Origin of the sequence: Mucilaginibacter boryungensis, from assembly GCF_015221995.1 — a bacterium.
GTDB classification, from domain to species: Bacteria; Bacteroidota; Bacteroidia; order Sphingobacteriales; family Sphingobacteriaceae; genus Mucilaginibacter; species Mucilaginibacter boryungensis.
The window spans coordinates 115,343-173,013 of sequence record NZ_JADFFM010000002.1 but is presented as its reverse complement, the minus strand read 5'-3'; the positions used below and the strand labels follow the sequence as shown (position 1 = coordinate 173,013).

Below are 57,671 nucleotides of genomic sequence, written 5' to 3'. Positions count from 1 at the left end.
ACTGAGATCGTACACTATTAGTGAAAATTACCAAACGATATTTGAATGGCTGAAGCTGCTGGATGCCAATACCCAGGTAATATTAGCGCTGATGCTGGTAGTAGCGGTTATTAATATGATATCGGCGTTGCTGATTATGATACTGGAGCGCACCACCATGATAGGTATGCTGAAGGCTATGGGGGCCACTAACTGGAAAATACAGGAAATATTTTTATACAACGCGGTTTACCTGATAAGCATTGGCTTATTGCTGGGAAACGTTTTGGGGTTAGGTTTGGGCTGGCTGCAATATCAAACACATTTTTTTAAGCTGGATGAGGCATCCTACTACATGAAATTTGTACCGATACAGTTTGATTGGGTAGATGTGCTTTTACTGAACGCCGGCACCCTGACCATATCTTTACTGGTACTTATCATCCCATCTATGCTGGTAAGCCGTATTACGCCGGTAAAAGCTATAAAGTTTAAATAATCCCTTAATATATCTGGTAACCCAGGCCCAGCCTGAATAATTGACTGTATACTTTGGCATTGTTGCTGCCAACATAGCCGGCCATGTGGTTTGTTAATCCCTGGGCAAAACTGCCATTTAGGGTAAACTTATTGTGGTGTAAAGCTAAGCCTAAGCGCAAACGGGCATCATTTGGCGGGGTGCCTCTGTCGCGCTTACTGCGGTAGGTAGTAACCGTGCCGTTATAATTTACATTAGCTACACCATTTTCACGGCTGCTTAATCCCACGCCAACATCTACTCCCGGTAAAACATCAAACGTGCAGTTTTTTAGTTTTATCCTGTAGCCGATATAGGGATTAATGTTAACAGCGTAACTGTTTAAATAGGTGTGACCGGAGATGTCGGGAGACGTTGTAGTTGTTTGCACATACGGCATCGCTACATAACTGGATATAAAATTATTGATATTTACTTTACTTCTTAAAATTTCATAGTCGGTTTGCACGCCAAATATAAAACCTGTAGGGCCTACTAAACTTAACTTAAACCCCGCTCCATAGCTAAATGCAAAATGTTTTCCGTAAGGGTCGTTGGTGTAGGTTTCATCGGCGTGCGAACCCTCAAGTATATAGCTATCGTTAACTGCAGATGCTCCGGTATAATGAAATAAGCCAGTATTGGCTTGCACCGAAATTTCCATTTTTTGCGCGTATGAATACAGTGATAAGCCTAAAATAAAAAGGATAAGTAAAGGTTTTCTCATTTTTTTGAAGTTTGAAAGTTCAGCTTCAGGTTAATACCGCCTGCGCCGAACTTTATTTGCTGTGAGCCTAAGCCATCAAGCGGGTATTTTAAAAATGGCTCGAAGATCAGACGGTTGCTTTTGCCTAACTGGTAGCCTACGCCAAAGGATACGTTAAGTGTTTTTGCCACATCGAACCCACTGAAGCTGGTATGGGTGATGGCTTGCTGATCGGTTTTGGCGTAGGTATAGTTAAGGGTATATGTTTCATTAATAAACGTCCCCGAACTTAGCCCTGCCGAAATGTAGGCATCTGTTTTTTGCGGGTTAAACTGGTATTTTAAATTGATGGGAATATCTAAACCAATAAGTTTGGCGTTATAATCGCGCAGGGCAGGCGATACAAAGGTAGCAATAGCGAAGCCCCTCAATCCATTGGTGTTAGAACCTGTGACGATATTGCTGCCCACAGGGGCCGAACTGGCGTATACTTGGTTAAGCGCGGTTTTTGCCAGCGATACGGCATTATTCAGGTCGCCGCCTTCAATGGCACTATTACTGTACTTTAGCGTGTTTTGAGCAATGGCCACGCCCGCAGTAAGCTTTAATCTTTTGGTTAATTTAAAGTCGGAACTAAAGCCCGCGCCTACGTTAATGTTGTTATCGCTACCCTTAGCATAATTAAAATAAGTAGCCGCGTAAACACTCATGGTCGTTTTCTTACCCGCTGCGTTTTGGGTTTTATTCCCGCTATTTTTCACAGCAGTTTTGTCATTCAGCATTTGCTCGATGGTGATACCCGGCGATGACTTTGGTGTTTGAACCGGATTAGTACCTGCATATTTTTCTGCAGGATTGGTTATTACACTATCGGTTGAGTTACCAACAGCAGCAATGCCCGTGTTTTTAGATATAACCGATGCGCTGTCGTGTTTGGTGATAACCGCAATTGGATTGCCTTGTGTGCTGTTTTGGGATACGGCCGGTTTATCAACAGGGTTATTTGTTGTAGTTTGTATGCCGGTTTTAGCCTGGTGCGGAGTACTGACAGCCAATTGCGGTTGTACCGCGGCAGACGGGGCTTTTAAAGTATTGCCTTGTGCAATATACGGCGTAGCGTTGCTGCCTGTTTGATGTGACAAAGAATCAATGGCCGGAGCTGCGTTAACAGGTGCATGTTGTTGAATAATTGTTTTAGGATGCTTAGCCTGCAAGTTTAAGTTTTGGGTTTCATTGGGTTTAACAATAAACCACAGCCCTATACCTAACAGCACCACAGCGGCAGCAGCATACCATAACCAGGCCAGGCCACGGTGTTTTTCCTTTTCAGGGAATTTTTCACGCAGCAATGCCCAACCCTTATTAGCCGTGGTATCTTCGTAATTATCAAATACCTCGCGAATGCGGTTATTCAGGTCGTTATATAATTTATCCTCGTCCATCATTGCGCTGTCACTATTAGTTTTCTTAATTTTTCCTTAGCCCGGGTTAAATAAACCCGCGATGAGCTTGCCGGGATAGCCATCATATCAGCAATCTCATCGTGGCTATAGCCATCAATTTCGTACAGGTTAAAAACGGTACGCTGTATTACCGGCAGGGTATCCATCAATTTTAAAATATCCTGTGCGCTAATATTTTCAATAATATAAGTGCCTGCGCTTAATGGCATGGCATTATCCAGTTCCATATTGGCCTGGTGTTTCAGTTCTTTTCTGCGCCTGTCAATAGCTGTGTTAACAATAATAGTTCGCAACCAGGCTTTAAAAGGTTTGGCCACATCATACTGTGCCATGGTATTAAATACTTTTATAAAACCATCATTAGTAACTTCCATAGCATCATCCCGGCTAAAGCAATAACGCATGGCAATGCCCATGGTAAACCCATAGTAATGCTTATAAAGCATTTCCTGGTGTTTTAGGCTGCCCCGTTTGCACTGGCCTATCAATTCAGCTTCGGCAATGCCTTGTGGTAGATGCATTAAGTGTTTTAGTACCGTTTTTTGATGATCAGTTTTTTAGCCTCGTAAGTTACTACGCAATTAAAAGGCATATTGCTACAATTAAATATAAAAAATATTTATCGGCAATAAAAAAGGCCGTATTAAACGGCCTATATCATTTGCTACAATCTTTTGCTATTGCTTTGTTAAATTGTAATAATAATCAAGTGTATCGCCTACAACAGCTTCAATTTTAAAATTAACGCCATTATAACTATACAAATAAGTACCCGATAAATGCACTTTTGACAAGCTGGCAGTCGAGCTGTAAGTTTTATCGGCAAATTGCACATAGGTAGGGTCCATAGAAAAATCGCCAAAGCTACCGGCATGTACAGTGGCAGTATCGCCTGTTACCTTATAACCTGTTTTCAGATCCATTGTTAAAGTTAAATTAGCCTTAACAGTATCATATTTTTTGGTAGCAGGGCTATAGTGTATCTTCATAAACGGCCCGGCAAAAGTACCTGTAGGCGCGTTAAAAGATACATCGGCATCGTTACTATGCTTTAAACAGCCTGCACCAAGCATTACTATAAATGGTAAAAAGAAAATGATTGCACGTTTCATAAAATAGTGTATTTATTAATGGGGTATACGTATCAGGAGTATAAAACGCTACAAGACGTGGCATTATTTTATAGTTTTTTTGCTTCATTCCAAAATACATCCATTTCAGCCAGCGTCATGTCCTGTAACTTTTTGCCGCTATCCTGTGCTTTGGCTTCCAGATATTGAAACCGTTTAATGAATTTCCGGTTTGTTTTTTCCAGCGCATTTTCCGGGTTAATGTTAATGAACCGCGCATAATTGATCAGCGAAAACAACAGGTCGCCAAACTCACCTTCGGCTTTTTCATGGTCAATAGCGCTATTGTCTTCCGCGTTAAATTCCGACCGGAATTCCTGCATTTCTTCTTCAACCTTTTCCCAAACCTGGTTTTTATGCTCCCAGTCGAAGCCGATACCACGCGCTTTCTCTTGTATGCGCGATGCCTTCACCAATGCCGGTAACGAAGCAGGTACACCACCCAGGACGGATTTATTACCTTCCTTTAATTTTAGTTTCTCCCAGTTACGCTTTACATCATCTTCATTATTTACTTCGGTATCGCTGTAAATATGCGGGTGACGGGTGATCAGCTTATCGCAGATACCGTTTAATACATCGGTTATATCAAACTCTTTGGTTTCGGATGCTATACGGGCATAAAAAACCAGGTGCAGCATAATATCGCCCAGCTCTTTTTTTACCTCCTGCATATCGCAGCCCAGTATCGAATCAGACAGCTCGTAGGTTTCCTCAATGGTTAAATGGCGCAGGCTTTCCATGGTCTGTTTCATATCCCAAGGGCAGTTCTCGCGCAGATCGTCCATTATTTTCAACAGGCGCTCAAAGGAAGCAGCCGGGGTAAAGCCAGTATCAGGAGGTATAAGAGGCATATATTTGTTGTTTATGTCTAAGCCACGACAAGCAGAACTTATCGGATGACATGGTTCAAAGGTATAAAGATAGAAAAGAATGTCTTAACCTTGGTTTAACAGATTGAAGGATTACCAATGATATAGAAATATTGTAATCTGATGAATTGGGTTTAATCCCGGTTCAAACTTTCGTCGCCCTTAACATCTCCCGCTTTCCCGGTGCTCCAGGCGCTTTTTCCACTTTCAATCCCAATGCCTTTAGCATGCGTTTTAAATTACCGGTTATGGCGTAAGTGACAAATACACCACCAGGTTTAAGGAATTGAATAGTATGGCCAATTGCTTCCTCGCTCCACATTTCGGGTTGGTGGGCTACGGCAAAAGCGTCGAAGTAGATGATGTCATACAACTCGGCACTTTCAAACTCGGGCAATTTGCAGTGCGCGGTTTTCAGCTGGCAAAATTCGTTTACGCTAACCAGGTGATTAATGGATGATGGGTACCAGCTTAAAAAGTCATCCCATAGTTTGGGGGGAATGTATGCCTCGTAACCGGTTTGGTCTATCATTGTTGTACTTAAGGGGTATGCCTCAATACCGGTGTATTCCAGTTTAATTTGCTTGTTGGTGCAAAAATCGGCACTCAATAAAAAATTAAGCCCGGTGCCCAGGCCAACCTCCAATACCGATACGGCTTGCGCATCCGCGCCGGCTAAAAAATGGCGCAGGCCTGAATTCAGGAATACATGTGTACTTTCCTGCAAAGCCCCGTGGCGCGAATGGTAATTTTCGCCAACAGCAGGATTGAAAATCGTTTTAGAACCATCGCCGGTGATGACAAAAGATAATTGCCCCTCAGTCCCCTGAAGGGGAAGTTGTTGTTCATCATCATAGTGTTGTTTACCCATATTGTATTTTGTTCCCCCTTTAGGGGGGTAGGGTGCTTAATTCAAATATTTTGTCACCACCTCGCCCATATCATAAACCGGCACAGCGGTAATTTTTGCGGCTATAATGCTGCTTCCGGCTGCCGAGCGGTACCCAGCCGCGCAATGCACCACAATGGGCTTGTTGGTTGGTATCTCGTTTAAGCGCTCGCGCAATTCAGGCAGGGGGATAGTTAAAGCGTGTTCGAATAATTTGCCTTCGTTTATTTCTCCCCAGTTGCGGGCATCAATAATGGTATATTTATCGGGGTTTGCTTCAAAGTGGGCCAAGTCAAATACCGGCGTGGTTACCGTAGCTACTTCATGCGGCACAACCTGTGCTGATATGATATTTTTTTCGTAGCCTATTTTGGCTGTTTTCCTGATCACTACTTCCAGCTTTTCTGCATCTCCGGCCATCAGGTAAAATGGTTCATCGGGATTAATAACCGAACCCAGCCAAGTTTCAAACCTGCCGCCATCCTGCAGGTTTATTGCGCCTGCTACATGCCCTTTTTTAAATTGAGCAGACGGGCGGGTATCAACAATTAAAACATCGTTCTTAAACACCCGGTGATCAATACGCGGGACAGCCAATATGTTTTCTTCCACGCTGTCCGCACCCTTCTTATTCAGTTCTACATCATACCCAAAATAGCGCGGGATAAAAGGCTGGTCGGTGGTAAGCAATTGTACAAAGTGCATTTCATCCATCAATTGCAGCGCATAGTTTTCACGCAGTTCGCGGCCGATGGTGCTACTTAGGTCGGGGCTTATATTTTTGCCGCAAAGCGAACCGGGCCCGTGGGCGGGATAAACCGTAACATGGTGCGGTAATTTCATCAGCTTATCGCGCGTGCTGTGGTACATTTGCCTGGCCAGGTCCTTTTTTAACGCGGTAATGTTACCGGCGTTCTCACGCAGGTCAGGACGGCCTACATCGCCCACAAATAGCGTGTCGCCTGTAAAAATATCGGTTTGTTTGCCATTCTCGTCCTCAACCAAAATACAAATAGAATCGGGCGAGTGGCCAGGAGTGTTTATGGCGATCAGCTTAATATCACTTAGCGAAATTACATCGCCATCATCAAAAGTTTCATGCGGGTACTCGGCGTCAACCAGCTTGCTTACATAAATGGTAGCGCCTGTTTTTTGATGGATTTCTAAATGCGAGCTTACAAAATCGGCATGGGGGTGGGTCTCGATTACGCCGGTTATCTGCGCTTCGTGCAGCGTGGCAAAATCGTAATAAGGCTGCGGGTCGCGGGCGGGATCGATAACAACCATGCTGCCGTTGCGGATAACCGCGTATGATGCATGGGCCAATCCCATATCGTAAAATTGATGAATGATCATATAGCTTAAGTGCCACAAAGGTAGTGCTTTAGTTAAAAGTGTTAAAATGGGTAAAGTGGTTTAATTGTCAACATTTTAATATGTTACGAACATGGGTTGATAAATAATACAAAATACCGTTTTGGTTTTTGGTATAAAATTACTATGTTAGCATAATAATTGCAAAACTATGAGCCAGGAACTGATAGATTTTTCTGCCCAGATTGATGAACAGTTTGTAATGGAAGATTGCGTGGAAGAAAGCATTTTTACTTACGTGCTGAGTGTTTTTAATTGATTTGAGATAAGGAAATCATTAAACCATGTCATTTCGAACGAACTCGGGCTGACTGCGTAGGGGAGTGAGGAGAAATCTTATACGATTTCTTATCGCGCGTATAAGATTTCTCCTCGCTTCCGCACAGCCTATTCAGTGTTCGTTCGAAATGACACGGTGGCTGTATGCCCAAAAAAAGCAGGTACACCTTTCGATATACCTGCTTTTTTTACCTGTAATATCAGGCTGAATATATTACGGGAATTTTACGCCGTTATACGCTGAAACATCTGCCTGCGGAATGCTTGATCCGTATTTTGCGTTGATAGCCTTTATAAACTCGTTAGCAACAATGGCGTAACCGCGCGGGGTTAAGTGCACACCATCTAACGAGAATATGCCGCCACTGATATAGTTTGAGCTTAAGCTAACTCCATTAACTATAAGTCCGTTTGCTTTTACATTGCTCAGGAACGTATAAGCATCAAACACAGCTAAGTTGTTTGCAGCGGCAATAGATGTGATGGTTGAATTATAAGAAGTTACATAATCCTTCACCAAAGCCTGCTCGTTCACATCCAACACATACTGGGTTTGGATAGGGTTGCGCGGGTCTAAACCATACGGATAGGTACCTACCCCGGCAGTGGTTGATCCAATTAACGATGTTGGGAAGGTAAGCGTGATCAAATCTTTAGCTGTAGCCGCGCGCGGAGCATAAGTAGAACCCGAAACCAGTGCGCTAATATATAATGCCTGTACAGCGGGGTTGGCTTTTTGCACGTTTCCTAAAATAAGCGGTACCGTAACAGTGTTAAAAAATGGTATAGTAGTAACATCAGGAATAGTAGCTACCGCGCCTTTTGCGCCTGAACCGCCCGTACCACCTGCAATTAATTTGCTGATGGATAACTGGTATAATTGAGCAAAGGTGGTTTTATCTGTTAAAACATCGCCGGCGCCGCCTGATGTGGCATAGCCTAAAGCATCATTATTGCCCAGCCAGTCGGTAAAAAAGGTAAACGGCTTAGCGGTAACAAAATCAAGGTAGGCTGTTGTATTTGTTGGGGTATTACCAGCCAGCAGCCTTTCGTAATAACCATTAAGATTGCCATATGATGTAAGCGTTACATGCAGTAATTTAATACCAGGCACACCGTAATTGTTTAAATCGCCGGCATATTTGGTATAGGTAGTTACATTACCGAAACCCGGCACAGCCACTACACCTGTAACTGCCAGGTTGGTAGTAACAGGGGCTGTGATAGGCGACCCGGTGGCCGGGTCGAACCCTGTTAATTTTAAATATCCCGATCCGTTAGCCTGTGCTTCGGTAAATAGAGGCTGGGTAAAAGTACCGCCGCCAACCTTTGCCATTTGCGCGGCAATAATGCTGGGGTACGAGTTTAGCTGCCCTTCGCGGTATAAACCATTATCGGCATAACCGGCAGTTAAGGAGTTACCGACTGAAATATACCTGCTAAAGTTAGCTGTACCTGCCGACGGCTTAGGTACATCAATATTGGTTTTACAAGCTGTAAAGCTTAGCAGCCCCGCGGCAACAATTAGGTATGAATATGTTCTTAAATTTTTCATGAAATCAAAATATTAAAGGTTACCAGTGATAAGCAAGTGATATACCCGGTATGTAAACGTTGGTTTTAAATGTACCCGAAAGGTTCGATTCGATATTGGTTTGCTGGCGCGCGCCAACACTTTCGTATTCGAAGGACAGGTCCAGATCAAGATGGTTAGCCACTTTATAGCCAAAACCGGCTGTTAAATAAAAGCGGTTGGCATCAGGCGCTTCGGGGGTTACATAGCCGTTAGGCACCGGGGTGGTAGTTAAACCGCCGCCAATCCGGAAGGCCATTTTATCGTTGCTTTTATATTCGGTACCAAGGCGGAATGATATCGCATCTTTATAGTTACGGGGCGAATAAGTATCGGCCAAAGCTGCGGTGTTGCTGGCATAATCAAAAGCTAAAGCTTTGTACGCGCTCCAGCCAATGTAATTCAAATCCATTGCCAGCGTCCATTGTTTGGTTGGATAAACGCCTATACCAAAGGATGTGGTTGCGGGTAAAGGTATACCCGATGAAAAAGTATTTGGCTGCGGGAAGTTAGCTTGTACCGATGCGGGTACGGTGAAGATAGCATTGCCGCCGTTAATATTGGTATTTACTTTAGAACGGTGGGTAAAACCAACAGTTACACCCGATTCTGTTTTGAAGTAAATGCCCGCGTTCCAGCCATAGCCTTTGCCATTGCCCTTCAGTTCGGCCTGTCCGTCTGCACCGGTAGAACCTGATAGCGGGATGGCCCGGGTTAGATCAACGCTGGCACGGTTATAAACAAAGCCACCGCCAATGCTTACAAAATCAGCAAGCTTGATACTAATGGTTGGCTGAATATAAATGGCTTTCAAATCTAAGCTTTCCAATGCGTATTTACCTGTCCAGCTGGTTCCCCAGTCGGTTAAACCGCCAAAAGGGGTATACACACCTAACCCTAATTTCCAGAATGAATTTTTAGGCCCCCAAACAGCGTAAGCGCTAAACGGAGTAGCAATTTTATTAGCGTTATTATATTGGGTGGTCGACCCGGTAGCCACAAATGCCGATTTAAACATCAGCGGACTAATACCGGCCTGTATATAATTTTCAGGTAACATGGCCACAGCACCGGGGTTAAATAGTACCGAAGCACCGTCCTGCAGTAAGCCGGTACCTGTATGGCCCATGCCTATTTGCTTTTGTCCGTGTAGGTTAACCTGGAAGCCCTGGGCAAACGCCATTACGGGAACAGTTGCCAGGAGCAGGAGTAGTAGTTTTCTCATAATATATATAAAAGGTTTATAATAAGCTGTTAACGTTGGGCGCAACAAGCAGTTTTAAAAAAAATAAAAATAGTCTCTATTCAATAGAAAAAAAGGGCTATAATGCGGAGATATTAGTCAATATGTCGGAGAAAACTTTAAATTTAGTTTTACTAATAAGTTAACCATTAAATGCACAAAAGGTTGGTGAATAATAACTATCAACATAAAATAATTTAGCGTATGGCTAAAAAGATAGGGCAATTAAGCTTATCGAAATTTGCAGACCTGTATGCAGACAATTTTGTAAGTAATGATTTTTTTGTGGCCGATGAGAAACAACTGCTTAGTTTAAGCGAGTTCCCCTACCGGTCGGATGGGTATATTATCGGCATTTGTACGCGCGGTACCGCCCGGGTTGAAGTTAATTTGCAGGTGTATGAAGCCGTACCCGATGCCATGCTGCTGGCCACACCCTTCCATGTACTGAGGATATATAACGCCAGTGCCGATTTTTTATGCCGCTTCCTGGTATTCTCTAAAGCTTTTTTAACAGAAAATAACGGCAACAGTCATTTTTTAGAAACCTTTGGATATTTTAAAAATACCTCGATACCTGTGATATACCCCGATAATGCGGACGCACGGATGATACTGGATGTTTATTTGCTGATGAAACAAAAAATAGAGCGGCAGGACCACCCTTACCGGTTGGAAATATCGCGCAGCATACTTACTACTTTACTGTATGAAGTGCAATCGGTTTATGAAAAGCAGCACACTATTATTAAAGCCAAGCAAACCCGTAAACAGGAATTGAACGTGCTTTTCCAGGACCTGGTATTTCAGCATTATAAAGAACACCGCACCGTGCAATACTACGCCGATGCGCTGTTTGTATCGCCCAAACACCTTACCGAAACCATTAAAGATGTAACAGGCCGCACCGCGGGCGAATGGATAGATGATGCCGTAATACTGGAAGCCAAGGTGCTGCTGCGCAATAATGATATCAGCATAGCCAACGTAGCCGCTGATATCCATTTTCCCGATCAATCAACTTTTGGTAAGTACTTTAAAAAACATACAGGCATGTCACCGTCAGATTTTAGGGTGGTAAGCGGAAATTGACTCACCTCTCTTCGCCTGTGGGGTAAAGAGGATTACTACACTGAGGCCGGTTTATGGTTCGACTCACCCGGTCATACTTGCGCTCGTTTGAAACGAGTGCTTAACACTGTCCGGCGTCTGTGACGCCATATGCAATACAATCGCATAACCAATTTAAGCACTCGTTTCAAACGAGCGCAAGATTATTGGGAAGCGTCGTCGGATCAGTTCCGACATTTTGACCAATATCTCCGCATTGCTGACCTTTCATCCGGAATTTATCTCGTCTAATTTTGCCTTTAATTATAAACCGGATAAAGCTGCCTTATGCTTTATTAAATAGATATCTGATTACGTATGAGCACTACCGAAATAGCAGGCGCCTTAAAAGGCGGGGAATTTTTGATCAGGGATACGCAGGCCGAAAATATTTTTATTCCTGAAGAATGGAACGAAGAACAGCTAATGATAGCCCAAACCTGTACCGATTTTCTGGCGCAAAATGTAGTACCTAACCTGCAGCGAATTGACGAACAGGAAGAAGGCCTGATGCCGCACCTGATGGAAGAAGCCGGTCAGTTGGGTTTGCTGAGCATATCTATACCCGAAGAATACGGTGGTTTTGGTAAGGATTTCAAAACATCCATGCTGGTAACAGAGAAGCTGGGCGCGGGCAATTCGTTTTCGGTGGCGTTTTCGGCGCATACCGGTATTGGTACCCTGCCCATATTGTATTACGGTACTGAAGCGCAAAAAGCTAAATATATCCCCAAACTGGCCAGCGGCGAGTGGAAAGGCTGTTATTGCTTAACCGAACCCGGCGCCGGGTCGGATGCTAACTCGGGCAAGGCGAGGGCAAAGCTATCTGATGATGGAAAATATTATCTCATTACCGGGCAAAAAATGTGGATCACTAACGCTGGTTTTGCTGATGTGTTCACCGTATTTGCCAAAATAGATGATGATGAGAACCTGAGCGCATTCATTGTAGAAAAAGGTTTTGAAGGTTTATCACTGAATACCGAAGAACATAAAATGGGTATCAAGGGGAGTTCAACCCGGCAGGTGTTTTTTAACGATTGCAAAGTGCCGGTAGAGAACCTGCTATCCGAACGGGGCAACGGTTTCAAAATAGCGGTAAATATCCTGAACCTGGGCCGTATCAAGCTGGGTGGCGCTACAATTGGGGCCAGCAAAATGATTATTGACTATTCGGTGAAATACGCTAACGAGCGCGAGCAATTTGGCAGGCCCATTGCTAAATACGGCGCTATCCGCTATAAAATTGCCCAGCAAGCTATCCGTACTTATGCTTCTGAATCGGCTATCTATCGCGCCAGTCAGAATATGGAAGAAGCCACCGAGCATATGATAGCCCAGGGCATGGACCCTATTAAAGCGAAACTAAAAGGTACCGAACAATATGCCATCGAGGCGGCAATTATTAAGGTAGATGCTTCAGAAACTTTGGATTACGTGGTAGATGAAGGCGTACAGATCTACGGCGGTATGGGCTACAGCGCTGATGCGCCTATGGATAGGGCTTACCGCGATTCGCGGATCAACCGGATATTTGAGGGCACTAACGAGATCAACCGCATGCTGACGGTGGATATGATGCTGAAACGCGCCATGAAGGGCGAGCTGGATTTGATGGGTCCTGCCCAAAAAGTTGCAGGCGAACTGATGAGTATCCCCGATTTTGGCGCTACTGAAGAGGAAACACTGTTCAGCAAAGAGAAAAAATATGTGGCCAATTTTAAAAAGGCCGTACTAATGGTAGCCGGCGCAGCCGTGCAAAAACTAATGATGCAATTAGGCAAGGAACAGGAAGTGTTAATGAACCTGGCCGATATGCTGATAGCCTTGTACGTAGCCGAATCATTGCAGTTGCGGGTAGAAAAACTGGTGGGCATGCGTGGCGAGGAAGCATGTGCCGGTCAGTTGGATATTATGCGTGTGTTTATATATGATGCTGCCGAAAAAATATTGAAAGCGGGTAAAGAAGCCCTGAATGCATTTGCCGAGGGCGATGAACGCCGTATGATGATGATGGGCCTGCGACGCTATACCAAAACCGAAGACTTTAATACCACAGCCGCCCGCAGGAATATTGCAGCTATGGTAATTGCAGAAAATAAGTATTGTTTTTAACAGCGGTTTTGCAGCTATGAACGTATTTTATGAAGGACAGGTTCTATGGTCGCAAATTGATGCTAACCAGCACATGCGGCATTCGGCTTATGCGGATATTGCCGCGCAGGCACGTTTGAATATGCTGGAAAGCGTAGGCCTTAAAACTACCACACTGTTTGAATATAAAATTGGCCCGGTGCTGTTTCGCGAAGAGTTAAGGTACCTGCGCGAAATTTCCCTGGGCGACGATGTGAAAGTAAGTTGCGAGATCATCAGTTCAAGGGCCGATGGTTCCCGCTGGACCATCCGCCATGAAATTTTTCGTGGTGATGGCACAAAAGCAGCTATCATTATAGCCGAAGGGGCATGGATAGATATGAAGAAGCGTAAACTTGCCATACTGCCTGCCGCTATAAGCGAAATGTTTGCCAAAGCGCCCCGGGCCGATGATTACCAGGAGCAGGGGCCAAAGCTTAAGGCTGAAACCCAGTAATAAATTCTACCAAAAATATCTACTATGAGCGACCTGAAAACAAGTTTTGAACAAGCTGTAGCGCAAAGCAAGCAACTAAGTAAGCGCCCGGATAACGAGACGTTACTGAAGTTATACAGCCTGTACAAACAAGCCACCGAGGGCGATATGCCCGACGATGCCGAAAAACCCAAAATGTTTGATTTTGTAGCGCAGGCCAAATACGATGCCTGGAAAAACCGCAAAGGTACACCTATGGATGCCGCCATGCAGCAGTATATCGATTTGGTGGAGGGGTTGAAGGGAAAATAACTACGTCATGCCGAACTTGTTTCGGCATCTCACTTGCAAAGTTTTTCCTGTACAGTTTATCTCGTGATGGGATGCCGAAACAAGTTCGGAATGACGTTGGGTTACTTTTGCTACCCGAAATTTTGACAAATGTTTCCGCCATATAAACCTTTGTTAATTGCTTTGGAATGCGTTAATTGCACATGAACCAATACTAAATGTATAAACCCGCCGGTAGTTGCTGCATCTGTAAATACGATCAGGGTTGCCCGCTTAAAAATCTAAAGATCATGTCTGTATTTAAAAAACATTTCATCCAATTAGGATTTACACTGCTGGCTGTTATTTGCCTTAACATTGCCGCCAAAGCGCAGGATAAAATTGAAGGCCTTTGGTACAATGCTGAAAAAACCGGGAAGGTAGAAATTAAAAAAGATGCTACCGGCCATTTCAACGGCAAGGTGGTATGGCTTAAGGAGCCCTTAAAAGATGGCAAACCCAAACTTGACGAAATGAACACCGACGAAAAGCTGCGCACCCGCCCGCGTTTAGGCTTGCCGGTGCTGAACGGTTTTGTGAAGGACGGCGAGAATAAGTATGTTGACGGTACCATTTACGATCCTTTGAACGGAAAAACGTATTCCTGCAAAATGACGCTGAAGGGCAAAACGCTGGACATCCGCGGGTACATAGGTATCTCGCTGTTTGGCCGCACCACAACCTGGACGAGGGCAGATTGATACCAACGTCATAGCCACGCTACGCTCGCAAAGACATAATGAAGAATATGGTAACAACCCGTTGTATAATAAGCATAAACTAATGAGTGCTAAACGAATAATAAAGAAAGCAGCTGTACTTGGCTCAGGCGTAATGGGGAGCAGGATAGCCTGCCACTTCGCCAATGTGGGCGTGCAGGTATTGCTGCTGGATATTGTACCTAAAGATGCTGCCACTGATAAAAAAAGCCGCAATAAAATTGTAGATGATGCTTTGGCCTTCGCGCTGAAATCGAACCCATCGCCTATTTATCTGAAATCGTTTGCTAAGCGAATTACTACCGGTAATTTTGACGATGATATGCCCAAAATTGCCGATTGCGACTGGGTAATAGAAGTGGTGGTTGAACGCCTGGACATTAAACAGCAGGTGTTTGAGAAGGTGGAAAAATTCCGTAAACCCGGAACATTAATTACCACCAATACTTCAGGTATCCCTATCCATTTAATGACGGAAGGCCGCAGCGATGATTTTAAGCAGCACTTCTGCGGGAGCCACTTTTTTAACCCGCCGCGTTATCTTAAACTGCTGGAAATTATCCCGACCAAAGATACCTCACCTGAAGTGGTGAGCTTCCTGATGGAGTTTGGCGAGAAGTTTTTGGGTAAAACAACCGTTCTGGCTAAGGATACCCCAGCCTTTATTGGTAACCGTATTGGTGTGTTCAGTATTATGAGCATTCTGCACTACGTTGATAAAACCGGCATGACGGTAGAGGAAGTGGACAAGCTGACCGGCCCGGTTATCGGTCACCCAAAATCGGCTACCTTCCGTACTACCGATGTGGTGGGTTTGGATACCATGATACATGTAGCCAATGGGCTGAAAGAAAATGCCCCGGACGATGAGGCTAACGCGCTGTTCAGCATTCCAGAATATGTAAGCGGAATGGCTAAAAACAACTGGCTGGGCAGCAAAACCGAACAGGGTTTTTATAAGAAAACGAAGGTTAACGGTAAAAGCGAGTTCCAGGCGCTTGATCTGAAAACACTGGAATACAAGCCATCGCAAAAGGTGAAGTTTCCAGTGCTGGAAACTACCAAAACGGTGGATAACATGAGCGACCGGCTAAAAATGCTGTTTGCCGCGAAAGATAAGGCCGGCGATTTTTACCGCGATGTATTTTACCAGCTATTTGCCTATGCCAGCAACCGTATCCCCGAAATTTCAGACGAGCTTTATAAGATAGACGCCGCCATGAATGCCGGCTTTGGCTGGGAAATGGGGCCGTTTGAAAAATGGGACGCGCTGGGTGTTGAACCTACCGTAAAAGCTATGGAAGCCGCTGGTAACAAACCCGCGCAATGGGTATACGATATGCTGGCAAGCGGGGCTAAATCTTTTTATAAGATAGAAGATGGTCATCGCCAATACTACGATATCCCAACCAAAACGTACAAGATCATACCGGGAACGGAACAGTTTATATTGCTGGATAACATCCGCGCCAGCAAAGCTATCTGGAAAAACAGCGGCACTACCATAACCGATATTGGCGATGGTATTATCAACCTGGAATTCCATACCAAAATGAACACTATTGGCGGCGAGGTAATTGAAGGCATTAATAAAGCCATTACCCTGGCCGAGGCCTCCTACAAAGGTTTGGTCATCAGTAACGAGGGGGCCAACTTTAGCGCCGGGGCCAATGTGGGTATGATATTTATGATGGCGGTTGAACAGGAATTTGACGAGCTGAGCATGGTGATCCGCGCTTTCCAGAATACGATGATGCGGATCCGCTACTCATCCATTCCGGTAGTAATTGCGCCGCACCAAATGGCTTTAGGCGGCGGCTGCGAAATGTGCCTGCATGCCGATAAGGTAGTGGCACATGCCGAAACTTATATGGGCCTGGTTGAGTTTGGCGTAGGCTTGATCCCCGGCGGCGGCGGTACTAAGGAGTTTGCCTTAAGGTTATCGGACGAATTGCAGGAAGGGGATATTGAATTAAATAATTTCCGCGAGAGGTTCCTCACTATCGGTCAGGCTAAGGTTTCCACATCGGCTTATGAGGCCTTTGAACTGGGCTACCTGAAAAAGGGACGCGACTTAGTAGTGGTTTCTGAAAAACGTTTGCTGGCCGAGGCTAAAGAACAATGTTTACTGATGGCCGATGAAGGTTATATCCAGCCTATCCCGCGTACGGATATCCGGGTGCTGGGCAAGCAAGCTTTAGGGTTGGGTTACATTGGGGCCAACAGTATGTACAGCGGCAACTATATCAGCGAACACGATGTGAAAATATCGCAAAAGCTGGCTTATGTACTTTGCGGTGGCGACCTGTCGCAACCAAGTATTGTGAGCGAAGAATACCTGCTGAACTTGGAGCGCGAGGCATTTTTACAGCTATGCACCGAACGCAAAACGCTGGAACGCATACAAAGCATTATTACAGGTGGGAAAGTGCTGAGGAATTGAGCCCCCCGGCCCCCTAAAGGGGGGAGTGCGGGATGGCATTTAGTTGAATATAAAATAAAATTCTCCCTTTAGGGGGATAGGGGGTTATAATGAACGCATATATAGTAGCGGCTACACGCAGCGCGGTTGGTAAGGCCACTCGTGGCGGCTTCAGGTTTACACGGCCTGATACCTTGGCGGCAGATGTAATTAAGGCCTTAATGGCATCGGTTCCTAATGTGGATAAGGAGCAGATTGAGGATGTGATTGTGGGTAATGCTACGCCCGAGGCTGAGCAGGGGCTGAACGTTGGCCGCCTGATATCGCTGATGGCCTTGGATACCGATAAAGTTCCGGGCATGACGGTAAACCGTTACTGCGCTTCGGGACTGGAGACTATTGCTATTGCTTCGGCTAAAGTGCATGCGGGCATTGCCGATTGTATTATTGCAGGCGGGGTGGAAAGCATGAGTTTGCTGCCTATGGGCGGCTGGCGTATTGTGCCTAATACCGATATCGCGTTAAGCAACCCCGACTACTATTGGGGTATGGGTTTAACCGCTGAAGCCGTGGCTAAGGAATATAATGTCGGTCGCGAGGAGCAGGACCAGTTTGCTTTACAATCGCACCAAAAAGCCCTTAAAGCCATTGCTGAAGGGAAGTTTAAAGACCAGATAGTACCGATGAACATAACCGAGGTTTATGTTGATGAAAACGGCAGGAAACAGCAGCGGAATTTTACCGTTGATACCGATGAAGGCCCGCGTGCCGATACATCCTTAGATGCCTTGGCTAAGCTAAAACCGGTGTTTGATGCAAGGGGTGTGGTTACGGCCGGTAATTCATCGCAAACAAGCGATGGCGCCGCGTTTGTAATGGTGGTAAGCGAAAAGTTTATGAAAGCCAACAATCTTACGCCTATTGCCCGTTTGGTAAACTATGCCGTTGCCGGTGTGCCGCCGCGCATAATGGGTATTGGGCCGCTGGTGGCTGTCCCTAAAGTTTTAGAAGCCGCGGGTATGAAACAGCAGGATATAGACCTGGTAGAGCTGAACGAGGCCTTTGCATCGCAATCGTTAGCGGTAATAAAAGGGTTGGATTTAAATCCCGATATTGTAAATGTAAACGGAGGCGCAATTGCCCTGGGGCACCCTTTGGGTTGCACAGGTGCAAAACTATCGGTACAATTGTTTGATGAATTAAAACGGCGCGACAAAAAATACGGCATGGTTACCATGTGCGTAGGTACCGGTCAGGGCGCCGCAGGTATATTTGAACTATTATAAAATGCGTCATCCTGAACGTAGTGAAGGAACCCCGGCTATGCTAACCGGTGATCCTTCGTTAGCACTCAGGATGACGGAATTGTATACCATGAACGCGACAAGATTATTTGATTGTATGGCCCTGCAGGCCGCCGCGCCTGTAGCCAATTTGCTGAACGCTAAAGAAAATGGCGTATGGAAAGCCTATAGCACACAGCAAGTGCATCAGATGGTCAATCAGTTATCTATGGCGCTACTCAATTTAGGGATATCGCAGGGCGATGGCACTACCGAAGGGCGCGATAAAATAGCATTGATTAGCAGTGGCCGCCCCGAATGGTTAATTACCGACCTGGCCGTACAGCAAATAGGGGCTATCCTGGTGCCGCTTTATCCCAACAGTAACCCCAAGGAATTAGAACAAATACTGAATGAAGCTGAAGTAAAATATGTATTTGTAAGTAACGATGAACTGTGCGGGAAGATAACCGAAGTACAAGCTAATATCCCATCACTGAAAAAGGTTTACTCGTTTGATAAGATAAATGCCTGCGCGCATTGGCTGGAACTATTGCAGCCTTTGCAGCCGGGCGATACGGAAAAAATAAAAGCCATACGCGATACAGTTAAGGCAAACGATATTACTACTATTATTTATACGTCGGGTACTACGGGCCATCCTAAAGGCGTAATGCTGACACACAAAAATATCCTGACTAACGTGCTGGACAGCAGCAAGGTTTTAAACCAGATCCCGGCTGAACATAAAAGCGCCCTTAGCTTCCTGCCGTTGAACCACATTTTTGAAAAGATGTGTACTTACATCTATATGTTTAACGGTTTTGCAATATCGTATGCCGAAAGTATGGATACCATTGGCCCTAATTTGCGAGAGGTGAAACCGGATATTTTTACCGCTGTACCACGCTTGTTAGAAAAAGTTTTTGAGCGTATTATGGATGCCGGGCAAAAACTGACCGGCCTGAAAAAGAAGATCTTTTTATGGTCGATAAAAGTAGCCGAGGAGTTTGAAATTAATCACGGTGCTATGTATGCCATAAAGTTGGCCATTGCCGATAAACTGGTATTCAGCAAATGGCGCGAAGCAGTGGGGGGCAATGTAAAGGCTATTGTGGTTGGTAGTTCGGCTACACCCATTAAACTGGAGAAAATATTTACCGCTGCTAAAATTGTGATACTGGAAGGCTATGGCTTAACTGAAACATCGCCGGTTATTGCGGTAAACCAATACCTGCCCGATATGCGGAAATTTGGTACAGTTGGTCCATTGTTGGGCGGCGTGCAGGTAAAGATAGCTGAGGACGGCGAGATACTGTGCAAGGGCGATAATGTAATGGCCGGTTACTATAAAAATCCCGAAATGACGGCCGAAGTGATGCAGGATGGCTGGTTTCATACCGGCGATATAGGGGTGCTGGATGAAGGCAAATTTTTGAAGATAACCGACCGTAAAAAAGAGATATTCAAAACATCGGGCGGCAAATATGTGGCCCCGCTGCCTATTGAAAATAAAATGAAGGAGAATCATTTTATTGAGCAGATGATGGTGATAGGTTCTGAACGGAAATTTGTCGCGGCGCTCATCGTCCCATCATATACCAACCTTTTGCCATGGTGCAAGGAGAACGACATCCTGTTTATTAACCACGCCGAATTAGTGAAAGATAAGCGTGTAATGGAATTATTTAAAGCAGCGGTTAACGAATTCAATCCCGAATTTAACCATGTGGAGCAGGTGAAAAAGATTGCTTTGCTGCCTAACGAATGGTCGGTTGAAAGCGGTGAACTAACCCCAACCGGAAAAATGAAACGCAAAGTGATCATGGAAAAATATCACGATGTGATTGATAAGCTTTACCGCGAAGATGTTAACGATACAGACTGCACCGTTATCCCCCCAACCCATTAATGAATACTTTTAAACTCACCATTACCGATCGTTTAGCTACCATTCAGTTAGACAGGGGGCGCTCTAACCCTATCAATTTGGATATGGTAAAAGAGCTTACCAGTGCCGTTAAGGATCTGGACGGGGACAGGGAAGTTGGCGGGTTGATTATAACCGGTAAAGAAGGTTTCTTTTCATCGGGGATTGACCTGATAGAGGCTTATAATTATGATGAAGTGCAAAGCCGGGAATTTTGGACAGACTTTTTGCAACTGCAAGTGGTATTGGCTTCATTTAAAAAGCCATTGGTGGCCGCCATTAGCGGGCATAGCCCGGCGGGCGGCTGTATTATGGCTATTTGCTGCGATTACCGCCTGCTGGCCGATGGTAAATTCATTATTGGATTAAACGAGGTGCCGGTGGGTATCATTGTCCCGGATAGCGTTTTCAATGTATACTCATTTTGGCTGGGCCAGCGCAAAGCTTACCAGTATTTAATGGAAGGGCGTTTATTGAATGTTGGCGAAGCCCTGGAAGCGGGCCTGATTGATGAGGTAACCGCTCCTGATGAACTGATGGCAGCTGCCGAAAGACGGGCGCGTGCCTATATGCAGTTCAGTCCAAAGGTATGGTGGCAAACTAAACTAAACTTGCGAAAGGAATTACTGGCCCAACTAAATACCGACCAAACCGAAACCCTGGATATTATGCTGAAGCAATGGTGGGCGCCATCAACCCGTAAAGGTTTGGAAATGATGATACAACAGTTAACTGCTAAAAAATAACAGCTATGAGCGTTACAGGAATGCTAAGGGACGATGCCCTGAAAGGGAAAACCATTATTGTAACAGGCGGTGGTACCGGTTTGGGCAAAGCCATGGGTACTTACTTTTTGCAACTGGGCGCTAATTTGGTTATTACCAGTCGTAAGCTGGATGTGCTGCAAAAAACGGCTGCCGAAATGGAGGCCGAAACCGGCGGCAAAGTATTGGCCGTAAGCTGCGATGTGCGCGATTATACCCAGGTGGAAGCGATGCTACAGCAATCAATAGAAAAATTTGGCCGGGTTGATGCTTTGCTGAATAATGCTGCGGGCAACTTTATTTCGCCTACAGAGCGCTTATCCGCTAACGCATTTTCATCTATAATTGATATTGTATTAAAAGGCTCGGTGAATTGCTCACTAGCTTTAGGAAAATACTGGATAGCCGAAAAGATCCCCGGTAACATCCTGAATATTATTACCACTTATGCCTTCACGGGTTCTGCTTATGTAGTACCATCGGCCTGTGCCAAAGGCGGTGTACTGGCCATGACGCGTTCTTTGGCGGTAGAGTGGGGCCGTCACCAGATACGTACTAACGCTATTGCCCCCGGACCATTCCCAACTAAAGGGGCCTGGGAACGTTTGTTACCCGGCGATATGGCGGCTAAGTTCGATTTTAAAAACCGCGTGCCCCTTAAACGTGTGGGCGAGCATCAGGAACTGGCTAACCTGGCCGCCTTCCTTGTATCCGATTTCTCTGGCTATATCAACGGCGAGGTGATCACCATAGATGGCGGCGAATGGCTGCAGGGCGCAGGCCAGTTCAATCCCATGGAAATGGTACCCGACCAAATGTGGGATATGATAGAGCAGAGTACACGGGCGGTGGGTAAATCTTAGGTAACCGTTGCTTTTAATGCAGGTAACAGAATTTTCTACTTATAATATTCTCAGCATGATGGTGCATGATGCGAATCCATACTTCGCCATTTACATTTGATTTACCCAATCGATTGTACCTGAATACCATGAAGAAAATTACTTTCGTTTTAGCGCTGATATTAAGCGCGGTAGCTGGCTTTGCCCAAATACCTGATAGCATAGCTGATCGTATCAAAATAATTAAAAAGTACGTTTTTGAAGATTATAAGCAAATGCTTAAGCAACCTACCGGCGCGCTGCTTTATCCATACATTACACCCGGCAGCAAATCCTATGCAGCGGTACTTTGGGATTGGGATTCCTGGCTGAGTAATATCGCCCTGCGGCAGATACTTCAGGATAGGGGAACGGCTGCTGATAAACGTGAAGCGGTGGCTTATGAGCAGGGCTGCGTGCTAAATTACCTGGCTTATACCGGGGCAGACGGCTATATGCCCATGGTGGTAGACAGGGATGCTGATCCGGCTAAAATAAAACCTGCAGATATATACAGCACCAACATGCACAAGCCTGTAATTGCACAGCATGCGGCGTTTCTGAGCAAGTTAAATGATGGTAATGCAGAATGGCTGCGCGAGAAATTCAGTCTGATGCAGGCTTTTATAAAAAATTATCAAACACACCATAGGAATGAAGACACCGGCTTGTTCTTTTGGCAGGATGACCTGGCCATAGGCGTAGATAACGATCCGTCAACGTTTTTCCGGCCTAAGCGCAGTTCGGCCTCCATCTATTTAAACTGCCTGATGTATAAGGAACTACAGGCAATGGCCTACCTTGCAGAATGTTTGAAACTGAAAGAAGCCAGTCTGCAATATGACCGGGATGCAGCGGCATTAAAGGCAGCCATTCAAAAAAACTGCTGGGACGAAAAAGACGGGTTTTATTACTCCGTCGACTTGAACCTGCGGCCGATCACTAATGAACCCTCTATTGTATTTGGGAAACCTTTTGTGCTGCACAAGGGCATGCCCCGCACTTATGCTGGGTTGATCCAGCGCTTCGGTGTATGGTCGGGCTTTATGGCTATGTGGGCTGGTATCGCCACCCCCGAGCAAGCCAAAAGGATGGTAGCTGAAAATTACCTCGACAAACGTACTTTCAACGCCAGGTATGGCATCCGCACCTTATCTAAGCTCGAAAAAATGTATAGCCTTAAAGCAAGCAGTAACCCATCAAACTGGTTGGGGCCAATATGGGGTATATCCAATTACTTAACTTACCGGGGCCTGCTAAAATACGGGTACAAGAAGGAGGCTACCGGGTTGGCCTATAAAACCATCATGTTATTTGGCAATGATTTTAAAAAGGAAGGCGCGCTGCACGAATATTACGATCCGGATACCGGCGCCCCAATTATGAACAAGGGTTTTCAAAACTGGAATTACCTGGTACTAAATATGATCGATCAATTGACCGGTCACATCACCATCGAAGAGTTTTAGTGCCTTTGGCAGTGACAGGTTTTTGTCATGCTAATATTTAAAAATTTCCACTCCAATTTTGGGTTTTGTCATGTCTGTGTCAGTTTGGCAGTGAAAATATTTTCAAAATGCTAAGGCGGCAGTTATTTCCTGATATGGAATGAATTTTTCCCTGTTTTCTTACATTCTTATTTATTTTTATTCGTTTTTATTCATAATCAGGGATTTTTCACTCAAAAAACACAGATTATTCCGGGAAATATCAAAAAAGTGGTTTTCGGCAAAAAAGTTTCTGCTTTTTCAGGATTTTGAAAAATCAATCTTTTTAAAACATTCGGTTTTGATGTAATTTTTAAAAACGGATAAGTTTTTTCCTTTTTCCGTCAAATATTTACTGCCGATTTTTTCATTTGTAAAATTTCTAAAAATGCAAAAATTGGCAATTTGATCCCTTTAAATGCACCGAAATTTTACTGGCATATTTTTGGCGCGTATTGTGGCATGGCAGGCGTTTGTCATGTTTATCAGGCTGATTTACAGTAAGGAACATGACAGTCGTCTTCCCCCGAAAATCATAATTATTAAACATTAAAATTGGAACTCATGACAACTGTATTAGAATTTGCAGCATTATTAATTGTTTTGTTAAGCCCGCTATTTGCCCCAAGGAAGAAAGTAGCTTAATTACTTAATAATTATTGCTGATAAAAAGGATAGCCCTTCAACCGGGCTATCCTTTTTTGTTTTTCTACACCTTCCCAACCCATCTCTTCCGGGATAAAAAAAACTATAATTTAATTAGTGTACTTATTACAATTTGTCTTACCTTGTCTTTCGATTTTGTATTCATTTTGTTACCAATTGCTGTGAATAGTTAAAAGCGATATATTTACCTTGTTCGTACAATAAAAACCTTCTTTATAAACTCATATTATGGCTAATAACGTATACGACGCGATAGTGATCGGGTCGGGTATATCCGGCGGGTGGGCCGCCAAAGAGCTGACAGAAAAAGGCTTAAAAACCATTATGCTGGAGCGCGGTAAAAACATTGAACATATTAAAGGCTATGTAAATGCCAATAAAGACCCATGGGAAATTCCGCACCATGGCAGCCGCACGCAGCAAATGCTGAAAGACCATCCCGTGCTGAAACGCGATTATGTACTTAGCGAAGCCAACCTTGATTACTGGACAAACGAAAAGGAAAGCCCTTATAAAGAGGTTAAACCTTTCGATTGGTTTCGTGGGTACCATGTGGGCGGGCGCTCGCTGATGTGGGGCCGCCAAAGCTATCGCTGGGGCGATGTTAACTTTGAAGATAACCTGAAGGACGGCGTCGGGATAGACTGGCCTATACGTTATAAAGATATTGCGCCATGGTATAGCCATGTAGAGAAATTTGCAGGGATCAGCGGGTCGAATGAAGATCTGCCACAACTACCCGCCGGCGATTACCTGCCTGCCATGGAAATGAACGTGGTGGAGAAAGACGTGGCTGCCCGCATTAAAAAGAATTTTAAAGACCGTTGCATGATCATCGGTCGTACGGCTAATATTACCGTACCGCATAATGGCCGCACCAACTGCCAATACCGCAACAAATGCGCGCTGGGATGCCCTTTCGGGGGATACTTCAGTACACAGGCATCAACCTTGCCTGCCGCTATGAAGACAGGGAACTTAACCCTGCGCCCTTTCTCTATCGTAACCCAAATTTTGTACGATAAGGACACCAAAAAGGCAAAAGGCGTGCAGATCATTGATGCGGAAACCAATCAGACCTATGAATACTACGCCAAGGTAATCTTCCTTAACGCGTCGACCCTAAATTCTACCTGGGTGCTGATGAATTCGGCAACTGATGTTTGGGATGGCGGTTTAGGCAGCAGCAGCGGCGAATTAGGCCATAACCTGATGGACCATCACTTTAAATGCGGCGCAGGTGGTGATATTGAAGGCTACGAGGATAAATACTATTTCGGCCGCAGGGCAAATGGTATATATATCCCGCGCTACCGCAACCTGTTTGGCGATAAACGCGATTACCTGCGGGGCTTTGGTTACCAGGGAGGCGCCAGCCGCCAGGGGTGGAGCCGTGAGATTGCCGAAATGGGCATAGGCGCCGATTTTAAAGAAGCGCTTACCGAACCAGGCAAATGGACAATGGGTATCACCGGCTTTGGTGAAACGCTGCCATACCACGAGAATAAGATCACATTAGATAAATCTAAAAAAGATAAATGGGGCCTGCCGATTTTAGCCATCGATGCCGAGATAAAGGAAAATGAGATAAAGATGCGCAAGGATATGATGCAGGACGCGGTAGAAATGCTGGAAAGTGTAGGTGTGAAAAATGTGAAAACCTTTGATAACGGTTATACATTAGGCGCAGGTATTCACGAGATGGGTACGGCGCGTATGGGGCATGATCCTAAAACATCGGTACTCAACAAGAATAACCAGGTTTGGGATGCCCAGAATGTATATGTTACCGATGGCGCCTGTATGACATCTGCTGCTTGTCAAAACCCATCGTTAACCTATATGGCGCTTACCGCCCGTGCGGTCGACCATGCCTTTGGCGAACTTAAAAAGCAAAATATTTAAATAGTTTACATTAGTTAAAACATACTTAATACTATGAAAAATGAAACTACCGGCCAGCCTGATGCATCCAGGCGGTCATTTATAAAGAACAGCGCTATTGCTGCCGCAGGTATTATGATCGTTCCGCGCCATGTTTTAGGCGGTCCGGGTTTTATTGCCCCCAGCGATAAACTGATCATTGCATCGGTAGGGGTGGGTGGTAAAGGTAAAAGCGATATTGCAAATTTTTACAAAAGCGGCAAAGCCGAAATTGCTTACCTGTGCGATGTTGACGATGTGCGCGCTGCCGACTCGGTGAAAGCGTTCCCCAAAGCTAAATACTATAAAGACTGGCGCCAGATGTTCGATAAAGAATCGAAAAACTTCGACGCGGTATCTATATCAACCCCCGACCATAACCACGCCATTATTACCTTGGCCGCTATGCAAATGGGTAAACACGTTTACGTACAAAAACCAATGACGCATGACCTGTACGAGGCCCGTGCTTTAACCAATGCTGCCGAAAAATATAAAGTGGTTACACAAATGGGTAACCAGGGCGCATCGGGCGATGGTGTAAGGCAACTGCGCGAGTGGTATAACGCTGGTGTTATTGGCGATGTACATACCATTTACTGCTGGACAAACCGCCCGGTATGGCCGCAGGGTATCCCATGGCCAAACACACCTAAACAAGTGCCGTCTACTTTAGACTGGAACCTGTGGCTGGGTACTGCCCCGCAAAAAGATTATGTAGATAACCTGGTACCATTTAACTGGCGCGGCTGGTGGGATTACGGAACCGGCGCGCTGGGAGATATGGGTTGCCATATTGTGGAAGCGCCATTTAGTGTATTGAACCTGAAATACGCCCGCGATGTGCAGGCCAGCGTTGGCAGTGTATACGTAGGCGAATTTAAACAGGGTTATTTCCCTGATAGCTGTCCGCCATCAAGCCATGCTACGCTTACTTTCCCTAAAACCAACAAAACCAAAGGCGATGTAGTATTGCATTGGATGGACGGCGGTATCCAACCCGAACGCCCTGATGAATTAGGCCCTAATGAAGTATTTGGCGATAGCGAGGGTAACGGTATCCTGTTCATTGGTACTAAAGGCAAAATGATAGCCGGCTGCTACGCTAACGATCCTAAACTGCTGCCAACATCGCGTACTGATAAGGTACATGTGAAGCAAACCCTGGCCCGTGTGCCCGGCAGTGCTAACGGACACTATGCGCAATGGGTAGAAGGCTGTATTGCCGGTTATGGCAAAACCGAGCTAAGCTCGCCGTTTGAAAAAGCTGGCCCGTTGACCGAATGTTTGCTGATGGCTAACCTGGCTATTCGTGGTCATGAGATCAGGACGCCTAAGGCTGATGGTAAAGGCTTCAATTATCCGGCCCGTAACATCAAACTGGTTTGGGATAACGATAATATGCGGGTAACCAATGTTGATGAAGCTAACCAGTTTGTTAAACGTACATATCGCGAAGGCTGGCACCTTGGCGCTTAATCTTTAATCAAAAAATCTAATCATATAAAAATATGAACAGAAGAGAAGCTATTGAAAGGGTAGCCCTTATTATGGGCGGTACAGTTATAGGTGCCGAATTCTTTCTGAGCGGTTGTGTAACTGCACCCAAAAACTATAATGAACTGTTTAGCAACGACCAGGTGGCTTTAATGGATGAAATTGGCGATACTATTATCCCTGCAACTAAAACACCCGGTGCAAAAGCTATAGGCATAGGCAAATTTATGGCCTTTATGGTGAAGGATTGCTATAACGATAAAAACCAGGCCATTTTTACCGACGGCCTAACCAAGGTGAACGATGCCTGTAAGAAAAAGTATAATGCCGATTTTATGGCCTGCACACCCGCACAACGCACAGAGGTGCTAAACGCACTGGATGCCGAACAAAAAGCTTATACCAAAACAAAAAAGAAGGAAGACCCGAACCATTATTTCCGCATGCTGAAGGAATTGACGCTGCTGGGCTACTTTACTTCGAAAGAAGGCTGTACCCAGGCATTACGCTATGTACCTGTACCGGGAAAATATGATGGTAACCTGCCATATAAAAAAGGCGACAAAGCCTGGGCAACCTAATTAACAGATTGATAGATGGAAAACAAACAAAATCGCAGATCGGCTATAAAAAATATGGTTACCGGGACAGTTGCCGTAGGCGCTGCCGGTATGCTGTCGTCTTTTACCTCAGTTGCCGACGAGCAAAATACAACAATGGCGCTTAAAGGAAATATTCATCACTCGGTATGCCCCTGGGCCTACAAACCCATGACGCTGGACGAACTTTGCATCGAAGCGAAAAAAATGGGCATTACAGGTATCGACCTGCTGGGCCCCAACGATTGGGCAACGGTTAAAAAACACGGGCTCGATTCGCCAATGTGTAATGGCGCCGAAATAAACCTGACCGACGGCTTTGCCGAGCCCAAATTCCACGCTACGCTGCAAAAGAACTATGCGGAAATGATACCCAAGGTAGCTGCAGCAGGTTATAAAAACCTGATCTGTTTTAGCGGTAGCCGCCGCGATATGGATAATGAAACCGGTTGGAAAAACTGTGTGGAAGGACTGAAGCCTTTAGTGGCCTTGGCTGAGAAGCATAACGTAGTACTGGTGATGGAATTGCTGAACAGCAAGATAAACCACAAGGATTACTTTTGCGACCGTACATCGTGGGGGGTAGAACTTTGCAAACGCTTAGGGTCGGAGAATTTTAAGCTATTGTTCGATATATACCATATCCAGGTTGATGAGGGCGATGTGATCCATAATATTAAGGAAAGCCACCAGTATATAGCCCATTATCACACCGGCGGTGTGCCGGGCCGTAACGAGATTGACGAAACCCAGGAACTTTATTACCCGGCAATAATGAAAGCTATTGTGGCTACGGGCTATAAAGGCTACGTGGCACAGGAATTTATTCCGAAAAACCCGGATAAGATGGCATCATTAAGGAAAGCTATCCAGATATGTGATGTGTAATTAAAAATACTATAAACTCCCAAACTATATATGACTAACAGAAGAACTTTCCTTAAACAAACCGGCCTTGTTTCGGCAGGTATGTTTTTGGGTAAACCCGATATGCTTTTTGCAAAACCATCTAACCTGAAGGTTGGCTTACAACTATATTCCCTGCGCGATTATTTGGCTAAGGATATTAAAGGCGTAATTGCCAAAGTGGCCAAAGCGGGTTACCAGGAAGTGGAAACCTATGGCTATGATACGGCTAAAAAAACTTTTTGGGGATTAAGCCCTAAAGAATTTAAAATGCTGCTGGCCGATAACGGTTTAAAATCGCCAAGCGGGCATTATGGCGTTGATGAGATAATGACTAACGGCAAGGAAGACGACCTTAAACTTTGCATTGAAGCCGCCGCGCAGTTAGGCCAGGAAACGCTTGTAGTACCGCATTTAGCAGACAAATTCAGAAAAACAGCTGCCGACCTGCATAAAATTGCCCAAAACGTGAATAAGATAGGGGTTTTGACCAAACAATCGGGCATAAAAACCGGGTATCACAACCACAATTTCGAGTTTCAGCCGGTGGATGGTGTAATGTTAGAAGATGTATTGTTAAAAGAGACCGATCCTAAGCTGGTAACTTTTGAAATGGATATCTATTGGGTTGTTCGCGCGGGCCAGGACCCGGTAAAACTAATACAGGAACATCCGGGCCGCTTTAGCATGTGGCATATAAAAGATATGGACAAGGTTAAACGCGAGCTTAATACCGAAGTTGGCTCAGGTAGTATCGATTTTAAAAAGATATTCGAATATCAAAAGTTATCCGGCGTTAAACACATTTATATGGAGCAGGAAAATTTTTCGATGGATGCTTACGCCAGTATCACGCAAAGCGCATCGTACATTAAAAATACCTTGTTGAAATAACAGGATCTTCACCTCAAATAGTAAAAATGAAACGTTTTATATTGATCGCCTTGTTAGGCACTGCGGGCATACTTACCGCATCGGCGCAAGCCAAACATGAGGATACTGAATTTTACACGCCCGTACCGCCTGTAGTTACGCCAGGTGCTGCCTGCGGCGCGGCGCCATCTGATGCTGTTATATTGTTTGATGGCAAAAACCTTGATCAATGGGTTACTGCCGATGATAAATCGCCCGCCAAGTGGACGGTAGCTAACGGTGTATTAACTGTTAAAAAAGGAACAGGCAATATTGAAACCAAAAAGACTTTCAATAATTACCAGTTACATATTGAATGGAAGATCCCCGAAAATATTACCGGCGAAGGCCAGGGCAGGGGTAACAGCGGCGTGTTTTTAGCCTCGATAGGTAAAGGCGATGCCGGGTACGAATTGCAAGTACTGGACAACTACAACAATAAAACCTACACTAACGGGCAGGCGGGCAGTATCTACAAGCAATCGGTTCCGCTGGTTAACCCTAACCGCAAACCCGGCGAGTGGCAAACTTACGATGTGATTTGGACTGCCCCGGTATTCAACACGGATGGTACATTGAAAAGTGCCGCTCGTGTAACTGTGCTGTTTAACGGGGTACTGGTACAAAACAATTTTGAACTGAAAGGGCCTACACAGTATATCGGTCAGCCAGCTTATACGCAGGCCCATGGCGCCAGCCCGATAAAACTGCAAGCCCACGGCGATAAAAGCGAGCCGATAAGCTTTAGGAATATTTGGGTGAGAGAGATTGTAGCCCCCTAACCCCCCTAAAGGGGGAATAATTTCGGAATGCGGAATGCCAATTTCGGAATGAGAATAAAATAAAATCAGCTTGTCATTTCGAACGAGCGGCGGGGAAAATGGAAGGGCGAGGAGAACTATCTCTTGACCGAAGGGAAAAAATCTTATACGCTATAAAGGCAGACTCAGTATAGCGTATAAGATTTCTCTCTGTCGTTCGAAATGACACAATTATAAAAAAAAAACACAAAATGAAACTACGATTGGGTATGATAGGCGGCGGGAGCGGGGCATTTATTGGCGCCGTACACCGCATAGCTGCCCGTATTGATGATAAATACGAACTGGTTTGCGGCGCTTTTAGCAGCGATGCGGAGAAATCAAAAGCCAGCGGTGTAGTGCTTGGACTGGATGCCAGCCGGGTTTACGCATCGTACCAGGAACTGATTGAGAAAGAAAAACAACTGCCTGAAAGCGAACGCGTGCAGGTGATCAGTATCGTGACGCCTAACCATGTGCATTTTGCGCCAACTAAACTGGCTTTGGAAAATGGTTTTCATGTAGTGCTGGATAAACCCATGACTTTCTCGCTGGCTGAAGCGAAAGAATTACAAAAAGTTGTGGAATCAAGCGGGAAACTTTTCTGCCTCACACATACTTATACGGGTTACCCAATGGTGAAGGAAGCCAGGCAATTTGTAGCTTCAGGGAAGTTGGGAAAGGTAAGAAAAGTGTATGTGGAATATCCGCAGGGCTGGTTAAGCGAATTTACCGAGGCCACCGGCAACAAACAGGCCAGCTGGCGTACCGACCCTAAGCAAAGTGGCATAGCCGGTGCCATGGGCGATATTGGTACCCATGTTTTTAACCTGTTGGAATATGTAAGCGGGTTGCAGGTCACTAAAATTTGCGCTGATATTAATATAGTTGTCGATGGTCGTAAACTTGATGATGATGGCGCAGTGCTGCTAAAACTAAGCGGCAATGCCAGCGGTGTACTTACGGCCACCCAAATTGCCGCGGGCGAAGAGAATAATGTGAAGATAAGGGTATACGGCGAAAAAGGCGGTTTGGAATGGCAGCAAAGCGACGCCAATACACTGCAAATAAAATGGCTGGATAAACCGGCAGAAATATGGCGCACCGGCGCAGGCTATTTAAGTAGCTATGCGCAGCACAATACGCGCACGCCGCCGGGTCACCCCGAGGGGTACCTGGAAGCATTTGCTAACCTGTACCGCAACTTTGCCGAGTGTGTGGAAGCAGATTTGGAAGGCAAGCAACCGAAGCCTGAATCGCTGGATTACCCGGGGATTGAGGAAGGTGTGCGGGGCATGGCCTTTATAGAAAATGTAATTGCTTCGGGTAAGTCCGAGCAAAAATGGTTGGATTTTACCGTATAATTGAGATATAATGACAACAGTAAAAGGACCGGCAATATTCATCGCGCAGTTTATAGGCGATAGTGCACCGTTCAATACTTTAGAAGGTATCTGCGGCTGGGCTGCGGGTTTAGGCTTTAAAGGCGTGCAATTGCCAACAATCGATGCCCGTTTTATCGACCTGCAAAAAGCTGCTGAAAGTAAGACCTACGCCGATGAAATTAAAGGCAGGGTAAACGCAGCTGGGTTGGAGATCACCGAACTATCTACACATTTACAGGGTCAGCTGGTGGCTGTCAACCCGGTGTACGACGACCTTTTTGATGGTTTTGCCCCTAAGAAATATCATGGCAACCCTAAAGCCCGGCAGGAATGGGCCGTGCAGCAGTTGAAGTACGCTGCAAAAGCATCGCAAAACCTGGGATTGAACGCCAGCGTAACCTTTAGCGGGGCATTGCTTTGGCCAATGCTTTACCCATGGCCCCAAAGGCCGGCAGGTATTGTAGAAACCTGCTTTACCGAACTGGCCAAGCGCTGGAAACCCATACTGGATATTTACGACGAGCATGGCATTGACCTGTGCTACGAGATACATGCCGGCGAGGACCTGCACGATGGCATCACCTACGAGATGTTTCTTGATAAGGTGAATAATCACAAGCGTGCTTGTTTGCTATACGATCCGTCGCATTTTATATTGCAATGCCTGGATTACCTGGAATATATTGATCTGTATCACGAACGTATTAAAATGTTCCATGTAAAAGATGCCGAGTTTAACCCAACAGGCAGGCAAGGCGTTTACGGGGGCTATCAAAACTGGATCGACCGAGCAGGCCGTTTCCGCTCGCTGGGCGATGGGCAGGTTGATTTTAAGTCTATCTTTAGTAAGATGGCACAATACGATTATAAAGGCTGGGCGGTACTGGAATGGGAGTGTGCCCTTAAACATCCCGAAGACGGGGCAAGAGAAGGCGCGCAATTTATTAAAGACCATATTATCCGGGTAACTGAAAGGGCGTTTGATGACTTCGCAGCATCGGGCGCGGACGATGCGTTGAACAAAAAAACATTAGGCATATAACATTAACACACAAATACTGATAAACAATAATGAAAACATCTATTCTATTTTTAGCGTTAGCTTTAGTTCTTGCTGCCTGCAGCTCAAATTCAACAAGTAATAACAATGGCGATACTAGTGCAACCAAGCAGGATGCGGTAGCCCAAAACTCAAGCGCAGCTACCGATACCCCGGGTTCCAAAAATGGAACTGAAGCTACCGGTGCATCAAAAGGCGAAACGCTTATGGCATCATCAGACTGTAATACTTGCCACAAAGCTGATGTGAAGTTGGTAGGGCCATCATTTAAAGATATTGCTGCAAAATATACCGATGCCGATGTAGATAAACTGGCTGATAAAGTAATAAAAGGCGGCAGCGGTAACTGGGGTGAAGTAGCTATGACACCACACCCTAGTATATCAAAAGACGACGCTAAAGAAATGGTGAAGTTTATCTTATCGCATAAATAAGAAACCAAAAACCAATTATAAACCTAAAACTATAAACCATGAGAAGCACAATTAAGATCAAATTATCCATCATGATGTTCCTGGAGTTTTTTATCTGGGGCGCGTGGTTTGTTTCATTAGGGCCTTTTTTAGCCCAAAACCTGCGTGCAACAGGTGTTGAAACCGGGTCTGTTTTTTCTACCCAATCGTGGGGAGCCATTATTGCCCCCTTCATTATTGGGTTAATTGCCGATAAGTATTTTAATGCCGAGAGAATACTGGCTGTGCTGCACATTGTTGGCGCTGTGCTAATGTATCAAATGTACAACGCTACAAGTGTTGGGGCGTTTTATCCTTATGTTTTGGGTTATATGATACTTTACATGCCAACCCTTGCGCTGGTTAATTCAGTATCATTCAATCAAATGCAGGATCCCGAGAAGAATTTCCCGGCTATACGCGTATGGGGTACTATAGGCTGGATAGTTGCCGGTGCTGCCATTAGTTATTTGTTGCATTGGGATTCTCCGCAATCGGTACAACAGGGCTTATTGAAAAATACTTTTCTTATGGCCAGTATTTCATCGTTAGTGTTGGGTTTGTTTAGCTTTACATTACCTGCTACGCCACCTAAAATAAAGGGCCAAAAAGTAAGTATTTCCCAGATGTTAGGGTTAGATGCCTTGAAATTACTAAAGGACAGGAATTTTTTAGTGTTCTTTATCGCATCTATACTTATTTGTATCCCATTAGCTTTTTATTATTCAAATGCCAGTAATTACCTGGTTGACCTGAAAATTGAGAAGCCGTTGCTTAAAATGACTATCGGCCAGTTTTCTGAAGCCGCATTTATACTTTGCCTTCCTTTGTTTTTCAAGAAATTTGGCATTAAGAAAACCATTTTAGTAGGTATGCTGGGTTGGGCACTACGCTATGCCCTGTTTGCCTACGGAAACGGTGGCGATTTAGCTTTTATGCTGATTGTAGGTATTGCGCTGCATGGTGTATGCTACGACTTCTTCTTTGTTGCAGGGCAAATATATACCGACTCGAAAGCGGGCCCGCAATACAAAAGCGCGGCCCAGGGTTTAATTACTTTGGCAACCTACGGTGTAGGTATGCTTATTGGTTTTTACGTTGCCGGATTAATATCTGATGCTTACAATTCGTCGGCCGGGCACGATTGGCGCATGATATGGCTGATACCAGCAGGTATTGCCGCGGTTGTAATGCTGTTGTTTGCCGCGCTGTTTAGGAACGGTGAGACAGTGAAAGCGGAGTAGCAATCAATTTCTCCCGATGTCATTTCGATTAGCGGGAGAAATCTTATCGCGCAGACATTTATTTACGTATAAGATTTTTTCCCTTCGGTCAAGAGAATAGTTCTCCTTGTACCCTCGTACGAAATGACATTTTGGTAAATTTGCTTATGATAATGAACAATACCATACTTAAAAAAGCCCTTTTAGGGCTTTTTGCGTTTGCAGGTGTGCAAGCTTTCGGTCAGCAAATTCATAGTATCACCAATATTCCTGATACTTCGTTCAGTTTTTACAGCGCTTATAAAAGTGTGAAGAAATCAAACCCGGAGGCTGCTATCCATCAGCTTAGTTTGGGTGATAGCGTAAATGCCATTCACAACGTTACTTATTGCACGGTAAACGGGCGCCAACTGCAGCTGGATGTGTTTTCACCTAAATATTATAAAGGTAAGCTGCCTGCTGTGCTGATGATATTTGGCGGGGGCTGGCGGTCAGGGAATCGGAGCATGCATGTACCGATGGCCATGTCGCTGGCTGCAAAGGGTTATATCGTCGCTACAGCCGATTATCGCTTATCAACCGAGGCTTTATACCCGGCGGCGGTGAATGATCTTAAAACAGCTATAAAATGGCTGCGCGTCAACGCTAAAAAATATCATATCGATCAAAGTAAGATAGCCACCTGGGGTTTCTCGGCAGGAGGGCAGTTAGCCGTATTGGTTGGGACGACAGGCGGCAGCCCGCTGTTCCCCGGCAATGGGGTATATGATAAGTATTCGGATAAAGTTCAGGCTATCGTTGATGTGGATGGTACACTGGCTTTCATCCATCCTGAATCGGGCGAGGGTGACGACAGCAAAAAAGTTTCAGCGGCTACTTATTGGTTTGGCTTTACAAAAAATCAACGGCCGGATCTGTGGCAGCAAGCCGCCGGTTTGAACCACGTAGATAAAAATACTCCGCCAACTTTATTTCTGAATAGCGGGGTAGCGCGCATGCATGCGGGGCGCGATGATTATAATCACAAATTAGATTCGCTGCATATTTACCATGAGGTACATACCTTTGCCGGTGCGCCGCACCCATTTATTTTGTTCGACCCGTGGTTTACGCCTGCACTGAATTATACGGTGACATTCTTGGATAAAGTGTTTAAAAACAAGCCTTAATATTTAGCTTTATACCGGCTTAATTTAGGTAGTTGCTTTTTTGAGCGGTTTAATTCGTATTGGTAAAGCACCTGTGCAATGTTTTTCATAAACGGCAGGCACACGGTAGTGTATTCGTACTTATTATCGTTATAGATCCCGTCCTCGTTTGATTGCACCACCGCCGACAGCAGGAATTCGGTTTTGGTTTTGAAGTTGACGATGTAAGCATTATCAATATCGTAACCATACGAATCGCCTATCTTATTAAAGATTCTGATATCGGGGTTAATTACAGCGCTGCTATCGCTGCCATAAAACAAGAACTTGCAATAGGCAGGGTAGTATTCAGGCCGATGATAAGTAGGATGTTCACTTTCGGTAGGATACATGCTCATATACTTATAAATGAACTTATAATCATCGTCTGTTAAGTTAAAGCGCTCTTCTTTAGGGAAGGCCTCGGGGAACATCAGGCGTTTCAGCACGGCTTGCTGATCAGCTAAAGGATAAACGTTTTTATCGGTAAAGTCAAACGGTTTCATCACCAGCTTATCGTTCCGGTCTAAATAACCTTTGCCTTGTAACAGGTTCTCTACATTAACCGGATAGTTGTTGTTATCCACTTGTTCAGGTTTGGTGTATATCAGCTTATTCCCGTTATAAAAGCGGATAGGGTTGGTATGCCGCGCACGGTCGTCCCCATCGCCAATGGCCAGGCGGCCTACTATCCGGGTGTCCTTTAATCCATATTTCTGTAGTTTTTTGTTGATCTCTTCACGTCCCACAAATTCATACAGGCGGTTATAAGCATCGTTGTCGCTTACCAGTAATATCTTTTTACCATAATTGCCGATGCTTGGCAAACCGTTTTTAGCGCTGGTATCTTTAGTTACGCAGGTTTGCCCGCGGTAGATGCTATCCGTGATCATGGCAGATTCCCGTGTAAGCCCTTTAACATTCAATTCATGCATTTTCTCCAGTGCGAATATTAGCGTGGGCAGTTTCACCGTACTGGCAGGGTAGAAGTAACGGTTGGGGTTTAAGCGGTAGCTGTATGATGTAAAATGCGGGATATTATGCTCATCCCTATCTATCTGCGTATATAGTATCTGCACCTCGTTATGCACGGGGTGTTTCAATATGCCTGCGAATAATTCAGGATGCGATTCCAATAAGTTTTTAAGGAAAACAGTGTCGGTTTGCTGGGCCATAGTGTTTAACGATAGCATAGATAAAAGCAGGATACAGAAGTTTTTCATAACAGCAATTGTAGTTTAAAAGTATAAGAAAGCCCCCGGTTTTAAGCGGGGGCCTCTTGTTTTAATGCAGATTTAAATCGTTCACATATAATTCTGCTTAACTATACATAGCGTCGTCACTTGACAAGGAAGAACGAAATGTAAGGTTTTTGAGTATTGGTTTTACCACTATACCCGCTGGCAAAAGCAGTGAAAACCCTTTGGTTAGCCGGTACACTGGTTGAAGAATAACTGGCCAATACCGTAGTCGAAGTTTTTGCCGCACCTGTTGCACGTACTTTAAACGTTTTATTAGTAGCTGTTTTTGGTATCAGGAAATCGGCGCTATTTTGCATAAATGCTACGTTGCTTACCAATAACGAATCTGAACTTTGGTCGGTAGTGGTTGCTGTGCCATAATACAAATCAATTGCAGGTACGTTTGGCATCAGGTTAACAAGGTGCATACGGCAGGTAGCAGTATCGGGCCTGGTTAGGTTTTCGGTAGTTAGTAGCGCTTTGGTATTAGCCAGGGTATCAGAAATATGAACCACATAGTTTTTCTGCGGTTCTAACTGAAAAGTACCGGTAAATAGTACCAATGAGTCTGTACCGTCGTATATCTTTTTAGGCTGCACGATAGATACTTTTACTGTACCTGCAGTTACAGCTAAAAAATCGGCTGTGTTACCGCCGCCTGTATTATAGCCGCCACCCGGGAAAGGGGTACGGGCGGTAATGGGCTGGCTTATGGCCTGATCGTTAACTTTAATAACTATTGCCCGGTTATTAGCATATTGCGATACGTAGTTTATCCTCAATACAGCTTCATCGCCAGTTAGTTTTACTTCATCGCCATAATCAGTCACGCCTTTTTTGCAGCTCGCTACTATTAACAGGGCTGCCAGCGCGCAAAATGGTATTAAAAATATCTTTTTCATTTCTTTTCTTTAAATGGTTAAAATTACGGTTGGCTAAACCAAAGTTCCTGAGTGCCATAAGTTACTAAGTTGCCACCAAATTTGGTTAACTCAGCAAGGTTCCAAACGAATTCGGAATTATAGCGTGGCCTGCAACGGTAAGCATACCTGCCGAACTGTAAATCGCTGGACGCAAGCTGATAATAGGTACGGAATACAGCCGGGCTGTAATGATATTTCCGCAAATCGCACCAGGTTTCAATGCTGCCCCAACCCCATTGTGCAATGTATTTCTGCTGCATAATATCAGCAATAGTAAGCGAGGCAGCATTTTGCGCAACCTCACTTGATGCCAGATAGGCGTTTACCTCAGTAGTGGCAATTGCAGGGTCAGGTATACTTTGGGTACGGCCATATTGGTTGTAAAAGTCCATTGAAGCTTTTATACCATTGATATAGGCAGTATAAGCAGTAGCCGCGTCTCCTTTAATAAACGCTGCTTCCGATTTGATAAACTGCATTTGAGCATAAGTCATGATAGGCCAACGTGCGCGGTCGGTAAAAATGTAACGACCGTTAAATAGAGTTGAACCCGTAGGTAAGGTGCCTAATACATTAGGGACGTTTGTAGTAGTGCTACCCTTAGTTGGTGTAACCGCGATATAAGTTGTGCCGGTTGGGTTACCTGTGCCACTGGTAGATGTGCCAGGAGTTAAATACCTGCTTAAACGCGGGTCTAAAGAAGTGGTTGGGCTTGGTGTTGGGGTGCCTCTAACACCGCCGGTTAATAAGCCTAAAATTGCGGTTGTTTGCCTGCAATAGTAGGTAGAGGTGTTTAACACCCCTGATGTTGAGCTTCCCGCGTTGGTTGGGCCAGCCAGGTTAACATCAGTTGTTCCTGAAGCCTGGAAGAATACGGTAGGATCTTCTGTTTCGTTGGCAAACGACAGATCTACATACTTAATAACACTGTCAGCATATTTGGTTTTAAACTCGGCTTTGTTAACCAAGTGGCCATATTGGGTTGCCAAAACTGCATATACAAATTTTTTCCATTTAGTCATGTTGCCTTGGTATATGCCATCGCCGCTTGGCCCAGCCAATGTTGCCGCATAGCTAATAGGGCTGGGGGTATTCATATACTTAAGGGCAAGGGCGCACCATTCTCTAACCTTAGGATAAACCTCGGGCTGGTCTTGGAATTTAAATGAAAGTTGATTGTTTTTAAAAGCGTCATCTAAAATAATAGGGCCATATTGGTCGGTAGTTATTTGGTAGGTCCATGCTTTAATTGCATAACCTATACCAGCGTACTCGTTTTTTTGATTAGCAACAGCATCATTGATCAGGTTTTCAAGGTTCAGGCCCATGTCAAAATAACACATACGCCAGGCCACACCGCCGGCATCGCTATTGGAAACATAACCGTGTTGTTCCCATGTGAGCGCTGCAGCAGCAGTACTTACCCCAGCAAAATTTTGTGTCATTTTAGAAATCGTGGTCCTTTGGTCCTGCCAAATATCATCATGCATCTGGAATTCAATTGGCGGCAAAAGCAATTCGGCTTTTACAATCTGCGGGGTTACCGGATTACTGTTTATATCCAGGTATTTTTTACAACCCGGGGCAATAATGAATACCATTATGGCCATTAAGGTGATATATACTTTTCTCATTGTCTTGTTATTATAATTTTACTCTTAAACCTAAGTTAAAACCAATAGGTTTACCAATGTTGCCATAATCAATTCCGTAACCACCAATACCACCCGAACCGGCAGTAAGCGAATTGCTTTCAGGGTCAAGACCGGTGTAGTTAGTGATCAGAATAGCATCAGTTACAGTGAAGAATACACCTAAAGTTTTAATGAACCCGGTTTTAGCTAAAGCTGATGGCGGGAAATCATAACCCAGGGTAGCATCGCGTAACCTGAAAGCCTTGATATTGTGCTCAACAAACACCTCTGGTGCAGGGTTTGTATAATAGCCCGAATTTGAATAAGGTGTAATTGCAATGTTGTTAGGAGTAGGGTGGTCGGTATTTTGTAAACCATCGTTAAGTACCCCGGTAATAACGCGTGGTGTTTCACGATCAAGAGTTTTAATACTGATACCCTTAGTATAAGCTTCAAACTCGGTTTGATTTACCACATCGCCACCATAGCGCAGATCCCAAAGCATTGAGAAGTTGAACCTTCCATATCTGAACTGGTTAACAATACCCAAAGTGAATTTAGGGGTCCTATCGCCAATAGGGTAGTAGGTAAGATCAGAAACAATTGGTAAACCGCTTGAAGGGCTGATAACCACCTGGCCATATTTGTTTCTGTCGTATCTCACACCGGTTACGGTTCCTGTACTGGCACCAGGAGTAGCGGCACTCCTTAATAAGCCAACAATTTGCGAGTCGGAATCATATAGTTCTGGAAGTTCTTCAGCCAGGGAAATTACAGTACCCCTGTTTTGGGTGTAGTTTAATTTTATATCCCAGTTAAACTTAGATGTTTTTACCGGAGTACCACTTAGCACAACCTCAATACCCCTGTTTCTTACCTCGCCACCATTCAATAGTTTCAAAATGAAACCACTACCATAGCTTAAGCGCGGGAAGATGATCTGGTGTATACTTTCAAGGTTATAGTAGTTAAAATCGATACCCAGGCGGTTATGTAAAAACTGCATCTCGATACCGGTTTCAAAGTTCCTGGTAGTTTCAGGTTTCAAATCGGGGTTACCGCCGTTCACAGATAAGGCGTAACCACCACCGGTAGTATTGGTACCTACATAGTTGCTACCCAATGCATATTGCCTGAAAGGGCCCTTACCGGTTAAAGCGTATGATATACGGTATTTACCATAATCTAAAAATGGTAAGGCATTTTTTACAGATTCAAGATCGGTAAAGTTGAAGGCCATAGAAGCTGATGGGTAACCGAAGAATGGATGGCCGTCGGCTTTTAAACCTGTAGCGGCGTTAATGCTTGGCATTAATTTAGAAACCCCGTCAACACGGCCTGTTAAAGTGAAATACAGTATGCTTTTGTAACCAAATATAGCCTGGGCGAAGAAGCCTTCGTCGTCATAACGGTTTACGTTAATGGCGGCCTGGCGTGTTAAAGGCAAAGTATTGTTAATACTGTAGAAGTTAGGATCGTAAAACTTGGTACCAGACTGTGAGTTAGTTGTACCGTTAAAATAATCAATAGTAGCACCTAAAATATAAGTTCCGGTAAACGAACCCATTTTAGATCTGGCTGTAGCTACTAATGATCCGTTGTATAGTTTAGAAAGATCCTGGTAGGTTAAGATATAACCACCTGTTGGTGCAGTAGAGCTACCTGAACCTTTGTATGATTGACCATTATATACGTTTGAACCAACGGTATTGGTAATATCTGCGCCAACTATAGCGTTAATAGACAGCCATTTGTTAGGTGTAATATTAAAGTTTACATTGCTAATAAAACGATCAACTTTATCTACCTGCGGGTCTTTGTTAACACTCCAAAGCGGGTTATCATACTCGTTGTAGATAGAAGAGAAGTGAGTAATACGATTACCGTTTGCATCCTGGTACTGCCTGATATCGAATGCCGGGCTAAAGCGTAACAGGCCCATTAATATACCATTGGCACCTTTATAACCCTTGGTGTTTGAAGAGTTAATATAGTTCATGGTGGTGGTAACTTTAAGCAACGGCGATATTACCGCGCTACCTGTTAAACGGGTAGAAAACCTCCTGTAATCGGTAGTAGGGATAACGCCCTGGTTATCGCTGTATTCGTTCGACCAACGGTAGGTCAGTTTATCGGTACCACCTTCTAAAGCAACATTTTGTTTCATTGCCTTACCAGTTTGAAAGAAGTTTTTATAGTTATCAAATATTGGCGTTCCTGGTAAAAATTTAGGGCCAAAAAAGTTTGATGTAGTACCAAGGAAAACACCGCCTGCATCACCCAGGTTATATTCTGTCTGTCTTTCAGGCGATTTAACCAGTTTTTCCAAACGATAAGAAGTGCTGTAGTTAACAGTACCTGTGCCGGCTTTGCCTTTTTTAGTGGTTATTAATATAGCACCACCAGCACCTGCGCTACCATAAAGCGCCGTTGCTTCAGGGCCCTTCATAATAGTATAGGTCTCAATATCTGCAGGGTTAATATCCATACCACGGTTTGAATAGTCCTGGTCGCGGTTGGCGCCCTGGCTTACTAACGCGAAGGTTTGGTTTAGCGTAGTATTATTAATAGGCACACCGTCAACTACTATCAGGGCGTTGTTATCACCGCTGATAGAGGTAAAACCCCTTAACACTATCTGTGCAGATGCGCCTGGGTTACCGCTGGTACTATTAATTGATAAACCGGCCACACGGCCTTGCAGACCACCAAAAAAGTCCTCGCGTTGGGTTTGTGATACATCATCGCCTTTAACTGTTTGCGCGGCATAACCTAAGCTTGCCTTATCACGGTTAATACCATAGGCGGTTACCACAACCTCATTAATGTTGCCGGCATCAGTCGCCATTTTAACGTTAATGGTGGTGTTGCTGCCTACAGTAATTTCCTGTTTAACCATGCCCACAAATGTGAAAACCAATACCTGGCCGGCATTGGCATTAATGTGGTAAACGCCATCTGTATTGGTTGAAACAGCGGCTGTACCGTTTTTTACTTTAACCGTTACCCCGGGTAAAGGGAAGCCATCTTCAGCAGAGGTTACTTTTCCTGTTATGGATATGGATTGTGCATAGGTTTGCATGGTCCAGCAACATAGTCCCAGGAAAAAAAAGAGTAAACTTTTTTTCATACGTGAATTGTTTGATTAGTAATTAGTTTGGTTATTATTTTATTATACGTTTTTGCCTGTAACAGCATTTTTATGCCAAATCATGCAAAAAAACGCAATGTTGCCAAGCAGCTAATAAAGATATGTAAAATAAATTTTAATTTTTGCATGAAATAGCTAATTTTATTTTTAAACCTTGCAAAAAAACGCAACTTTATCATTTTGTAAAAAGTACACTTTATTATGCTTAAAAAAGAACGTCATTCGCACATTATCAAGCAAGTAAACCTGCATAATAAAGTGTTGTCATCCGATTTGGCTATCGAACTAAATGTTTCGGAAGATACTATCCGCCGCGATTTAAATGAATTAGATGATTCGGGCCAAATTGTTAAAGTACACGGAGGGGCTTTATCCCGCTCGTATCATTATCCGTTCCAGCGTAATGATATTTATGCTGCCGATGCTAAAAAAGGGATTGCACGCAAAGCTATCAACCTGATAAAAGAAGGCATGGTGGTATTAACCGGTGGCGGCACTACTATAATAGAAATGGTAACCATGCTGCCAAAAGAATTATCGGTAACTATATATACTATTAGTCCGCCGGTGGCATTGCAATTGGCAGACCACCCCCTGATAAAAGTTGTGCTGATAGGCGGCGAACTTTCTAAAGACTCGCAGGTATGTGGGGGTAGCCAGGTGGTGAGTTACCTGAACGAAGTGAAATTTGATATCTGTTTCCTGGGTACCAACGGCATATCATGTAATGAAGGGGTAACAGACTCGGACATGGATATTGTACAGGTGAAAAAGGCCATGATAAAGGCATCAAAACGCCTGGTGATTATGTGCATAGCCGAAAAGCTAAATTCGGTGCAGCGTATGCGTGTATGCGAACTACAGCAAATCAACAGCCTGATAACCGATCTTGACCCTGCCGATAATATATTGCAGGCTTACCGGAAACAGCGTTTGCAACTTTATTAACGTTGCCAATTATTGGCACATAGCGTAAATCTTACAGCCGTGCGCATGTAACTTGTTGCGCAAAGTGTATTTTAGTGCCGAAATGGAAGCAAAAAACAATAAAAAAACTATCTGGGCGTGGTGTATGTTCGATTGGGCCAACCAATCCTACAATATGGTAATTACCTCTACCATATTCCCGGCCTATTATGTAGCAGTTACTACTAACGCCAAAAATGGTAATATGGTTAGTTTTTTTGGGCACAAATATGTGAATACAGTGCTTGAAACTTACATTTTAGGGTTATCCTATTTAATAGTAGTAGCCATATTACCCATACTAACTTCCATTGCCGATTACAGGGGCAACAAAAAACTATATCTGCAATTATTTACCTGGATGGGGAGTTTGGCTTGCGCCGGATTGTTCTTTTTTAAACCCAGCAGCCCATTGGAATTGCCGATGATCTGTTTCGGGTTGGCCTCTATTGGTTATTGCGGCGGTTTTGTGTTTTATAATTCTTACCTGCCGCAAATAGCCTCGGTAGATCAGCAGGACGCGGTAAGCGCCAAGGGTTTTATTTATGGCTTTTTGGGTAGTATTGTAGTACAGGTTATTTGCTTTATCCCGGTTTTGAAACCCGGATGGTTTGGCATAAACGATGATAATGGCCTGCCCGAGCGCATTGGCTTTTTAATTGTGTTTTTCTGGTGGATAGGCTTTGCCATTATTCCCTTTATTATATTGCCTAAGGGTACGCCCAATGCGGGTTCGCATAAATATAATGTGCTTACAGGCGGGTTTAAGGAATTGGCAAAGGTGTTTGGTAAAATAAAACAGATGCCTTTATTAAAGAGATTTCTCTCGGCTTTTTTCTTTTACTCGGTAGGTGTGCAAACCATTATGCTGGTAGCCGCCAGTTTTGCCGCTAAGGAACTGCATATGCCCGATGATGATCTGATCTCTATTATCCTTATTATACAGGTAGTGGCTATTATTGGGGCTTATATCACTTCCAAAGCATCTGAAAAATATGGTAACGTACGTACACTGATTTGCCTGGTGAGCATATGGACAATTTTATGTTGCCTGGTATATTTTATTACTACCGAAACCCAGTTTTATTTTGCCGCATTTGGCGTAGGGATAGTAATGGGAGGGGTGCAATCGTTATCGCGTTCTACATATTCCAAGTATTTGCCGCAAAATATCCCCGACACGGCATCGTATTTTAGTTTTTACGATGTCACCGAGAAAATATCTATAGTAGTGGGGCTATTCTGCTTTGCTTATGTTGAAGACCTGACACATAAAATGCGTAATTCGGCCCTGGCGCTGGATGGCTTTTTTGCTATTGGCTTATTAATGCTGATTGTGTTACTGGTGTCAGAAAACAGATCGGCAAGAACTAAACCGACTGTTGCAGTTTAGGCCGACCTTAGCTTTTGTTCGCCTGTTTTAATGCCACTTCCGTATATGGTCAATATTTGTTCCTGCTTTTTTATAGCAGTAATAATATGTTGCATTAATGCTTTATCAATAGCTCCAATAATTAACTTCCATTCGGCATCCTTATTTGTAGCCAGCCAGCATTGCTGCACTTCCGATACCGCCGATGGAATAATTATTTTATACAGTAACTGTTGCCGGTAGGTATGCTTTAATACTTTAGTTTCAAAATCCGTTCCTACATAGTTAAATTTAATAGGGAATATGGTGTTCTGATTGCTTTTCATATTATATAAACCCCACCGATTTAATTTTGTTTGAAATAAATTGCTCACAGGTTAAATAAATACCAAGGCAAAAGTAAAATAGCATGCGGAAAAATAGCTATGATACTACCAGGCTGTTCAAAATTTCTTTGATGGAGAACTTGGCACCGCAAACATGTTCGTCGGCGGCCCCATAGTAAATGGTCAGTTCATCACCGTTAACAATATGGCCGTTGGTGAATACTACATGACCAAAAAAACCGGTCAACTCATAATCCGCGGTTGGTATCATTATTGGGTCATGGCTGCGGGCAAGTACCTTCCAGGGCTCGTTAAGGTCTAACAGGAAAGCGCCCAGGCAATAGCGGTGCTCGTAACTGGCGCCATGGTAAATTTCCAGCCAGCCTTTTTCGGTTTTAATGGGGGCGCAGCCGGCGCCAACGCGGGCATTATCCCAATTATCGGCACGGGTTTTAATAATGCATTTATGGTTTCCCCAATGTTCGCCATCCGGCGATTCAGCCAGCCAGATATAGTTGCCGCCTAAGTCTACACTGCTTGGGCGGTGCAGCATGTAGTAAAGGCCGTTTATCTTTTCCTCAAAAATGGCGCAGTCTTTATTATGCGGCGGCAATATCATGCCGTGGTCTTTAAAAGTTTTCCAATCGGTAGTTGTTTTCATGCCTACCCCCACACCGCTGGCTGATACCGCCGTGAAAGTAAGATAGTAAGTATCGCCCATTTGTGTTACGCGGCAATCCTCAATGCCAAAGGTTTGTAACGCGCCCTTGCCAAATAGCTTTTTATAGCCGTCGGGTTCGTAAAATTTAACGCCGTCATCGCTGCAAAGCAGGCGTAAATGCGATAGCGTGGTCAGGTAATCAACACCCTTATAACGCACAACCCGGGCATCGGTAGCAATCAGGTCGGCATCATCCAGCGCTATTTCCATAATCTCGGTTTCGCCGGTTTCTGTCAGCACAGGGAAAGAAACTACGATCTCGTTTTGCTGGGGCCGCTCGGCAACGCGTACCAACAACCATGTTTTGCCATCAAACTGAAAAACGCCGGGATTCAATAAACAAGCAATATGTAGCCCCGCGGCACTTGGTGCCAGGTGTGCCGGAGACAATAATGGATTTTCGGGAAAACGACGGGCAATATCTTTCATATTCAACTAAACCCCCAATATTTTATTTGGTTTGAAAAGATAGTCAGGACTTTTCCTTTTTTAGCGAACTGATGTCCCCATTGCGTTCCATGTATACCTTGTCAATATTATTCAGGTCGTCTGTCAATGCCGATTTGCGGATGCCCTGCATAATATCTTCCTCGCAAACCAAAGCCCTTTCCTGGTTCTCTTTAATAAACCTGCCATTTTCAAAAAGTAATATTTTATTACCTTCTACAATGCTGGCAAATGTTTTACTTTTTACAATCATCCAGCCAAATAGCCTGTGCAGCAATACTGTAATAAAACAGGTAACTATTACGGGTATAAATGGAGACGCGCCTGCTACAGCCCGGCTTAATATAGCGCCCAATAAAATGCCGATAATATTATCCAGCGGTGTGCGCAACCCAAACGACCGCCGACCCGAGACGCGGATAAGTACCAACGCAATAAAAAATATGACTATCCCCCTGCAACTCATTTGCAAGGTATTCAGGTCTTTCCCTTCGCCAAATATTTTGATAAGTATTTCCATAGGTTAAACTGGTAGTATTTATAAAACCGCACCATTTCTAATTTGTTTAGGATGTACAAATCAATTAACCAAATATGCCATCGCCTATATTAATTAAATGCAGTAATCTGTTAAAACAAAAAAAACTGACACTGGCCACAGCCGAAAGTGCCACCGCAGGCAGGTTCTGCGCCGAATTGGCTATCATACCAGATTGCGGTGAAATACTGAAGGGCGGAATTGTGTGCTATGATGCCTGTATTAAACAGGATGTATTAGGTGTACCGCCTGAACTGGTGGAAAAGTATACACCTGAATCGGCAGAAGTTACGGCTGAATTAGCCAACCGTTTACGGCATTTTATGAAGGCTGATATACAAGTGGCCATTACAGGCTTACCTATGCCCGGTGGTAGCGAAAGTGAAGAAAAACCGGTAGGTACCATGTTTATTCATCTGCTTATAAAGGAAAAGCACGTAGCTATTCGGCAGGTTTTTAAAGGTACAGCCGAAGAGGTCATCCTGCAAACAATAGACCGTATTGCGCAGGAATTGATAGACCAGCTATCCTAATTGATAGCCGGTCTATTTTTCTGGTCTGCCAAATAATTTCCGCAGTTTATTTTTTGCTTTTTCAAGCGGGGCACGCTGGCTTTTGGTGAGGTTTTTGCCTGCCCGGTTCTCGTAAAAATTAAGCATAGACATAGCGCTTTGAAAAGGTGAGGCTTTGCGGCGATTGCTTTCCTCGGCCGAGTGTTTCAGCGACCGTGCTATTTTATCCGGATCTTTTGATTTGAAAACGTCCTTGTCCAAATCCATAGCATTGCTATGTTCTGTAACCTTTGCGGACCATCTATGCGGTTGCTTTTTAGTCCTTGCTTTCATAACAGAATGCTTTATTACATTTTCTTTGCGGTATCAGCTGTAGCTGTAACCTGCGCAGATGCATGTGGTTTAACAATTTTAACACCACCCGATCCGCTATTGTCAGCATTAATAGCATCGCCATAAGTATTGGTATTTGCAAACGTATCCCTGTAAGGATTGGTAGCAATATTATTGCCCGCACTATCTACACCAGGTCTTGCCGCATGGTCGCCGGAGCATGACGCGAAAGTTACTATTGATGTGATAGCTATGGCAAAAAGGATGGTCTTATTTTTCATTTTAAATATTATTTACACGAATTTGCACGAAAATAGCATGTCCCGATCAATTTCAACGAATTTTAACGAAAAAAGGCTGAATTAAACAGGGGATGCGCCGGATGGTGATTCGTGAAAACCGGCTGATTGATAAAGTGTGTACCCTTACAAATTCTCGCCTTTTGGCCCCTTTCCTTTATTGGAACTATCCTTACCTGGTGATGTCCCCGATTCGTCGTTATTATTGACAGGGGTAACCGATCCTTTTTGCTGATTATTTGTTTTGCCCTGCATTTTCGGCTCGTCCTTACGCGTGCCGATAGGCTGATCTGTAGTTTTCATAATTTAAGCTTGTAATATTTCTTCGTGATTTTGATGGCATATTTCAGCGCATTCGCGACAGGCAGCGGCACAGCGCTGGCAGTGGTCATGCTGATGTTTGCCACATTCCTCTGCACATAGCCGGCAAATTTCTTCGCACAGCAACAAATACTGTTTGGCAATGGTCGATTCGCGGTGCAGCAATTTCACCGCCTGCGTACATATGTCGGCGCAGTCGCGGTCAAATCTTATGCAATCGCGCATGTGCATTATATTATCTTCCTTTAAACATGCTGCTGCGCAAGCCTCGCAAGCCGAAGCACAATTTGTTAATGTTTGTATTAGCCCTGTATATTGTTCCATAATGTGGTTCCTTTTAATTAAAAATTGGTGACGGTAAAAGGTTAACAATTCGTATTTCAGTTAAGTTTTTATTTTTAATCAATAGTTAAAACTCAATCCGAGCCCCGGCGTTTATCTTTTATTAAACGGATAGGATATGCAAGTAAGTTATCCAATCAACTTTAATTAAGCCTACTGAAATATGAAAACAGGAGTTCCTAAAAAACAAAATCAACAACCCGGTATTGAAGCCGAAATGAACCCGCGCCCCGAGTTTATAAAAGCAAACTACAAGGCAGCAGGAAAGCTACAGGATAAAGTTGCCCTGGTGACAGGCGGCGATAGTGGTATAGGACGCGCGGCCTGCATACATTTTGCTAAAGAAGGCGCCGACGTGGCTATTGTTTATTTTAATGAAGATAGCGACGCGGAAGAAACCCGGCAATTGATTGAAGCCGAAGGCCGCCAATGCTTGCTGATAAAGGGTGATGTAAAAAGCGCCGCCTTTTGCAAAAAAGCCGTGCAACAAACCGTGAAAAAATTAGGCAAATTGAACATATTGGTAAACAACGCGGGGATGCAAGTGCCGCAAAAAAATCCGAAAGCGATTGACGAAAAACAACTGGATGATACTTTCCGAACTAATATTTATGCTTACTTCCATTTTGCTACAGAGGCATTGGAATACCTGCACGAGGGCGACTGCATTATTAATACCACCTCGGTTACGGCCTATCGCTCATCACCTAATTTAATAGATTACTCATCTACCAAAGGTGCCATTACCTCATTCACCCGGTCGCTGGCTACTAATTTAGTGGATAAAAAAATACGCGTAAATGCTATTGCGCCTGGCCCGGTTTGGACGCCGCTCATTGTATCGACTTTTGATGAAGAGAAAATTAAATCATTCGGATCTGAGACGGCTATGAAACGCGCGGGGCAACCTTCAGAATTGGGGCCCGCTTATGTATTCCTGGCATCAGATGATGCTTCATTCATTACCGGGCAGGTAATTCATATTAACGGGGGAGAGGTGGTAAACGGCTAACCGGCTTAAGGCTTCTCTCGCCAAGGGAATCGCTTTACCCCCAGCAGGGTATAAATTTGAGGCTAAAGCCATCCTATAATTTGGCTTATCCGTTGGCTGAAGCCAACGGCAATTAAAAATAGGTAAAATTCATTGCCGTCAATTATGGGGCAGTATAAGGCAAAGCAAAAAAGTTTTACCCTCAAAAAAATGCTTATCCCTTAGCTGGAGTCAACGGCAATAAAAGTAAAATTCATTGCCGTAAATTTATGGGGCGGTTTGAGGCAAGCAAACGGCTTTAGCATTTAAACAAGCGGCTTATCTGTTGGCTCAACCAACTGCAATTAAAAAATAGGTAAAAATTCATTGCCGTCCCATTTATGGGACGGTTAAGGCAGGGAAAAAAGGGCTTTAGCCAAAAAACAGATGGAAGGTTTAAAAGTGACTTCCCTGTTCTTCGCAGATAATCCACTCGTATTTTCTGGCGGACTTTTTATCCCGCGTTATACAAAACAGAAACAGCACCATCCCCTCGCGGGATCGTGCTGTTTCACACTAAACTATTGATGGAAAACTATTAAGTAAACAGTTCAAAATAGCGGAATAAATTTCGCGCCTGCAACCGTGTTTTCACGGTATTTTAGTACGTTTTTCACGCAAAAAATGCATTTAGGAATATTGATTTTAAGCCCTTCGAAAAAAATAAACTAAATTTTACAATCGATTGCAAAATTGTTTAGGTATTTGATTTTGTAATTGTTAATATTGTTTTATATACCGTTAACCTACTGCTTATGAAGTCTGTAAAATACCTTTTATCACTACTGCTGTTACCTGCTGCTGTTGTTGTTTCACTGGCGCAAACCTTGCCATTTCGCGATAGCAGATTATCCTATGAAAAACGTGCCGATGACCTGATCGGTCGCTTAACGCTTGAAGAAAAAGTGAGCCAGATGATAGACAAGGCAGCTGCTATCCCACGCCTGGGTATCCCCGAATATAATTGGTGGAACGAATGTTTGCATGGCGTAGGCAGGGCAGGCTTAGCCACGGTATTCCCTATGCCTATTGGCAGTGCGGCAAGCTTTGATGGCCCGCTGGTAAGTAAAATAGGCATTGTCACCAGCGATGAGGCACGGGCCAAGTACCACGAGGCCTTGCGCCATAACGAGCATGGGCGCTACCAGGGCTTAACGTTTTGGTCGCCTAATATTAATATTTTTCGCGATCCACGTTGGGGCCGCGGTATGGAAACCTATGGAGAAGATCCTTTCCTTACCGCTACTATGGGCGTAAACTTTGTAAAGGGCCTGCAGGGCGATGACCCGCATTATCTTAAACTGGTAGCCACTCCAAAACACTACATGGTACACAGTGGCCCCGAGCCCGAACGCCACCAGTTTAATGCCACTACCGATAGGTACGATTTCCTGGATACTTATTTGCCGGCTTTTAAAGCCACGGTGCAAAAAGGCAAGGCATTCTCCATCATGAGTGCTTATAATGCTTATAATGGCACGCCAGCCCCGGCAAATGCATTTCTTTTAGATAAAGTGCTGCGTAAGGAATTGGGCTTTAACGGCTATGTGGTATCAGACTGCGATGCGGTATACGATATTTATGCTTACCACAAATTGGCGCCAAGCAAGGAAGCAGCTTCGGCACAATCGGTAATCGCCGGTACCGATCTGGATTGCGGCCCTACGTATTTAACACTTGTGGCCGCCGCCAAAAGCGGGTTGATCACCGAAGCGCAGATCAATACCTCGCTTAAACGCTTATTTATGGCCCGGTTAAAACTGGGAATGTTTGATGATGATAAACTGGTAAAATACGCTTCGATACCATACTCGGTAGTAAACTCGACGAAACACCAGACACTGGCGCTGGAAGCCGCAAGAAAATCTATCGTATTGCTAAAGAATGAGAACCACATACTACCCTTAAGTAAAAGCATTAAAACCTTGGCCGTAATTGGCCCCAATGCCGATGCCGAGAAAGTGCAATGGGGAAATTACAACGGCACACCTGATAAGACAGTAAACATTACACCACTGCAAGGGTTAAGAAATAAGCTGCCTGATGCCAAAATAATTTACAGCCAGGGCTGCGAACTGGCCGATTTTACTAAAGCCGTAACTGATAGCAGTATCATCCGCCAAAATTATAATACTGCACTGGCTGCCGCCGATAAGGCCGATGCGGTAGTAGTGTTTTTAGGCCTTACACCAACCCTGGAAGGTGAGGAGATGAAAGTGCAAGCTAAAGGCTTTGCCGGTGGCGACAGGACAAGTCTTGATCTGCCAAAACCACAGGAAGATTTGTTGAAGACTATTTATAAAACAGGCAAGCCAGTAGTGTTGGTATTGCTTAATGGCAGCGCCCTTTCTATTAATTGGGAAAAAGAAAACCTGCCCGCTATTGTAGAAAGCTGGTATGGCGGCCAAAGCGCCGGTACCGCCATTGCCGATGTATTGTTTGGCGATTATAACCCCGCCGGGCGCTTACCGGTAACCTTCTACAAAAGCGTAAGCGATCTGCCCGATTTTCATGATTATGCTATGGGCAACCGCACCTACAGATATTTTAAAGGCGATGTGCTGTATCCGTTTGGTTACGGCTTAAGTTACACCACTTTTAAATACTCAGGGCTGACTATGCCTGTAACTGCAGTTAAGGGTAAAGCCATCAGCGTAAGCGTAAAAATTACCAATACCGGCAAAATGGATGGTGATGAAGTAGCCGAATTGTATGTAAAACATCTTAACCCGAGCATCCGCAAACCAATAGTGGCTTTACAGGGCTTTAAACGGATATTCCTGAAAGCCGGTGAAACGAAAATGGTAAGCTTTACTTTAACGCCTGATCAGTTAATGCTGGTAGATAAAACTGATAAATGGAGCCAGCCATCAGGACAAATCCAATTATCAGTTGGCGGTTCGCAGCCGGGTGAGCGAAACGTAACCAGCGGTAATGTGGTATCGAAGGTTATTACTATAAGATAGCCTTGTATACCCCTGCTATAAAATGTTATTAACTAATAAAGGCGGCAAAATGCCGCCTTTATTAGTTAAATATGGTTTGGACGGATAAAAAATATCCGAATGATCGTTTTTAAAATTACGCCTCTCTTTTTTCAGCTGCGGCAGCGTTAGCATAAATTACCACGCCAACACCAAACACTATAATAGCGCTAAAAAATAGCGGTGCTGAAGCGTCAAGTCCGCTGTTTGAATCAACCGGGTTAAAGGAATGGTTAGGTGTAAAAAACAATGAATATAATACTACCAGTATTCCCGCAAGTGCAATTATTAAACCTAAATTCTTTTTCATAATTATTTGTTACTCCGCAAATATAATTATGTTTTTATAAAATGGGTTCATCAATTGCATTTTAATTGACCAAAGTTTTTAAATGTTCATGCCGCCCGATGCCTCTATGCGTTGCGCGTTTATCCAGCGGGCTTCCTCGGTACATAAAAATGCTACTATTCCGCCAATATCCTCAGGCACGCCTACGCGTCCCAAAGCTGTTGCATCGGCAACGCGGGCATTAACATCGGGATTATCGCGCACCATACCGCCGCCAAAATCAGTTTCAATAGCGCCGGGGGCCACTACGTTTACCGCAATGCCGCGTTCGCCTAATTCCTTAGCCTGGTAGCGGCTTAATACTTCAATCGCGCCTTTCATCGAAGCGTAGGCAGATGAACCCGGGTTACTAAACCGTGCAAGACCGCTGGAAATGTTGATGATCCTGCCGCCATCATTTATTAACGCCAATGCTTTTTGTGTAAGGAAAAATACGCCTTTAAAGTGGATATTTACCAGTGTATCGAATTCATCTTCAGTAGTTTGATCGAATGATTTGTATAGGGCTGTGCCAGCGTTATTTATAAGGAAGTCGAACCTGTCTGTGTTGAAGGTTATTTTTAATACGCCTTTTACCTGGTCTATAAACCCATCGAAGCTTTTAATATCGCCGGCATTCAATTGCAGGGTAGCGGCTTTTGCGCCGGTCTTTTCTATTTCAGCAACTACGGCTGCTGCCTCGTCTTTATTGCTGTTATAAGTAAGGATAACATTGATGCCTTTTTTTGCCAGGCTAAGGGCCATGTTTTTGCCTAAACCGCGACTGCCGCCGGTTACCAGGGCTATTTTATTTGTTGTTGACATGGTGTTTGTTGGTTTTAATTATTTAACAGGACAAAGGTAACAAGCCTGCCGGAGGAGTGTTTGCAAGTATCAATCCATGTTTTGCAAAATTCAAATATTGATGTGGATTGATGCGGTTTAGTGATAGCCCTGATTAAGCCCGGACATCCTTTAAAAAGCTCAAAAAAGCCTATCTAAAAAACCGTAAAAAAAGCTAAAAAGGTGAAAGTCTGTCTAAAAATCGCTAAAAAGCGCCTAAGTCCTGAAAGCCACTGGCGCCAATTTAGTTTGCTTGCGGAAAAAGTTAGAGAAATGCGCTACCTGCTCGAAGCCCAGGCTGTAGGCAATTTCGGATATATTCCAGTCGGTTTGTTTGAGGAGGATTTTGGCTTCCTGCACAATGCGGCTGGTTATAATATCGGTGGTGGTTTTGCCGGTATGTTCTTTTAATACCTTGTTCAGGTGGTTTACATGCACGGCTAAGCGGTCGGCATAATCTTTGGCGGTGCGCAGGTTTAGTTTTTGTCCCGGCGATTCTATAGGGAACTGCCGCTCTAACAACTCGATAAATAAAGACGATATCCTGGCCGATGCCGTATGCGATGGGTATAAAGCCGTTGCCGGTTGTAGCTTTTGGCCGTAATGTATCAATTCCAAAACATAGTTACGCAGCAAATCGTACTTGAAGGCATAATCGGAAGCCAGTTCTTTATGCATTTTGCTGAAGATAAGGCTGATCTCTTCAGTAGCTTCGTCGGTTAACTGGAATATAGGTATGGCGCCCGGCCTGAAAATCGGAAGGTCATCCAATACTACCCCGCTTTTGGATTGTATCAAAAAATCGTGCGTAAAAATGCAGAAAAAGCCCCCCTGGTCATCATCCAGCGGGATATAATTATAGGGGATCTTAGGCGTGGCAAACAGCAGCGCGCTCTTTTCAATGTTCACCTCTTTATCAGCATATTCAGCCTTGTTGCGCCCGCGGATGAGGCTTATTTTATAGTAAGCCCGGCGGTTATACGGCATTGGCTGTTTCTTGGCATGGCGCGCCACCATATCCGCAATAGGAAAGATATTAAAATGCCCTATCTCTTTATTGATCCCTTCGGGGATAAGCGATGCGGTTTCCCGGTAAAAATCCTCAATGGTGGCGGTGTGCATGGTGTGTTGCAAAATTCAAATATAAGAATTTTTTAACCAACGAAATTTTAAATAAAAAAGCCGGGAAAAACGTAGAAAACGAATAATTATAAATAAAAATAAATAATAATGAATAAAAATAATGGTGTTGTTATGCTCCTCTCGCAACCACTGACGTAAAACAAAAAGGCGGGTGACCTATTGATCATCCGCCTTTTTTGAAAAACATTTTTTTACACTATTGCCCGAAACCACCCGCGGGTTTCATCTGATAATTTACCGGTGGTTCAACACCCAGCAGGTTCTTAACAAAATAATCCCAGCGACGGCGCATCATATATTGCGAATGCTGGCCATAGCCATGGGCGCTGTTAGGGAATACGATCAAATCGAAACTTTTGTTGGCGCGTTCCAGAGCTTCAACAACCAGCAGCGTGTTTTGCGGCGGTACGTTGTTATCCATTAAACCGTGGGCTAATAGTAATTTACCTTTCAGGTTTTTAGCCAGGTTTTCATTGGCCTGCGCGTTGTAATCCGAATTGCTGGTTAAGCCATTGTAACGCTCGCCCCAGTTATCCTCGTAGTTCAGGTTCTCGTGGTTGCCCGATTCGGCAATACCTACCTTAAAGAAATCAGGGTAGCGGAACATAGCGCCGGCTGTAGCAAAACCACCGCCTGAATGGCCCCAGATACCCACACGGCTTAAGTCCATATACGGATAACGGGTGGCTAACTGCTGTATGCCGCTTACCTGGTCGCCCAGGGTGTTATCGGCCATGTTGCCATAGCTCATATCGTGGAAGCTTTTTGATCGGTACGGGTTGCTGGTGCCTTCAATTTCAACTACAATAAAACCCAGTTCGGCCAGGGCGCCGTTATCGCCACGGGTTACCGAGAACGCCCAGCTACCAACGCTGCCGCCTTGGGGACCGGGATAAATGTAGTCTATCACCGGGTACTTTTTGTTGGGGTCAAGATTGCGGGGTACCCACATCAGGCCGTAAACATCAGTTTTTCCGTCGTGCGCTTTGGTAGAAAACGGGATAACCGGTTTCCAGCCTGTGGCGGTTAGTTTTGAGATATCAGTATGCTCCAGTTCTGTTATCACTTTGCCTTTTATATCACGCAATACAGTTACCGGCGGAACATCGGGTTTTGAGTAAGTATCGATAATATAATTGCCCGATGGCGAGAAAGTAACATTATGTGTACCAGCGCCGGGGGTTAACACGGCAAAACCTTTACCATCAAAACCAACTTTGCAAAGCTGGCTGAAGTAAGGGTTTTCAGGCTCTAAACCGTCAGCCATAAAATAGATCACGCGGTTCTTCTCGTCAACTTTTTGCAAGCTGGCCTGTACCCAATCGCCTTTATCCACCTGGTTTTTTAGCTTGCCGGTGTTGGCATCGTACAGGTAAAGGTGCCCCCAGTTGTCGCGCTCCGAGAACCAAAGGATCTCGTTAGTTTTGCTCAGGTAGCGCCAGTTTACATCGGCCCAGCCCGATTCAAATTGGGTCTTTACAGTTTCTTCAAATATCTCACGCACGTCGCCGGTAGCAGCATCGGCCATGCGTACGTTTTCCTGTTTGTGGTCGCGGTTGGTTGATGCGAATACCAGTTTGGTAGCATCATCGCTCCAGTATACATCAGCCCAGCCAGCGCCGCCTTTAATATCGTCGCTTAGGGTTGAACGGTGCGGATCCGGATCACATTTCAGACTGATCACCTTGGGCTCGTCCACATTAATGATCACCCGGCGCAGCATCGGGATCACCTTATCGCCCGGTAAAGGGTATTTCCAGGCCCTTAAATCGGGCGCGCCAACTTTGGTGTTCACCAGGTACATATTGTTCACCTGACGTTCATCCTGCTGGAACGTAGCTATCTTTTTTGAATCGGGTGACCATACCAATATCGGCCTGTCGCCCTGTGCCCAACCGGCATTATCGGTGGCATAACCATTATCCTTTACGCCATCGGTAGTTAGCTGGGTAACCTTATTGGTGGTGTTATCCCGCACATACAAATTAAAATCTTTTATAAAAACGGCCTTTTTGCCGTCGGGCGATAGGTTCTCGTTGGGGTTACCGCCACGACCAAAACCACCACGGCGACCGCGGCCACCAAAG

At 44.5% G+C, this 57,671-nt stretch carries 52 protein-coding genes (2 of these 52 running past the window's edge); 28 read left to right on the top strand and 24 right to left on the bottom strand.

The genetic code is table 11. The annotated features are described in order from the left end of the window. Window positions 1-478: the 3' end of an ABC transporter permease gene (locus tag IRJ18_RS13590; protein WP_194106865.1), read on the top strand. 734 nt of this gene lie to the left of the window's left edge; only the last 478 of its 1,212 coding nucleotides appear in the window; its start codon lies beyond the left edge, outside the window; the stop codon is at window positions 476-478. A 4-nt stretch (window positions 479-482) separates the two neighbouring features. On the opposite strand, the gene IRJ18_RS13585 is transcribed toward IRJ18_RS13590, so the two are convergent. The 9 genes from IRJ18_RS13585 to IRJ18_RS13545 form a co-directional block, all read right to left on the bottom strand. Next, window positions 483-1,223 (bottom strand): hypothetical protein, encoded by a 741-nt coding sequence (locus tag IRJ18_RS13585; RefSeq protein ID WP_194106864.1) that lies wholly within the window; start codon window positions 1,221-1,223, stop codon window positions 483-485. Further along, window positions 1,220-2,647: a hypothetical protein gene (locus IRJ18_RS13580; protein ID WP_194106863.1), complete on the bottom strand. Its 1,428-nt coding sequence runs from the start codon at window positions 2,645-2,647 to the stop codon at window positions 1,220-1,222. The genes IRJ18_RS13585 and IRJ18_RS13580 overlap by 4 nt, the downstream gene beginning before the upstream one ends. Then, window positions 2,644-3,186, bottom strand: a complete 543-nt coding sequence (locus IRJ18_RS13575) for an RNA polymerase sigma factor (protein ID WP_194106862.1) — start codon at window positions 3,184-3,186, stop codon at window positions 2,644-2,646. Before IRJ18_RS13575 ends, IRJ18_RS13580 begins: the two co-directional genes overlap by 4 nt. A 156-nt stretch (window positions 3,187-3,342) precedes the next feature. Then, window positions 3,343-3,777 (bottom strand): hypothetical protein, encoded by a 435-nt coding sequence (locus tag IRJ18_RS13570; RefSeq protein ID WP_194106861.1) that lies wholly within the window; start codon window positions 3,775-3,777, stop codon window positions 3,343-3,345. Between the two features lie 68 nt (window positions 3,778-3,845). Beyond that, a complete protein-coding gene (mazG, locus tag IRJ18_RS13565; protein ID WP_194106860.1) occupies window positions 3,846-4,649 on the bottom strand; it encodes a nucleoside triphosphate pyrophosphohydrolase in 804 nt (267 codons plus the stop codon). A gap of 163 nt (window positions 4,650-4,812) precedes the next feature. Then, on the bottom strand, window positions 4,813-5,538 hold the full coding sequence (gene mnmD / locus IRJ18_RS13560) for a tRNA (5-methylaminomethyl-2-thiouridine)(34)-methyltransferase MnmD (RefSeq protein ID WP_194106859.1): 726 nt from the start codon (window positions 5,536-5,538) through the stop codon (window positions 4,813-4,815). Between the two features lie 36 nt (window positions 5,539-5,574). After that, on the bottom strand, window positions 5,575-6,912 hold the full coding sequence (locus IRJ18_RS13555) for a rhodanese-like domain-containing protein (RefSeq protein WP_194106858.1): 1,338 nt from the start codon (window positions 6,910-6,912) through the stop codon (window positions 5,575-5,577). Between the two features lie 511 nt (window positions 6,913-7,423). After that, a complete protein-coding gene (locus IRJ18_RS13550) occupies window positions 7,424-8,764 on the bottom strand; it encodes an SGNH/GDSL hydrolase family protein (protein ID WP_194106857.1) in 1,341 nt (446 codons plus the stop codon). Between the two features lie 19 nt (window positions 8,765-8,783). After that, entirely contained in the window at window positions 8,784-10,007 is a 1,224-nt protein-coding gene (locus IRJ18_RS13545; protein ID WP_194106856.1) for an OmpP1/FadL family transporter, read from the bottom strand. 222 nt (window positions 10,008-10,229) lie between these two features. On the opposite strand from IRJ18_RS13545, the gene IRJ18_RS13540 reads away from it, so the two are divergent. The 22 genes from IRJ18_RS13540 (at window position 10,230) to IRJ18_RS13435 (ending at window position 36,112) form a co-directional block, all read left to right on the top strand. Beyond that, the gene (locus IRJ18_RS13540; protein WP_194106855.1) at window positions 10,230-11,117 is read left to right on the top strand and encodes a helix-turn-helix domain-containing protein; all 888 of its coding nucleotides are present in this window, start codon (window positions 10,230-10,232) and stop codon (window positions 11,115-11,117) included. A 336-nt stretch (window positions 11,118-11,453) separates the two neighbouring features. Then, window positions 11,454-13,250 carry an acyl-CoA dehydrogenase family protein gene (locus tag IRJ18_RS13535; protein WP_194106854.1) on the top strand — a complete coding sequence of 599 codons (1,797 nt, stop codon included), beginning with the start codon at window positions 11,454-11,456 and terminating at the stop codon, window positions 13,248-13,250. 16 nt (window positions 13,251-13,266) lie between these two features. Then, a complete protein-coding gene (locus tag IRJ18_RS13530; protein ID WP_194106853.1) occupies window positions 13,267-13,725 on the top strand; it encodes an acyl-CoA thioesterase in 459 nt (152 codons plus the stop codon). Between the two features lie 24 nt (window positions 13,726-13,749). Then, window positions 13,750-14,016: an acyl-CoA-binding protein gene (locus IRJ18_RS13525; RefSeq protein WP_194106852.1), complete on the top strand. Its 267-nt coding sequence runs from the start codon at window positions 13,750-13,752 to the stop codon at window positions 14,014-14,016. A 269-nt stretch (window positions 14,017-14,285) separates the two neighbouring features. Beyond that, entirely contained in the window at window positions 14,286-14,735 is a 450-nt protein-coding gene (locus IRJ18_RS13520) for a DUF2147 domain-containing protein (RefSeq protein WP_194106851.1), read from the top strand. 82 nt (window positions 14,736-14,817) lie between these two features. Continuing rightward, window positions 14,818-17,196, top strand: a complete 2,379-nt coding sequence (locus tag IRJ18_RS13515) for a 3-hydroxyacyl-CoA dehydrogenase/enoyl-CoA hydratase family protein (protein ID WP_194108235.1) — start codon at window positions 14,818-14,820, stop codon at window positions 17,194-17,196. 89 nt (window positions 17,197-17,285) lie between these two features. Then, window positions 17,286-18,461 carry an acetyl-CoA C-acyltransferase gene (locus IRJ18_RS13510; protein ID WP_194106850.1) on the top strand — a complete coding sequence of 392 codons (1,176 nt, stop codon included), beginning with the start codon at window positions 17,286-17,288 and terminating at the stop codon, window positions 18,459-18,461. A 1-nt stretch (window position 18,462) separates the two neighbouring features. Continuing rightward, the gene (locus tag IRJ18_RS13505; protein WP_228072859.1) at window positions 18,463-20,370 is read left to right on the top strand and encodes an AMP-dependent synthetase/ligase; all 1,908 of its coding nucleotides are present in this window, start codon (window positions 18,463-18,465) and stop codon (window positions 20,368-20,370) included. Continuing rightward, the gene (locus tag IRJ18_RS13500) at window positions 20,370-21,134 is read left to right on the top strand and encodes an enoyl-CoA hydratase/isomerase family protein (protein ID WP_194106849.1); all 765 of its coding nucleotides are present in this window, start codon (window positions 20,370-20,372) and stop codon (window positions 21,132-21,134) included. The genes IRJ18_RS13505 and IRJ18_RS13500 overlap by 1 nt, the downstream gene beginning before the upstream one ends. 5 nt (window positions 21,135-21,139) lie before the next feature. Beyond that, complete coding sequence (locus IRJ18_RS13495; RefSeq protein WP_228072858.1) at window positions 21,140-22,015, top strand: SDR family oxidoreductase; 876 nt, start codon at window positions 21,140-21,142, stop codon at window positions 22,013-22,015. 128 nt (window positions 22,016-22,143) lie between these two features. Beyond that, window positions 22,144-23,502, top strand: a complete 1,359-nt coding sequence (locus IRJ18_RS13490) for an MGH1-like glycoside hydrolase domain-containing protein (protein ID WP_194106848.1) — start codon at window positions 22,144-22,146, stop codon at window positions 23,500-23,502. A gap of 912 nt (window positions 23,503-24,414) precedes the next feature. Next, entirely contained in the window at window positions 24,415-26,091 is a 1,677-nt protein-coding gene (locus IRJ18_RS13485) for a GMC oxidoreductase (RefSeq protein WP_194106847.1), read from the top strand. A 33-nt stretch (window positions 26,092-26,124) separates the two neighbouring features. Continuing rightward, a complete protein-coding gene (locus tag IRJ18_RS13480; RefSeq protein ID WP_194106846.1) occupies window positions 26,125-27,588 on the top strand; it encodes a Gfo/Idh/MocA family protein in 1,464 nt (487 codons plus the stop codon). Between the two features lie 32 nt (window positions 27,589-27,620). Beyond that, entirely contained in the window at window positions 27,621-28,187 is a 567-nt protein-coding gene (locus IRJ18_RS13475; protein WP_194106845.1) for a gluconate 2-dehydrogenase subunit 3 family protein, read from the top strand. Between the two features lie 15 nt (window positions 28,188-28,202). Then, the gene (locus IRJ18_RS13470; RefSeq protein ID WP_194106844.1) at window positions 28,203-29,093 is read left to right on the top strand and encodes a hydroxypyruvate isomerase family protein; all 891 of its coding nucleotides are present in this window, start codon (window positions 28,203-28,205) and stop codon (window positions 29,091-29,093) included. Between the two features lie 30 nt (window positions 29,094-29,123). Further along, on the top strand, window positions 29,124-30,005 hold the full coding sequence (locus IRJ18_RS13465) for a sugar phosphate isomerase/epimerase family protein (RefSeq protein ID WP_194106843.1): 882 nt from the start codon (window positions 29,124-29,126) through the stop codon (window positions 30,003-30,005). Window positions 30,006-30,031: 26 nt separating this feature from the next. Further along, window positions 30,032-30,805, top strand: a complete 774-nt coding sequence (locus IRJ18_RS13460) for a 3-keto-disaccharide hydrolase (protein WP_194106842.1) — start codon at window positions 30,032-30,034, stop codon at window positions 30,803-30,805. 230 nt (window positions 30,806-31,035) lie between these two features. After that, on the top strand, window positions 31,036-32,187 hold the full coding sequence (locus tag IRJ18_RS13455) for a Gfo/Idh/MocA family protein (RefSeq protein WP_228072856.1): 1,152 nt from the start codon (window positions 31,036-31,038) through the stop codon (window positions 32,185-32,187). A 10-nt stretch (window positions 32,188-32,197) separates the two neighbouring features. After that, window positions 32,198-33,250 carry a sugar phosphate isomerase/epimerase family protein gene (locus tag IRJ18_RS13450; protein ID WP_194106841.1) on the top strand — a complete coding sequence of 351 codons (1,053 nt, stop codon included), beginning with the start codon at window positions 32,198-32,200 and terminating at the stop codon, window positions 33,248-33,250. Window positions 33,251-33,279: 29 nt separating this feature from the next. Continuing rightward, on the top strand, window positions 33,280-33,702 hold the full coding sequence (locus IRJ18_RS13445; protein WP_194106840.1) for a c-type cytochrome: 423 nt from the start codon (window positions 33,280-33,282) through the stop codon (window positions 33,700-33,702). 38 nt (window positions 33,703-33,740) lie between these two features. Next, window positions 33,741-34,964 carry a nucleoside permease gene (locus IRJ18_RS13440; RefSeq protein WP_194106839.1) on the top strand — a complete coding sequence of 408 codons (1,224 nt, stop codon included), beginning with the start codon at window positions 33,741-33,743 and terminating at the stop codon, window positions 34,962-34,964. A gap of 152 nt (window positions 34,965-35,116) precedes the next feature. Next, complete coding sequence (locus IRJ18_RS13435; RefSeq protein WP_194106838.1) at window positions 35,117-36,112, top strand: alpha/beta hydrolase; 996 nt, start codon at window positions 35,117-35,119, stop codon at window positions 36,110-36,112. Here IRJ18_RS13435 and IRJ18_RS13430 read toward each other — a convergent pair. The 4 genes from IRJ18_RS13430 to IRJ18_RS13415 all read right to left on the bottom strand — a co-directional run bounded on the left by IRJ18_RS13430 (window position 36,109) and on the right by IRJ18_RS13415 (window position 43,058). Next, window positions 36,109-37,353, bottom strand: a complete 1,245-nt coding sequence (locus IRJ18_RS13430; protein WP_194106837.1) for a serine hydrolase — start codon at window positions 37,351-37,353, stop codon at window positions 36,109-36,111. The two genes, IRJ18_RS13435 and IRJ18_RS13430, sit on opposite strands and share 4 nt — an antisense overlap. 116 nt (window positions 37,354-37,469) lie before the next feature. After that, complete coding sequence (locus tag IRJ18_RS13425) at window positions 37,470-38,273, bottom strand: DUF4397 domain-containing protein (protein WP_194106836.1); 804 nt, start codon at window positions 38,271-38,273, stop codon at window positions 37,470-37,472. A 23-nt stretch (window positions 38,274-38,296) separates the two neighbouring features. Further along, window positions 38,297-39,928 (bottom strand): SusD/RagB family nutrient-binding outer membrane lipoprotein, encoded by a 1,632-nt coding sequence (locus tag IRJ18_RS13420; protein ID WP_194106835.1) that lies wholly within the window; start codon window positions 39,926-39,928, stop codon window positions 38,297-38,299. Window positions 39,929-39,938: 10 nt separating this feature from the next. Beyond that, window positions 39,939-43,058: a SusC/RagA family TonB-linked outer membrane protein gene (locus tag IRJ18_RS13415; protein WP_194106834.1), complete on the bottom strand. Its 3,120-nt coding sequence runs from the start codon at window positions 43,056-43,058 to the stop codon at window positions 39,939-39,941. Window positions 43,059-43,280: 222 nt separating this feature from the next. Between IRJ18_RS13415 and IRJ18_RS13410 the strand changes: the two genes are divergently transcribed. Next, a complete protein-coding gene (locus IRJ18_RS13410) occupies window positions 43,281-44,027 on the top strand; it encodes a DeoR/GlpR family DNA-binding transcription regulator (RefSeq protein WP_194106833.1) in 747 nt (248 codons plus the stop codon). An 82-nt stretch (window positions 44,028-44,109) separates the two neighbouring features. After that, window positions 44,110-45,438, top strand: coding sequence for an MFS transporter (locus IRJ18_RS13405; protein WP_194106832.1), 1,329 nt, complete (start codon window positions 44,110-44,112; stop codon window positions 45,436-45,438). On the opposite strand, the gene IRJ18_RS13400 is transcribed toward IRJ18_RS13405, so the two are convergent. The 3 genes from IRJ18_RS13400 to IRJ18_RS13390 form a co-directional block, all read right to left on the bottom strand. Then, window positions 45,435-45,743: a hypothetical protein gene (locus IRJ18_RS13400; RefSeq protein WP_194106831.1), complete on the bottom strand. Its 309-nt coding sequence runs from the start codon at window positions 45,741-45,743 to the stop codon at window positions 45,435-45,437. The genes IRJ18_RS13405 and IRJ18_RS13400 overlap by 4 nt on opposite strands. Before the next feature lie 97 nt (window positions 45,744-45,840). After that, complete coding sequence (locus IRJ18_RS13395; protein ID WP_194106830.1) at window positions 45,841-46,893, bottom strand: glycoside hydrolase family 130 protein; 1,053 nt, start codon at window positions 46,891-46,893, stop codon at window positions 45,841-45,843. Between the two features lie 43 nt (window positions 46,894-46,936). Next, a complete protein-coding gene (locus IRJ18_RS13390) occupies window positions 46,937-47,431 on the bottom strand; it encodes a DUF421 domain-containing protein (RefSeq protein ID WP_194106829.1) in 495 nt (164 codons plus the stop codon). Window positions 47,432-47,505: 74 nt separating this feature from the next. Between IRJ18_RS13390 and IRJ18_RS13385 the strand changes: the two genes are divergently transcribed. Then, a complete protein-coding gene (locus tag IRJ18_RS13385) occupies window positions 47,506-47,982 on the top strand; it encodes a CinA family protein (RefSeq protein WP_194106828.1) in 477 nt (158 codons plus the stop codon). 12 nt (window positions 47,983-47,994) lie between these two features. Here IRJ18_RS13385 and IRJ18_RS13380 read toward each other — a convergent pair whose 3' ends face one another. The 4 genes from IRJ18_RS13380 to IRJ18_RS13365 all read right to left on the bottom strand — a co-directional run bounded on the left by IRJ18_RS13380 (window position 47,995) and on the right by IRJ18_RS13365 (window position 49,238). Beyond that, window positions 47,995-48,294 (bottom strand): DUF3175 domain-containing protein, encoded by a 300-nt coding sequence (locus tag IRJ18_RS13380; protein ID WP_194106827.1) that lies wholly within the window; start codon window positions 48,292-48,294, stop codon window positions 47,995-47,997. Window positions 48,295-48,308: 14 nt separating this feature from the next. Beyond that, window positions 48,309-48,575, bottom strand: coding sequence for a hypothetical protein (locus tag IRJ18_RS13375; RefSeq protein ID WP_194106826.1), 267 nt, complete (start codon window positions 48,573-48,575; stop codon window positions 48,309-48,311). A 144-nt stretch (window positions 48,576-48,719) separates the two neighbouring features. After that, entirely contained in the window at window positions 48,720-48,896 is a 177-nt protein-coding gene (locus IRJ18_RS13370; protein ID WP_194106825.1) for a hypothetical protein, read from the bottom strand. A 3-nt stretch (window positions 48,897-48,899) separates the two neighbouring features. Next, window positions 48,900-49,238 carry a four-helix bundle copper-binding protein gene (locus IRJ18_RS13365; RefSeq protein ID WP_194106824.1) on the bottom strand — a complete coding sequence of 113 codons (339 nt, stop codon included), beginning with the start codon at window positions 49,236-49,238 and terminating at the stop codon, window positions 48,900-48,902. Window positions 49,239-49,419: 181 nt separating this feature from the next. Here IRJ18_RS13365 and IRJ18_RS13360 point away from each other — a divergent pair, with 181 nt between their 5' ends. Continuing rightward, window positions 49,420-50,268 carry an SDR family oxidoreductase gene (locus IRJ18_RS13360; protein WP_194106823.1) on the top strand — a complete coding sequence of 283 codons (849 nt, stop codon included), beginning with the start codon at window positions 49,420-49,422 and terminating at the stop codon, window positions 50,266-50,268. Between the two features lie 773 nt (window positions 50,269-51,041). Beyond that, a complete protein-coding gene (locus IRJ18_RS13355) occupies window positions 51,042-53,252 on the top strand; it encodes a glycoside hydrolase family 3 C-terminal domain-containing protein (protein ID WP_194106822.1) in 2,211 nt (736 codons plus the stop codon). A 115-nt stretch (window positions 53,253-53,367) separates the two neighbouring features. On the opposite strand, the gene IRJ18_RS13350 is transcribed toward IRJ18_RS13355, so the two are convergent. The 4 genes from IRJ18_RS13350 to IRJ18_RS13335 all read right to left on the bottom strand — a co-directional run. Beyond that, a complete protein-coding gene (locus IRJ18_RS13350) occupies window positions 53,368-53,580 on the bottom strand; it encodes a hypothetical protein (RefSeq protein WP_194106821.1) in 213 nt (70 codons plus the stop codon). 78 nt (window positions 53,581-53,658) lie between these two features. Then, window positions 53,659-54,423 carry an SDR family NAD(P)-dependent oxidoreductase gene (locus IRJ18_RS13345; protein WP_194106820.1) on the bottom strand — a complete coding sequence of 255 codons (765 nt, stop codon included), beginning with the start codon at window positions 54,421-54,423 and terminating at the stop codon, window positions 53,659-53,661. 234 nt (window positions 54,424-54,657) lie between these two features. Further along, window positions 54,658-55,563 (bottom strand): helix-turn-helix domain-containing protein, encoded by a 906-nt coding sequence (locus IRJ18_RS13340; RefSeq protein ID WP_194106819.1) that lies wholly within the window; start codon window positions 55,561-55,563, stop codon window positions 54,658-54,660. Between the two features lie 217 nt (window positions 55,564-55,780). After that, window positions 55,781-57,671, bottom strand: the 3' portion of a protein-coding gene (locus IRJ18_RS13335) for a S9 family peptidase (protein WP_194106818.1). Its footprint extends 443 nt past the window's final position; 1,891 of the gene's 2,334 nt are visible here — the last part of the coding sequence; its start codon lies beyond the right edge, outside the window; the stop codon is at window positions 55,781-55,783.

Coding starts and splice junctions, on each gene's coding strand:
- IRJ18_RS13585 (WP_194106864.1), bottom strand. CDS start 1,223: ATGAGAAAACCTTTACTTATCCTTTTTATTTTAGGCTTATCACTGTAT.
- IRJ18_RS13580 (WP_194106863.1), bottom strand. CDS start 2,647: ATGATGGACGAGGATAAATTATATAACGACCTGAATAACCGCATTCGC.
- IRJ18_RS13575 (WP_194106862.1), bottom strand. CDS start 3,186: ATGCATCTACCACAAGGCATTGCCGAAGCTGAATTGATAGGCCAGTGC.
- IRJ18_RS13570 (WP_194106861.1), bottom strand. CDS start 3,777: ATGAAACGTGCAATCATTTTCTTTTTACCATTTATAGTAATGCTTGGT.
- mazG (WP_194106860.1), bottom strand. CDS start 4,649: ATGCCTCTTATACCTCCTGATACTGGCTTTACCCCGGCTGCTTCCTTT.
- mnmD (WP_194106859.1), bottom strand. CDS start 5,538: ATGGGTAAACAACACTATGATGATGAACAACAACTTCCCCTTCAGGGG.
- IRJ18_RS13555 (WP_194106858.1), bottom strand. CDS start 6,912: ATGATCATTCATCAATTTTACGATATGGGATTGGCCCATGCATCATAC.
- IRJ18_RS13550 (WP_194106857.1), bottom strand. CDS start 8,764: ATGAAAAATTTAAGAACATATTCATACCTAATTGTTGCCGCGGGGCTG.
- IRJ18_RS13545 (WP_194106856.1), bottom strand. CDS start 10,007: ATGAGAAAACTACTACTCCTGCTCCTGGCAACTGTTCCCGTAATGGCG.
- IRJ18_RS13540 (WP_194106855.1), top strand. CDS start 10,230: ATGGCTAAAAAGATAGGGCAATTAAGCTTATCGAAATTTGCAGACCTG.
- IRJ18_RS13535 (WP_194106854.1), top strand. CDS start 11,454: ATGAGCACTACCGAAATAGCAGGCGCCTTAAAAGGCGGGGAATTTTTG.
- IRJ18_RS13530 (WP_194106853.1), top strand. CDS start 13,267: ATGAACGTATTTTATGAAGGACAGGTTCTATGGTCGCAAATTGATGCT.
- IRJ18_RS13525 (WP_194106852.1), top strand. CDS start 13,750: ATGAGCGACCTGAAAACAAGTTTTGAACAAGCTGTAGCGCAAAGCAAG.
- IRJ18_RS13520 (WP_194106851.1), top strand. CDS start 14,286: ATGTCTGTATTTAAAAAACATTTCATCCAATTAGGATTTACACTGCTG.
- IRJ18_RS13515 (WP_194108235.1), top strand. CDS start 14,818: ATGAGTGCTAAACGAATAATAAAGAAAGCAGCTGTACTTGGCTCAGGC.
- IRJ18_RS13510 (WP_194106850.1), top strand. CDS start 17,286: ATGAACGCATATATAGTAGCGGCTACACGCAGCGCGGTTGGTAAGGCC.
- IRJ18_RS13505 (WP_228072859.1), top strand. CDS start 18,463: ATGCGTCATCCTGAACGTAGTGAAGGAACCCCGGCTATGCTAACCGGT.
- IRJ18_RS13500 (WP_194106849.1), top strand. CDS start 20,370: ATGAATACTTTTAAACTCACCATTACCGATCGTTTAGCTACCATTCAG.
- IRJ18_RS13495 (WP_228072858.1), top strand. CDS start 21,140: ATGAGCGTTACAGGAATGCTAAGGGACGATGCCCTGAAAGGGAAAACC.
- IRJ18_RS13490 (WP_194106848.1), top strand. CDS start 22,144: ATGAAGAAAATTACTTTCGTTTTAGCGCTGATATTAAGCGCGGTAGCT.
- IRJ18_RS13485 (WP_194106847.1), top strand. CDS start 24,415: ATGGCTAATAACGTATACGACGCGATAGTGATCGGGTCGGGTATATCC.
- IRJ18_RS13480 (WP_194106846.1), top strand. CDS start 26,125: ATGAAAAATGAAACTACCGGCCAGCCTGATGCATCCAGGCGGTCATTT.
- IRJ18_RS13475 (WP_194106845.1), top strand. CDS start 27,621: ATGAACAGAAGAGAAGCTATTGAAAGGGTAGCCCTTATTATGGGCGGT.
- IRJ18_RS13470 (WP_194106844.1), top strand. CDS start 28,203: ATGGAAAACAAACAAAATCGCAGATCGGCTATAAAAAATATGGTTACC.
- IRJ18_RS13465 (WP_194106843.1), top strand. CDS start 29,124: ATGACTAACAGAAGAACTTTCCTTAAACAAACCGGCCTTGTTTCGGCA.
- IRJ18_RS13460 (WP_194106842.1), top strand. CDS start 30,032: ATGAAACGTTTTATATTGATCGCCTTGTTAGGCACTGCGGGCATACTT.
- IRJ18_RS13455 (WP_228072856.1), top strand. CDS start 31,036: ATGAAACTACGATTGGGTATGATAGGCGGCGGGAGCGGGGCATTTATT.
- IRJ18_RS13450 (WP_194106841.1), top strand. CDS start 32,198: ATGACAACAGTAAAAGGACCGGCAATATTCATCGCGCAGTTTATAGGC.
- IRJ18_RS13445 (WP_194106840.1), top strand. CDS start 33,280: ATGAAAACATCTATTCTATTTTTAGCGTTAGCTTTAGTTCTTGCTGCC.
- IRJ18_RS13440 (WP_194106839.1), top strand. CDS start 33,741: ATGAGAAGCACAATTAAGATCAAATTATCCATCATGATGTTCCTGGAG.
- IRJ18_RS13435 (WP_194106838.1), top strand. CDS start 35,117: ATGAACAATACCATACTTAAAAAAGCCCTTTTAGGGCTTTTTGCGTTT.
- IRJ18_RS13430 (WP_194106837.1), bottom strand. CDS start 37,353: ATGAAAAACTTCTGTATCCTGCTTTTATCTATGCTATCGTTAAACACT.
- IRJ18_RS13425 (WP_194106836.1), bottom strand. CDS start 38,273: ATGAAAAAGATATTTTTAATACCATTTTGCGCGCTGGCAGCCCTGTTA.
- IRJ18_RS13420 (WP_194106835.1), bottom strand. CDS start 39,928: ATGAGAAAAGTATATATCACCTTAATGGCCATAATGGTATTCATTATT.
- IRJ18_RS13415 (WP_194106834.1), bottom strand. CDS start 43,058: ATGAAAAAAAGTTTACTCTTTTTTTTCCTGGGACTATGTTGCTGGACC.
- IRJ18_RS13410 (WP_194106833.1), top strand. CDS start 43,281: ATGCTTAAAAAAGAACGTCATTCGCACATTATCAAGCAAGTAAACCTG.
- IRJ18_RS13405 (WP_194106832.1), top strand. CDS start 44,110: ATGGAAGCAAAAAACAATAAAAAAACTATCTGGGCGTGGTGTATGTTC.
- IRJ18_RS13400 (WP_194106831.1), bottom strand. CDS start 45,743: ATGAAAAGCAATCAGAACACCATATTCCCTATTAAATTTAACTATGTA.
- IRJ18_RS13395 (WP_194106830.1), bottom strand. CDS start 46,893: ATGAAAGATATTGCCCGTCGTTTTCCCGAAAATCCATTATTGTCTCCG.
- IRJ18_RS13390 (WP_194106829.1), bottom strand. CDS start 47,431: ATGGAAATACTTATCAAAATATTTGGCGAAGGGAAAGACCTGAATACC.
- IRJ18_RS13385 (WP_194106828.1), top strand. CDS start 47,506: ATGCCATCGCCTATATTAATTAAATGCAGTAATCTGTTAAAACAAAAA.
- IRJ18_RS13380 (WP_194106827.1), bottom strand. CDS start 48,294: ATGAAAGCAAGGACTAAAAAGCAACCGCATAGATGGTCCGCAAAGGTT.
- IRJ18_RS13375 (WP_194106826.1), bottom strand. CDS start 48,575: ATGAAAAATAAGACCATCCTTTTTGCCATAGCTATCACATCAATAGTA.
- IRJ18_RS13370 (WP_194106825.1), bottom strand. CDS start 48,896: ATGAAAACTACAGATCAGCCTATCGGCACGCGTAAGGACGAGCCGAAA.
- IRJ18_RS13365 (WP_194106824.1), bottom strand. CDS start 49,238: ATGGAACAATATACAGGGCTAATACAAACATTAACAAATTGTGCTTCG.
- IRJ18_RS13360 (WP_194106823.1), top strand. CDS start 49,420: ATGAAAACAGGAGTTCCTAAAAAACAAAATCAACAACCCGGTATTGAA.
- IRJ18_RS13355 (WP_194106822.1), top strand. CDS start 51,042: ATGAAGTCTGTAAAATACCTTTTATCACTACTGCTGTTACCTGCTGCT.
- IRJ18_RS13350 (WP_194106821.1), bottom strand. CDS start 53,580: ATGAAAAAGAATTTAGGTTTAATAATTGCACTTGCGGGAATACTGGTA.
- IRJ18_RS13345 (WP_194106820.1), bottom strand. CDS start 54,423: ATGTCAACAACAAATAAAATAGCCCTGGTAACCGGCGGCAGTCGCGGT.
- IRJ18_RS13340 (WP_194106819.1), bottom strand. CDS start 55,563: ATGCACACCGCCACCATTGAGGATTTTTACCGGGAAACCGCATCGCTT.